Genomic DNA, 52,500 nt, shown 5'->3' with positions numbered 1-52,500 from the left:
CAAAAATTCAGGCTAGCACCTACTGCCAGTCCAGAATAAAATCAAGGAGAGATTGGGTATGGCGCACCGAGTGTGAAAATCGAAATCAACAGACTGCCTTCGGCGCCGGCCCCATCTATAAAATGATAGATATAAACCAGCGGTGAATGTTTTGTCAAGGACTTGGAAGGATGATCCCCTGGAAAGGGGATCTCATCACTTCAGAGAGCAACGCGCGATCGTTCGAGGTCGGTTGCAGCCATACGTCTTCCGGCCGAATCGCATATTTCGACATTGTATCGGCGAGATGCGCCACCCCTCCGGGAGCCGACTGCGGGAAAATCAGGTGGATGTCGTTCTCAGCCCGTTTGATATCGAGCAGATCGACGGAGGTCTCCGCAAGGCCTTTTACGGGATGGGTGAGGACGATTTCAGGAAAAACGGCTCCCCACAACATGTCGGGCCGATGCAGCCGAATTTCCGTCTGGAGATCCTTTACAAAGTCGCTCAAAAAACGGCTCCTCCAACCGATCCAATGCCAGAATTGAGATCCTCGTCCATCCCTCGTGCGCCCGACCGATCCGGCCGCCACAGAGCCGGGATCGATCGATTCGGAAAACAGGCTCTCATAAAGGCGAATGGCGGAAGGGGTCCACCCCTCTTCGGAGCCGTACGATAAATCGCTGATATAAACGCCGTCGATCGGATAACGCGCCAGATCCCGATAGAGGTCCAATACCATTTCCTTCACTTCCGTGTTGAACAAATCGAGTTTTTCGATGGAATGGAGATCTTGTTTATTCGGATCATATCTGATATCACGCCACTCCGGACGGGCCTGCGTCGCCCAGCGCATTTCCCGGATCGGCAAGACTGCCACGACGCGAAATCCCACCCGACGGGCCGTCTCCGTCCATTCGCGAAGCCGATCGGCCAACACAGGAGCGCCTGAAGCTTGAAAGAAAACGCCGCTCCTTCCGGGCGAATTATTGAAAACCGGGATAATGACCGCATTCGCCCTTCTCCGAAACGCCCGGAGATAATCTTCCATCTCCCATCCGGACAAGGGAGACCAGATCACCGCGACGATCTTTTGGTCCGGCTGATCGAGCCGGGAGAGGAGAAAGCGCGCCTCCTCTTCGTGTAGGCTCTTCGGGTAATTCCTCAGAAAAAGTCGAAGTTCTCGAATCGCCTCCGGCTTCTCACCCGCCGCATCGTATGTCCTGGCCAACAGCCACTGCGCTTCACTCAAAAGCGGAGAGCCGGGATACGACGCGATGATCCTCAAAAACCGTTGCTTCGCTTCCGAATAACGGCTCGCTTCAAAAGAACGAATCCCCTCGACCAGTTCAGCCCACCCCTGGTCATCGGTCTGAATAGTCCGGGTCGGCGGCCGGACACACCCCGAGATAAAGGCCGCGAAAAAAAACCCGATCACAAAAACGCGAAAGAACATTCCCAAGAGAGTCCTTATTCTAATAGAAAATGGAGATAGATGCCGGGCGCTAAAGCCCTTGCTCGACCGTCTGGGCGAGGGAGGTTCCGGCGAGAAAGGAGGAACCCCATGCAAGGTGATCCGACAGATCATCTTTCAGCAGAATGACATTCCTTAAATCCTTCGGCTGAAGGAAGCTCCAGGTCCCTTTCGAAATTTCGCGCGATTTGCCGCGCCACTCCGTCCGAAGCGTTTCGAGGGAAGAAGGAAGCTCCCGCTTGCCGACTGTGCCGGAGACTGCCTCGATTTGCGATTTGGAAAAGGGCATCAGCCATTGAAGTCGATCGAGCACCCTCTTCCGGACCGCTTCGATTCGATCCGCCGTGACCTCCACGCCTGGGCGGAAAAGCGCCGTGACAACCAGCCCTCTAACACCGGCGGCAAACCCCTCTTCCTCCTCCGGCAGGCTGAGGCGGAGGACCAACAGGTCTTCGACATCGGCGGGAATCTCTTCCCCCCAGGTCATGAGAAGACTCTCTTTCATCGGCGTCGGAATCCATTCGTTGCGCAGGGTAAAACAGAAATGAACGGGGGAATTCGGCGGAGGTTGGACGAGAATGAGGTGTTTGGTCGGAATCCGCGTCCCATCCTCCAGGACGACTTCATCGATCCGCTTCCCCTTTGTTTCGACCTGGGTGACGGTTTTGTCTCCGACCACCTCCCCTCCCCACCCCTTGATCAACTTAACGAAAAAGGAGATGAGCGTCGACGCGCCCCCTACCATCCGAACTCCCCCTTTGGATAGACTCCAGGTCAGAAGAATCAGATCGTAGGTCGAGATGTCGGTCAGCGGCCGTCGAAACGCAAAGAGCGCTTGGAGATCGAGATATTCGAGAAATTCCTCATCAAAAGCGAAGGGGGCGAGGAATTCCGTAGCGGGCTTCTTGTTATAACTTTGAACCGCCCTCTGAAAATCAAATTTCTGCTTCCAGGCGCCCAATCGGTCGACCACTCCATGGATTTCCACCTGGGAGAAACGGCCCAGATAGGGCGCGAGGGCCGGCGTCTCTTTCTCGATTTCCTGAAAGAACGATTTAATTTTTTGGAGCTGGGGGCCGAACTCCCGTTTCAGCTCGTCGAGGTATTCTTCATTTTGGGAGGAGAGATCGATCCGATGCTGGGATTGGACGATTTGCAGAAAGGGAAGGACCCGCTTGAATAAGAACCCTTCCTTTCTTAAGCTGGGGATGGGGAGGGGGAGCTCCGAGAAGAAACCTTCCATCGCCCCCCCCTCTTCAAAACCGAGATAGAGGAGGGGCCCCTGGGCAAACCGAAAGAGAGGAGAGGGGAAGTGAACCTCGGTCTCCGCCAGAACGAGGACCGATCTCCCCCTTTTCGCCAATGCGGCGGCGGCAGCCAGTGACGTCAGACTGCACCCCGCAAAAACGGCATCATACTTTTTTCGTTCTGTCATGATTCAACGAACGAGATCGAGTCGACTGAAGAAAAAAGGAATTTCAACGGCCGCCGATGCGGAGGAATCGGAGCCATGAACGGCATTTGCTTCAATGCTTCCTGCAAAGTCGGCCCGGATCGTTCCCTTATCGGCCTTCTTCGGATCGGTCGCTCCCATCAGGGTGCGATTCTTCGCAACGGCGTTTTCTCCCTCCAGCACCATCGCCACAACCGGCCCCGAACTCATAAAGGTGGCCAAGCTATCGAAGAAGGGGCGCTCCCGATGGACATCGTAAAACGCCTCCGCTTCCTTTTTCGTTAAATGACGCATCTGAATCGCGACAATCTTGAGTTGCGCGCTTTCAAACCGCTTGATGATCTCTCCAATGACATTCTTAGACACCGCATCCGGCTTAATAATCGAAAGTGTTCGCTCAGCCACCGATCCTCCTTCTACTTCAACATGACGCGTCCTCAGAGACGCGGGAATACAACCTGAGAAATCGCGGGTAAAGATACCCCAAATGTGCCTCTAAGTCAATCTTGACGTTTCGTTTTACTTTCCCTAAGATCCATCCGAGGCAGCGAAAAATCGGAGACGAGATGAACTCCAAGACGACATGGCGGCTGCTCTCTCATTTACCTCAGCCGCCCGAGATGAACATGGCGATCGATGAGGCGATCGCGACCGCCTTTTCGAAAGGTCAGGTCCCGCCGACCCTCCGTCTCTACAGCTGGGCCGTTCCCTCCGTTTCGTTCGGCTCCTTTCAGAAGTGGGAGCCGGAATGGGATGCGCTCGCGGCGGGCGGGGCGCTCCACTTCGTCCGGCGGATGACGGGGGGCCGGGCGCTTCTTCATGATCGGGAGTTGACCTACTCCGTTGTCGCCTCCACGAAAGATCCGCTCTTTGCCGGAGGGATCAAGGAAACTTTTTATACGATTGCGAAAGGGCTCTTGGCCGGATTGGAATCGCTCGGCGTCGAGGCCGAAGTGTATGCCCCTCCCCGCTCGCAGCGACTCGAACGACCCTCGAATTCCCTCTGTTTTGCTTCGACCTCCTGGTACGAAATCACCGCCCAAGGAAAAAAGCTGATCGGAAGCGCGCAGCGGCGATGGACGAAACATTTTCTGCAACATGGATCGTTGATCTTGAAGAAAGGATCGGACCGGCGTTTCTCCTCCGAAAATCAGATCAGTCTTGATGCGCTTCTTCCTCTCCTGCCCGACGATGAAACCCTGTTTGCGGCGATGAAGGGAGGGTTCGAATCGGCTCTCTCAATCAATCTGGAGATGGGAAGCCTCACCCCGGAGGAAGAAGAAGTCGCCGCCCGCCTCGTCAAAGAAAAGTATGGAAATCCCGCCTGGACCCTTCGGAGAGAAACCCCTTAGCCGCTGCATCCTCCCTTATTCGGGCCTTATTCAGGCCTTATTCAGGCAAGCGGGTGCAGAACGCTTTGTAGGCCTCGATACAATCGAAATCGCCGTTCGGACAGACCATCCCGACCAGCTTCAGCATACAATCTTCCGGTCCGGTCATGTTGGGCGGGGGCTTGAGGATCTTCTTCGGAGGAGGTTGCGACGCGATGTTCTCGACCAGATTCATCCCGTCCTCGGAAAGATCATCCGGTTTTTCTCTCCCGCGAAACTCGATCTCCCCCTGCTCATCCTCCCCTTTTTCGGGAGGGAAGACGGGAAACTCTCTCTTCCCTCCGAAAGGGTCGTCCCCTTCTTCCTCAATATCCTTGGAAGAAAAAAGCTGCACGTCGAGATTGCTCGGGCCGCCGGACCCCTTCCGATCGATCAGGACCAGGAACGGATTGCCGAAGAGATAATAAAAGACAATGTAATGGACCATCACCGAATAGAGGATGATGCGAGGGAGATCCTCTTTCGCCGATTGGTGCAAATCGAGGAGACGAGATTTCATAGAGCGGCCCTCTTGTCTCTCACATCATATCAGGCGTAAAGAAACGGTTTCAAGTAGGGGCGTATTGCAATACGCCCCTACGCAATGCAAATTTAACCCCGATCGGCATGGACAAGTTCGGGCGACGTTCGAACCTCTTCCGTCTCCTCCGCCTGCCGTTTTTTCGCAAAAAAGGTATATGCCGTCGGAATGATGAAGAGGGTCAGCAGCGTCCCCAGGCTCATCCCGCCGACGACGACCCACCCGATCTGCTGGCGGCTCTCCGCCCCCGCCCCCTTCGCCAGCGCCAACGGGACCGCGGCGAGGACCGCGGTGATCGCCGTCATCAAGATCGGACGCAGCCGGAGGACCGACGCCTCGATCACCGCCTCCTGCAGCTCTTTTCCCTGCTCCTGAATCTGGTTGGCAAACTCGACGATCAGGATCCCGTTCTTGGTCACCAGGCCGATCAGCATCACCATTCCGATCTGGCTGTAGACATTCAGCGTCCCCCCGGTAAGCCAGAGCGACAGCAGCGCCCCGGTCACCGCCAGCGGCACCGAGAGCATGATGACGAACGGATCGATAAAGCTCTCGAACTGCGCCGCCAGAACCAAATAAATGAAGACCAGGGCAAGGACGAAGGCAAAGTAGAGGCTCGCCCCCGCCTCCCTGAACTCCCGCGATTGGCCGTCGAGATCGGCCTTCGCCGTCGCCGGGAGGATCTCGGCCGCCGATTTTTCCAGAAATTCGATCGCCTCCCCCAAGGAATAAGTGGAGGCCAGATTGGCGGAGATCGTCGCGGAGCGAAGCCGATTGAAGTGGTTGAGCTCTTTGGGAGCGACCGTCTCTTTCACCTGAACCAGATTCGAGAGCTGCACCAACTGCTGATCCTTTCCCCGGACGAAAATCGAGGTCAGATCGGCCGGATTGGTCCGGTCCTTGTCGGCCAGCTTGATAATGACATCATATTGCTCCCCCTGCTCCTTGTAGCGGGTCACCTGGAGCCCGCCGAGGAGGGTCTGAAGGGTCCGGCCGATCTCGTCGACCCCCACCCCGACGTCGGCCGCTTTGTCGCGGTTGATCGTGACGTTTAATTGCGGCTTGTTGAGCTTCAGGTCGCTGTCGATGTTGGCGAGGCCCGGGTTGGCGCGCATTTTCTCCATCAGCCGATCGGTCAGCGTTTGAAGCTCCTCATAAGAATTCGCCTGAATGACGAATTGCACCGGGGGATTCCGGAAGTTCTGCCCGAGAGAAGGGGGATTGACCGGAAACGACAACACCCCCGGCAGGCCGAACATCTTCGGCCCCAGCGCGGCGGCGATCTCCTGCTGCTTCCGCGTCCGCTCCTCCCACGGCTTCAGGCTGACGAACGAGAGGGCCGAATTGACCGGGTTCGGCCGCTCCAGACCGGGGGCGATCACCATAAAGTACGTCTTGATCTCGGGGACGTTGGAATAGAATTCCTCCACCTGCCGGGCATACTTGTCGGTGTAGGCCATCGTCGAACCTTCCGGAGCGATCATCACCCCGATAATCGTCCCGCGGTCTTCGAGCGGCGCCAATTCCGATTTGAGCGACATGAAGAGGAGAACGCTCGCCCCCGCGAAGATCAACCCGAGCAAGACCACCAACCCCCGCGCCCTCAACGACCCGGCCAGGAGCCTTCGATAGCCGTTATTCATCGCCTCAAACCAGCGCTCGGTGACGGTGTAGAACCGGCCCTGCTGCGCCTGATGCTTTAAGATTCTTCCCGACAACATCGGGGTGAGGGTCAGCGCGACAAAACCGGAGACAAGGACTGCCCCCGCCACGGTCAGGGCGAACTCGATGAAGAGCCTTCCGGTGGTGCCGGTGATAAACGCCAGCGGAACGAAGACGGCCGAAAGGGTGATCGTCATGACGACCACGGCAAAGGCGATCTCGCGGCTCCCCTCGAGCGCCGCCTGACGCCGCGGCATCCCCCCCTCGATCCGGCGGTAGATATTCTCCATCATCACGATGGCGTCGTCGACCACCAGACCGATCGCCAGCACCAGCGCCAGCAGCGTCAAGATATTGACCGAAAACCCCATGATGTACATAAAAAGGAAAGCGCCGATCAGCGAGACGGGAATGGCGATCGACGGGATCAGGGTCGCCCGGAACGACCGGAGGAAGAAGAAAATCACCAGGACCACCAAAACCATCGCCTCCGCAATCGTCCGGTAGACGGCGTTGATCGACTTGTCGATGAAGACCGAGCTGTCGAAGGCGACCTGCAACCGCATCCCCTCCGGAAGCCCCGCGCTGATATTCGGCAGCTCCGCCTTGATCCCCTCGGCGACTTCCAGGGTGTTGGCGGTCGATTGTTTTACGATTCCCAGGCCGACCGCCGGGTTGCCGTTGACCCGGACCGCGTTCCGGTCGTCCTCCGCGCCGACTTCGGCATAGCCGACATCGCTCAAGCGGACCGGATAACCGTTGACCTCCCGAAGAATCAGCCGGTTGAATTCATCCGGCGTCTTCAAGTCGGTCTCGGTCAAGACCGTAAATTCGCGGAACCGGCTTTCGATCCGGCCCGACGGCACATCGACATTCTGCGCGCGGAGGGCCATCTCGACATCACGCGGGGTCAATTGAAACGCCGCCAGGCGGTCCCGGTCAAGCCAGATCCGCATGGCGTAGCGGCGCTCGCCGCCGATGATGACGGTCGCCACCCCGTCGAGCGTCTGAAGACGGTCTTTCACAAAACGATCGGCATAGTCGGTGATCTCCAGCGGGGTATGCCGATCGCTGGAGAAGGCGATCCACATCACCGCTTGGGCGTCGGCTTCGATCTTTTGGACAATCGACTCCAGCGCCTCCTCCGGAATGGTCGCCCGTCCGCGCGCGACCCGGTCGCGCACATCGTTCGCCGCCGCGTCGGGATCGCGGTTCAGGACAAACTCGATCGTAATCTGGCTGACCTCCTCCCGGCTGATCGACTTCATCGTCTTGATCCCCTCGATCCCCGCCAGGGCGCTTTCGATCGGCCGGGTGATCTGGCTTTCGATAATCTCGGCGGAAGCACCGGGGTAAACGGTCCGGACCGAGACGACCGGCGGGTCGATCTTCGGATATTCCCGGACGGAGAGGCGCGTGTAGGAGATGACGCCGAGCAGGGTGAGGACCAGGCTCATCACCGTCGCGAGGACGGGACGGCGAATCGATATCTCGGGCAAATACATTTGGACTACCCTCCCGCCGGCGCCTTTTCAGGCGCGGCCTCTGTGGCCCCCACGGTCATCACCGGGGCGCCGTCGAAGAGCTTCATCTGCCCGGCGGTGATCACCGTCTCCTCCGGGCCGATCCCTTCGACAACTTCCACCCGGCCCTCTTTCCGAAGCCCCAGGCGGACCTTCGTCAATACCGCCTTTCCGTCGACCACACGGTAGACGAATTTATCCCCCCCCATCGGGACCACCGCCTGCTCGGGAACGAAGACGGCATTCTCCCGCTCGCCGAGGAGCAGCGTCACGCGGGCGAACATCCCCGGACGGAGCACCCCCGCCGGATTCGGCACCCGCGCGCGAACGAGAACGGTCCGCGTCGCATTGTCAATCCGCGAGTCGATCGCATAAATTTTCCCCTCGAAGAGCCGATTCGGATAGACGTCCACCCCGACTTGAAGCGACTGGCCGTCTTCGATCCGGTTCAAGTAGATCTCCGGGACACGGAAATCGACCTTGATCGAATCGGTATCTTCCAAATTGACGATCGCCTGGCCCGGCTGAACAAAGTCGCCCGGACTCACCTGACGGAGACCGAGTTGGCCGCTGAAAGGGGCGCGGAGGATCGATTTGTCGAGGCGCACCTGCGCGAGGGAGAGGCTCGCTTCCGACTCCTTTAATCTCGATTCGGCCTCATCGTACGCCCGCTCGGCGATCAACCCCTCCGGGCGCAGCTGTTTCGCCCGCTCGAAGTTCATCTTGTTCAGCTCGACGACCGCTTTGATCTGATTGAGCTGGGCCTGGAACTCCTCCGAGTTGATCGTGAGAAGAACGCTCCCCTTCGTCGCCCGCTCCCCTTCTTTGAACCGGATAGCGGTGATCCGGCCGGCGATCTCCGACCGAATCACCGTCGATTCATTCGCTTCCAGGGAACCGACGGCGGTGACTTCCAACCGTCCCGTTCCGGTCTGGACCCGCGCCGCCTCCACCGGCATCGCCGGGGGACCCGCGGCGGGGGCCGCCTGCGGCGGCTTGGCGTCGGATTTCCCCCCCTCGCCGCACCCGGCGAAAATCAGGAACACCGTCAAGAACGCCCCCATCTTCTTCAATATGCCACTCCATCGAACTCGATGTTTCATTGAGACCCGCTCCCTTATCTATAGAATCTACGGATTGTCTGTCGGTCCGCTTGAACCCTCATCACCCCGCCCCGCTTTTGGCGGCATTAAATCAAGGAAAACGCCGACCGCCCTTTCCACCTGGAGGATCGCCACCTCCCGATCATAGGTGGTGTTCGTGAGCTGGCGTTCCGCGCTGATCAGGGTGGCATTCGCATCGAGAACGTCGATGTTCGTGGCAAGACCTACCGCAAACTGCCGGGAGATCAGCGAAAAGTTCTCACGCGCAAAGGCGACCTGCGCCCTAAGGACATCGAGCTGAGAGGTAAGGGCATTCAAGTTCAGCAGAGAGCGCCGCACCTCGACGGAGATTTGATCCGACAGAAACGCCTTTTGCAGCAGCTGTTGACGATGACGGGACCTCGCTTGCGCCAACTCCGCGACCCTCAGGCGTCCCTCAAAAATGGGGAAGCTGAGGCTGAGAATCGCCGATCGATCGTTGGTGGTCAAAAAGGAGGTTTCCGGGTCTTGATCGATCCAGTTGTACCGCCCCTGTAGGCTGAGAGAAGGGAAAAAGGTCCCCTTGGCGATGCTGATCTGCTCTTCGGAAATCTTGACATTCGTCGACTGCAACGCGAGATCGGACCGCCGTTCGTGCGCCGTTTTGACCCACTCCGCCTCGCTCTGCTCCGAGAGGGTTAAGGAGGGCGGATCGGCGAGATTAAACGGCCCCTCGATCCGGGCGAAGAGCGCCAGTTGATCTTTCGTCGTTTCTTGATCGTTTCGGGCCCGGATCAATCGGGCGCGGGCGTCTGCCAGCTCCGCCTCGGCGCGCAACACCACCGTCTTGATCGCCTCCCCGACCCGAAAACGTTTCTCGGCATCGCGAAGATGGGCCTCCAACCGTTTGACCTCATTCTCCTCGATTTCGACATTACGCTGCGCCTTGAGCGCCTCGTAATAAGCACGGGCGACATCGAAGAGAATATTTTCGGTGGTCAGACTGAGGTCGAGCTTTCCCCCTCGGACACCGAGCTTCGCGCTCCGATAGGCGGCCGACGCCCGGCCGCCGGTATAGAGCGGCTGCTCGATCGTGAGATTAAACTGCTTTTGAGATTCGGGAAGCAGAACGCCGAACGGCCCTTGCTTCGCCTCCGACCGGCGGAGATAGCTCGCTTCGGTGTTGATGCTGGGATAGAGAAAGCTTTTCGCACGGTCGATCTCCCGCTCCGCCTGCATCAAATTCTCTCTGGAAATCCCGATCTGCTCGCTTTCGGCCATCGCGGAGCGATAGGCCTCTTCGAGCGTGACGACCTCCTGCGCAAATCCCTGAAAAGGATCGACGATAATCAGTTGAACCAACACAAGAAGAAAAACGCCCCTCCGGATCATGATTCACCTTCTCCCATGTTTATAGGTCTCGCTTGAACGTTTTAATGGACAACAGAAACATCACCAGTGTGAAACCGATCAAATAAAGGATATCTCCCCGGATCGCCTGCCAATCGGCCCCTTTGAAGAGGACCGATTTCAACGCATGGACCGAGTAGGTCTCCGGATTGACCCTGCTGAACGCCTGGAGCCACTTCGGGAAACTCTCCACGGGGTAAACCGCCCCGCTCGGGAAAAAAAAGATGACATTCAGAAAGCCGCCGAGCAGCCCGACGATCCGGGGATGATCGACCCGGGAAAGCAGGGCGCACATCATCGTCAGCAACCCCGTCGCCGTCAAGACGATCACCAGGACCACCGCCGAGAAGGAGGCGGCCCCCCCGGCGACCGGCACCTCGGTGATCCAGATCCCGGCGCCCAAGACCACGAGAGAGATCAGCGTCGTCACCAGCACCCCGCTGATCAGAATGCCGAGGATCATATCGATCTTCGTCAACGGCGTCGAGAGGTAGGCTTCGTGGACCCCCAGGAATCGGTCCATCACCAGATTGAACGCCCCGGTGATCATCGTTCCCATGAAGATCGCCATGATCACCGCCCCCGGCACGAGCGAGGCGTCGTAGTCGATTTTTCGATAAAGCTCGATCGGATACAGTTGCGGCACGCTCGGATCGGACCGGATCGGAAGCGCATCGACTTTCAACGAATTGAACGCCTCCGAGAGGCTCTGCTGCAGCGCCGCCGCCGAGACGCCGTCGGTATTGTCGAGGACCAGCCCTACCTGCGGCACGGTCCCCCGATCGATATTTTTCGAAAAGTCGGGGGGAATTACCACCGCTCCTTTGAACGTTCCCGCTCGAACCCCTTTCTCCGCCGCCACCGGATCGGCAAGATAAACGAGCCGGAAGGTGCTCGGTCCGGTCTCGATGGACCGGAGCCGGTCGAGCATCCGCTCGGCATACGGCCCCTGATCCTGATCGACAAAGGCCAAGGGAAGGTTCTTGAGACTCCCCTGAAACGAGTTCCCGATGATTAACAAATAGACCATCGGCAACAGAATGCTCGACAGAATCGCAATCGGATTCCGGAGAAATTTTCGAAGATCCCGTTCGACGAAGGCGAGCGTGCGCATTGTCATACGATCACCTTCCCCATCTTCTCGGCACGCCGGCGCCGATGAAGTAGCTGACTTTTTTGGTATCTTCGGCGCGGATCGATCGGCCGGTGTAGTGGATGAAGACATCCTCCAGCGTCTGCTGTTTGACGCTGATGGATTGGACCTTCACCCCCTGCTTCCGGATCACCTCCATCAAAATCGGGACCGACTGGGCTCCCTGATCGGCAAAGACGCGGAGCAATCCCTCTTCAACGACGACCTTGTGCACGGAAGGAAGCGATTCGAGAGAGGCCGGCAGGCCTTCCCGCTCTCCATCGATGGAGATCTCGATGATGTCGCTCCCGGGGATCTTCTTTTTTAAATTCTCCGGGCTGTCCATCACGACGATTTTTCCGGCGTCGATGATCGCGATTCGGTCGCAGAGCAGATCGGCCTCGTCCATATAATGGGTCGTCAAAAAGATCGTCAGGTTTTCGTTCTTTCGAAACTGTTGTAAAAGGTCCCAGACGACCCGGCGCGACTGCGGATCGAGCCCGATCGTCGGCTCATCGAGAAAGAGAATCTTCGGCCGATGAATTAACCCGCGCGCGATCTCCAGCCGGCGGCGCATCCCGCCGGAGTAGGCGGCGACGAGATCGTCCGCCCGCTCCGTCAGGCCGACCCGATCGAGAAGGTCCCCGATCCGCTCGCGCCGCTCTTTGTCGGAAACCTGATAGTACTTTCCATAAATGTCGAGGTTCTCCCGGCCGGTCAAATCGAGATCGGTCGTCATCGCCTGGGAGACGACACCGATCGACCGGCGGACCGCGTCGGGCCGTTTCGCCACATCGTGCCCGGCGACGATCGCCTCCCCCTCCGTCGGGTGGATCAACCCGGTCAAGATCCGGATGAGGGTCGTCTTGCCGGCGCCGTTGGGACCGAGCGACCCGAAACATTCGCCGAACGGCACGGTCAAATCGATATGATCGAGCGCGTTGAATGCGTCGTATCGCTTCACCAGGTTTTTGACGACGATCGCATTGGAAGGTTCGTCTTGAATCACGGATGATCTACTCCATCAACTTCGGCTTGGGTTCAACCGGCCCGACCGCCCGTCCCCGGCTCCGCCATCCTTGGACCTTCACGGCCATCCGATCGGCCACGACATAAAACGCCGGGACCACGAAAAGACTGAGCACGGTGGAGACGATCAGCCCGCCGATGACCGCCATCGCCATCGGGGAGCGGACCTCCGAGCCCGAGCCGAGGGCCAGCGCCGCCGGAACGGCCGCCATCATGGTCGCCACCGACGTCATCAAAATGGGCCGCAGCCGGACGGGTCCAGCGCGAAGCATCGCCGTTGCGGCGTCGAGCCCCCCTTCTTCCCGGATCTGAAGGGCGTAGTCCACCAGGATAATCGAGTTTTTCTTGACGATTCCCATCAAAAGGAGAAGCCCGATCATGCTGAAGATGTTCAAGCTTTTTCCGGCAATCAAAAGCGCGATGGCGGCGCCGGCGATCGAAAGGGGAAGGATCGTCAGAACGGTCACCGGGTGGAGAAGCGAGTTGAACTGCGACGCCAGGATCATATACGCCACCACGACCCCCAACAAGATCGCGAAAACCAGGCTCCCCATCGATTCCTGGAATGCCACACTCGCCCCCCCCAATACCGCATGGTATCCGATCGGCAACTCCTTGGAGAGCTGCTTCACGAGGGTGAGCGCTTCGTCCTGAGAGCGGCCCGGCGCGACATTGGCGAAAAAGGTGATCGCCCGCTCCCGATCGCTCCGTGTGATCGCCTGGAGGGCGGGACGCTCCTCATAGGTGACCAGCGAGGAGAGCGGAATCAGCTCGTCGGAGGCGCTTCGAACCCGGAGCCGCGACAGATCCTCCGGGCGCGAGCGCTGATCGGCCAGCAGCCGAAGCCGGACGTCGATGCGCCGCCCCTCGGTGCTGTACCTTCCAACCCGGAGCCCGCCGACCATCGCATTGATCGTCTGTGCCACCTTCTCGACCGAAATCCCCAGGTCGGCCGCGCGGGCCCGGTCGGGCGAAATCCGCAATTCCGGCATCCCGACCTGATAATCGCTGTCGAGATCGATCACCGCGCCGCTCGCCGAAAGCTTCCGCTCGATCTCCCGGCTCACCTCGACCAAACGGTCCCAATCGGGCCCCCGGACCGAAAACTCCACCGGGAAACCCCGCTGCGCCGTGAAGCCCTGCTGCGAGAGATCCTGGACGACCGCCCGCACCCCCGGATAAGAGTTGATCTCCTTTCGGATCACCGCGGCGAATTCCGCCTGGCTGAGGTCGCGCTCCCTGGGAGGAACCAAGGTGACGAACATGACGCCGGTATTGACGCTGCCGCCCCCGAATCCGCCGACGATCGCATAGGCCCGGGCCACTTCCGGCCGGGCGTTCATGAAGGCCTCGGCCCGATGGAAAATTCGATCGGTCTCGGCCAGGTTGGACCCGACCGCGGTTTGAAGTCGGACCAGCAGACGACTCTGATCCTGCGAAGGGACGAACTCTTTCGGCAATCGGGTCAGCACCAGGAACGAGCCGGCGAAAAGGACCGCCGCCAGACAAAGGATGGCTACCGGCCACCTCAGCCCGCGCGCGAGCAGCCCGCTGTAGGCGTGGGCGAGCCACTCGAATCCACGATCGCCCCACTGCCCGAGCCGGCTCCGCCCCTCCCGCGAGGTGGAGAGAAACTGGGCGCAGCGGGCCGGCGCCAGGGTGATCGCCTCCAGATAAGAAAGCATCACCGCCACGCTGAGGGTGACGCCGAACTGGAGGAAGAACCGGCCGATGACCCCCTTCATGAAAATCACCGGAATGAAGATGGCGATAACCGCCAGGGTCGCCGCCAGCGCGGCGAACTTGATCTGCTCCGTCCCCTCCCGCGACGCGCGGACCCGGTCTTTCCCCTCTTCCGAATGGCGGAAGATGTTCTCCAGAATCATGATCGCGTCGTCGACGACGATCCCGACGGCGAGCGAAAGGGCCAGCAACGTAAAGGTGTTCAGGGTGAATCCGAGGAAGTAGATCGTGGCGATCGTTCCCAACAGCGACATCGGAATGGCGAGGACGACGTTCAGGGTGCTCGACAGGGAGCCGAGAAAGAGCCAGCAGACGACCGCCGTCAGGATCACCGCCATCACCAGCTCGAACTCGACCTCATGGACCGACTCTTCGATGAATCGGGTGGAGTCGAAGTTGACCCCCAATTCCATCCCTTCCGGGAGGGTCGGCCGCAGCTCTTCCATCGCCTGCCGGATCCCCCGGGCAAGCGCGACGGCATTCGCCCCCCGTTGTTTCTTGATCCCGAGCCCCTGCGCAGGTGCCCCCGCGACGCGCGAGAGCCGGCGGATATCCTCGAAGCCGTCCTCCACCAGCGCGACGTCTTCCAGATAGACGGGGGCCTCTTTGGTGTTGCCGACCACGATCCGGCGGAAGGTGGAAAGATCGAGCGCCTCCCCCAGAATCCGGACGTTCACCTCGCGCCCCTCGGTCTCGATTCGCCCCGCGGGAAGCTCGACATGCTCCCGCTGAAGCGCCTCGATGACGTCGGTCACCGTCAGCCCCTTTTCATCGAGCCGGGTCGCGTCGAGCCAGACGCGGATGTTCCGCTCAACGAATCCCCCCATGATGATCTCGCCGATCCCGGGGACGGTCTGCAGTTTTTCCTTCAGCCGATAGCGGGCGAAATCGCTTAAGACCCGCGGCGGAAAAGGGCCGGAGAGGCCGACCCACATGATCGGCTGATCTTCCGGGTTGGTCTTTGAAATAACCGGAGGATCGATGTCTTCCGGCAGGCGCCGTTGGGCCTGGGAGACCTTGGACTGGACATCCTGCATCGCCAGATCGACATTCCGGGCGAGGTCGAGCTCCACCGTGATATTCCCCCCGCCCTGTCGCGACGAAGAGGTGATCGACCGGACCCCTTCCACCTGAACGACCGCCTCTTCAAGGATCTCGATCACGTCGTGCTCGACCACTTCGGGGGCGGCCCCTTCCCAGGTCACGTTGATCGAGAGGGTCGGGAAGTCGACGTCGGGGAATTGGCTGATGCCGATCCGAGTCGCCGCAATCCCGCCGAAGACGACGGTGGCGGCCATCAACATCCAGGCGAAAACGGGCTTTTTGATGCAGATGTCGGTGAGATTCATCGCTGCTCCCCTCCGCGATTCGGATCGGCGGGGGTGCCGCCCCCTTGCTCCGGTGTCGATGTCGGTCCGCCGGAGGGAGTTTCCTCCTTCTCGGCGATCCGAACCTGCGCCCCTTCTCGGAGCGCCTCCGCGCCCCGGATGACGAGCACCTCACCCGGTTGAACGCCGGATCGGACCTCGACGCGGCCTTCGGCCGTCCGCATCCCCAGGGTGAGGACCCGTTCTTTAGCAATTCCCTCTTCCACCACGAAAGCAAGGAAACCCTTCTCGCTGGGACGGATCGCCGTCTGCGGGATCACCGGGGTCTCCGCCGTGACTTCCAATGGGATGCGGACCTCGGCAAAAGTCCCCGGCCGCAACTCCTTTCGGTTCGGATCATTCACTTCGCCCGTCACCGCGACCATGCGCGAGGCCGGATCGGCCGAACCGGCCACATGGGTCAACACCGCCGAATAGACTCGCTGACTCCCCCGAACGGTAAAGCGGGCCGACATCCCGGGACGAAGCGCCGCCGAATCTTGCTCCGGCACGCGGAAACGAAGCAGGAGCGGCTCCCGTCGAATCAACGTGGCCAATACTTTTCCGGGCTGGACATACTCTCCGGTTTGAACGGTGCGGGTCTGAATGATGCCGACGACCGGGGCCTTGGTAAAGGCGTCCCGGAGGTTGAGCTCGGCGATCTCCAGCGCGGCGCGCGCTTGGGAGAGCTCCGCCGAAGCGGTCTGAACGCGGGTCCGAAAGGTCTCGATCTCTTCCCCGATGATCAGCCCCGGATTTTTCTCATTCACCGCCTCCCGGCGGGCCAACGCCGCCTCGGCATCGACCTTCGCCGCTTCGGCCTTATCTAACACGGCGCGGGCCGATTCGACCGCCAACCGGAATCGATCCGGCTCGATCTCAGCAAGAATTTTGTCCGCCTTGACCGTCTCTCCTTCGCTGAAGTGAACCCGTTCGATCACGCCGGCGACGCGCGCCGTGACCTGAACCGTTTCGAATGCTTCAACCGACCCGACCGCGGTCACCTGATATTCGACCCGGCGGCTCTCGATCTTCTCGGTCTCGACCGGAAAGGCGACCGGCGGTTTTCCTCCCTGCCGTCCTTTGGCCGTAGAAGAGCCGGCATTGTCGGCGCACGCCGTCGCCGTCAAAATCAACGTAAGGAGCAACAGGGCCAAGATCGGGTTTTCAGACCTCACGGGGTCACCTCCATTCCAAAGGGATCGAATCCAAGGGCGGCCCGCAGATTCAGATGCGAAAGCCCCTGTCCGTAACGGGCCTGCACCAGGGCGACTTCCGCGACAAAACGCTGAAGATTGGCGTCGGCCACCTCGAGGGCGCTTGCCAGCCCCTGGCCGTAGAGAACAGCGACCTCCTCCGCATTCCGCTCCCCCATCTGAGCCGCCGTGGCCGCCTGCCGGGTCGCCGTCCGGTTGCTCTCCAGGTCGACGAGGGCGCGGTGGACATCGAGTGCCACCCGACGCCGCGTCGCCTCCACTTCCAATGCCGAACTTCGGGCCAGGGCATTTCGCTCGGCCCGATCGGCCTGCCGCTCTCCGCCGTCGTACAACAGCCAGGTCAGATTCAGCCCGATCAGCCACTCGCGGCTTCGGCTCTCGGCGTCGGAACCGGCCTCTTGTTGAAACTGTCCGGTCAGCCCCAAGATCGGGATGATCCTCCGAGACGGCTCCTCTGCAAAGGCGCGCAGCGCCTCGGTCTGCTCATGACCAGCGGCAAGATCGAGCCGGCGCGTCTGCGCCTCCGCGATCAACCGTCCCGGTTCGGCCATCTGGGGAGGGTTCAGCAACGCGTCGGGGATCACCAACGCTCCCCGAATCTCGGAGACGATCAAGAACCCCAGCTGCAGACGGGCCAGTTCGGCCTCTCCGCGGGCCAACGTCGCTTCCCTCTCCGCGTTGGCCAGCTCCAGTTCGGCCCGGGTGACGTCGTTCGAGCTGACGAGTTTCGCCTCAAAACGGACCCGGGTGTCTTCGAGCGTCTCCCGGGCGAAGGCCTCCCTCCGCTCCGCAGCCGCTTGGACCTGTTCGACGCCGAGCGTTCTTAAGAAAGCATCGGCCGCCTCAAACGCCAGAAGACGTTTATCCTCCTCGGTGCTGAAGCGGGCCGCGACATGCTCGTGTTTGGCCTGACTATAAAGCGGAAAAGCCCGCGCATCGAAGAGAGGGAGGTTCAATGTAATCGTCCCCAACAAAGACTCGGGATCCCGATCGAACCGGCTCCCGTCGTCTTCGCCGTCGTCAAAACCGCTTCGAGAATATCCACCGGTGGCGGTGAGATCGGGGAAAAAGAAAGCGCGCGCTTTTTTCACCCGGGCCGCCGCCGCCGCGAGCTGCGCGTCGGCGATTTCTGTCCGTTCGTTCCGTGTGAGAGCGAGCCGAACCGCCTCTTCGATCGTCAGCCCTTCTTCTTGGGCCGAGGCCGCATCGATCGAAGAAAATCCGAAAAGGCTCATCAGAGAAAAAACCACCCAAAACCTCCCGCCGGCGCTCAAGCCGGCCGCTCCCATCCGCCGAAGCTGCATCCTTTGCTACTTCTCCATCTCGTTAACGAAAATTCGCACCCTCGCCGTCATCCCCGGCTTCAACAGCCCCTCCGGAGAGAGGGCGCGGACCTTCACGCGAAAGGTCTTGATGTCCTGCCTTCCCCGGGTGACATCGCGCTGCGTCGCAAATCCCCCCTCCGCCCCGACCTCGGAGACCTTTCCCTCAAACACCCGATTCGGAAGAGAGCCGACGAAAATCTCCGCACGCGCGCCGATCCGCACTTTCCCGACCTCTCCCTCTTCCAGGTTGACCCGCGCCCAAACCGAATTCGGATCGATCAACGTCAGGATCGTCGCCCCCGGCGAGACCATCTCCCCGGCTTCGAATGCTTTTAAGGTCACCACCCCTCCGATGGGAGCATGAATCTCCGTCTCTTTTAACCGGATCTCAACAAGGTTGAGATTGGCCTGCCGCTGTTTTAGCTCCGCCGCCGCCGATCGCGCTTCCGCCTCCGCCGCCTTCAACTCCGCGCCGGCCAATTCCAGCCGGGTCCGGGCGCTGTCCCAGTCGGAATCGGAGACCAATCCCTCCTGACGGAGGGACGACAGACGATCGATGTTCCGCCGGGCGTCTTCCAGCGTCGCTTTTGCCTTTTCGATCTGGGCCCGCGCGTTGACCAGGCCCGCCTCCCCCCGCTGGACGTTCGCCTCCGCTTGGGCCACCTGGGCCGCGATCTCCCGCTCGTCAAGACGAACCGCCACGGCATTCACCGGAACGGGATCTCCCTCCTCGTAGGGAAGGGCCTCGATCCGCTCGGCGATCTTCGAGCTGAGATGCAACTCCGTCGCCTCAATGATCCCGACCCGCTCGATGTAGTCCGATTCAGGCGGCTTTCTGAAAAAAGGAAAGGCGGCAAAAGAGAGAACCAACGTGAGCAGAATGAAGAGGACGACCATCGTGCGGGTTTTCATCAGGGCTTGTCCCGGGATCGGCGGTTTTAATTCTCACACTTTTTGATGCCGCGAAGGAATACATCGATCAAACACTTCAAAAAATGCTCCGGCGGAACGTCGGTGACGGTCTTGCCGAGCAAGATCTCTTGAAACAGAAAAAAGGCGACGAGCGATCCGCTGAACTGGCGGGCCAGCAAAACCGGCTCCATCTCGCGGATCTCCCCCCGCTCCATCCGCTTCTTGAGGAAGGCGCCGAAGCGGAGCATGTTGTTTTCGTAGATCAGTTTCGGAATGAAGTAGTCTTTATCCTTCTCGAAAAGACGGGCCTCCGCCAGCATGAGGGTGAAGATCTCTTTGCGATTCCGGAGGTTCTCCAACAGGTGGGCGCCGATCTTCAAAACCGCTTCCTCGATCGGCAACGACTCGACCTGATCGATCTGCTCGAAGACCACGCCGTCGCAGACCGATCCCTGAACGATGGCCTTGAGTAGGTCTTTCTTCCCCTGAAAGTAATGATAGATAAGACCTTCCGTAATCCCGGCCTCCCGGGCGATGTCGCGGATGCTCGTGGCATCGTATCCATTTTCCGAGAAAAGCCGGAGGCTGACCTCCAGAAGCTCTTTTCTACGGCGCTCCGCTTTGTCCGACCGGGATGTTTGAGGTTTGGCAGGCATAATGACCCAATTTACTAAACGTTTACTCAGTAGTCAAGTGAATGTTATTTATTTGACAAAAAGGAAGAAAAAAGTATTATATGCTTGAGGCTGAGGCATTTCCGGATGTCTCTTATTTTCTTTATAAAATGGAGCCAAGATGAGTCGAACAGAAGGATCTCCTCTCCGGTTCGTTTTTTTCTTATCCGCTTTTTTTTATATCTATTCAATCGCTTCGATTGTAAATGCCTCTCTCGAAACAGGCCATCCTTCTTCCGTCGATTTGGTCAGCTCGACTTCGGACTCGACTTCGGAGGAAGGAACCGCCGCTCCCCCCGACCGATCGACCCCTCTTGAAGAGATCGAAGAAGAGGAGCACCTCCCCGAAGACTTTTTTGATCTTCTGACGTTGGAGCTTCCCCCGGATACGCTCCCTTTTTCCATGCAGACGATCATGGCGGATCCGTCCGACCCCTCGATCACCTACGATGTCCCGATGGTCTTTAACGAGCTGGTCAACGATTACATCATCTTTTTCCAGACCCGGTTGAGAGATAAATTCGAGCTCTGGCTCGCGCGCTCCGGCCAATATACCACGCTGATGCGGGACATTCTGCGGGAGCATCAACTCCCCGAAGACCTGGTCTTTCTTTCTCTGATCGAAAGCGGATTTAACCCGAAGGCCTTCTCCAGAGCAAAAGCGGCCGGTCCCTGGCAATTCATTCAAGGCACCGGGAAAAAGTATGGGTTGAGAATCGATCAGTGGATCGATGAACGGAGGGATCCGGTCAAATCGACCGTCGCCGCCGCGAAATATCTCAGAGATCTCTACGGGCTGTTCGGATCGTGGCCCCTCTCAATGGCTTCCTACAACGCGGGAGAGGGAAGGATTATGCGCGCCATGGCCCGAACAAAGGCGGAAGATTTTTGGGAACTAAAACAATCGCACCACATCCGTCTTGAGACGAAGAACTATGTTCCGAAATACATGGCGGCGACGATGATTGCGAGGAACCCGCAGAAATATGGATTCTCCGTCGAATATCTTCCCCCCTTCACTTACGACGAGGTGGAAATTCCGAAAGCGACGGCGCTGAGGACGATCGCAAAGGCGGCGGGGGTCACGGTGGCCGAGATTAAGACGTACAATCCGGAATTGAAAAAAGAGACCACCCCGCCCGGCTACCCCCGCTACCGCCTGAAGCTCCCGACCGGAACGCGCGAAACATTCCTGGCGAACTTTTCCCCGAATTCAAAAAGAGAACCGATGTTGGGCGAGGGCCAGCGGCATCGCATTTCCAGGGGAGAAACGGTCAGTTCCATCGCCCGGATGTATGAGGTCAGCATCGAAAGCCTGCTTCTGGCGAACGGACTGAACAGAAAGAGCACCATCCGGGCGGGGGACTATCTGACCATTCCGACGGAAAAACACCGCATTTCAAGAGGAGAAACCCTCAGCTCGATCGCGCGAAAGTACGACGTCAGCGTCGGAAGCCTTCTGCGGGCCAATCAGTTGAGAAGAAACAGCATGATTCAGGCGGGGCACTACCTGATCATCCCCACCGAAGACTGACCTTCTATATTCTACAGACCGATCCGTTCCCCGTTATTTCTTTCCGGTTTCCGCGGGGGCGGATGCTCCCGCCGGGGGAGTCGATCGTTCTGCCGGTTCCGTTCCGGAAGGGGCCGGCGTCGATGCGGTCGGGGGATTCAGGAGATCCATCCGGACTTTCGCTTCAACCCCCCAGGGAGACTTTTCGAAATCCTCCGAAACCTTTTTGTAGATCTCGACCGCCTCGTTCTTTTTATTGCTCATTTCCAAGGCGCGCGCCAATTCAAAACCGGCCTGGTCTCTGCTGTTGCCCCCTTCCGCTTCATACGAGGCGCGGAAGTGTTTCAACGCCGATTCGGGATTTCCTTTTTTCTGGTAGAGATACCCCAGCTTCAGATGAGCCAAGGAGGCGAGGTTTTTTTGATCGGCGTTTTTTTCCAGGAAAGCGAGATAGCGTTTCTCCGCCGCATCGTAATCCTTGAGTTCAAAATAGACGTTGCCGCTCTCATACAACGCCATCCGCGCCACGTCGGTCCGAGGATGTTTTTCCACGATTTCATCGTAGAGGCTGGCCGATTTTTTCAACCGCTCCGTCTTGTCCATGATGTCCGGCTCGGGCTCCGGCTTTCCTTCCTCGATCGGCTGCGGAAGCGGCGGGGGCTCATGGAAGAGCCGGAACGCCTCCGCTTCAATCGCGGCGGCTTTTTTCTCGGCCTGTTGGTTCAGGAACCAACCGGTGATGAAGACGGCGATGAGGGCAAGCGCGATGCCGATTCCCCCCCAGATCCATTTTGGGTTGGATCGGACCTGCTCGACCAGCTCCTCCGATCGGGTGACCAGGCGAAGCGGCGCTTCATCCCTCTTCTTTTGAACTCGAATTTTATGGGGCATTAAAAGACTCCTTTGATCAAAACCGAGCTATCCTATGAAAACGGGGAGCGATTGTCAAGTAAACGGTGGACGAAACGAAGGACTTTCCGACTTTATCGCGGAGTCGCCCGAGGCGGCCCATTTATTGACAAGCGCGAGGGCCCGTGGTACCTTGCCATTTCATTCCCGCTGATTTTACCATGAAACCCTCGAAAACGTCGCGTGATCCGATGAAGAAAGAAGAAACCGCTCCATCCGCTTCGCACACGCGTGCGGATCAAAACTCGCCACCGAAACATCTCCTTCACCATGCGTAAACTCATTCATGAAATCGGTCTCGATATCTTCACCCCCTTCTATAAAGATCCCCCCTTTCTCCTCGCCCTCGGCGCAGGAGGTTTCTTTTGGCTTCTTCTCGCTCAGGTTCAGCCGCTCACGCCGATGGCGCCGCGTCAGATCTTCTCGACCCCCTTTTTATTCCTGGTCGTTTGGCAGCCCTGGTTTGAAGAGATCCTTTTTCGCGGTTTCCTCCAGGGAACGTGGGCCGACCACCCCCGGGGAAAGCGCTCCTTTTTTGGTATCACCGGCGCAAATGCGCTGGTCTCGCTTTTATTTACGATCATGCATTTCTGGACCCACCCTCCCCTCTGGGCCGTCTCCGTTTTTTTCCCCTCCCTCCTATTCGGATACTTTCGGGATCGCTACGGAAGCCTCTACCCTTCGATCTTCCTCCATATGTTTTACAATGGGGGATATTTTTTTCTGACGGGACTCCCCGCTTGACGGGAGAGCGGCCTTTTTGTTGACAAAGAAACCAGGGGCGTATAGAATCGGACTCGCTCTGATTTACTCATTTTTTCACTGAAATCACACGATCTCATGAAAACAATCGGCATCGTCTTAAAGCCCGATCATCCCAAAGGGAAGGCCGTCCTTGAGAAGCTGATCCCCTGGCTTCAGCAACAGGGAAAAGAAGCCCTCATGATCGATGTCGCCAAGAAAACCATCCCGCGCTCCCTCGACATGCTCATCGTCCTCGGGGGAGACGGAACCCTCCTCTCGGCGGCGCGATTGGTGGAAGCGCTCGATATCCCGATCCTCGGAGTGAACCTCGGCAGCCTCGGTTTTTTGACGGAGGTCACTCTGGATGAGCTCTATCCGACCCTCGAGAAAATTTTCAAAAACCAGTATGTCCTCGACCCGCGCTTGATGCTCAAATCGTTTATCCGGCGCGGTGGGAAAGAGATCCCTCAACCGCGGGTCTTAAATGATATCGTCGTCGGCCATGGAACGCTGGCGAAGCTGATCAAGCTGGAGATCACCATCAACAACCAATTCGTCACCGCGCTGCGGGCCGATGGTCTGATCATCGCCACCGCCACCGGCTCCACCGCTTATTCGCTCTCCTCCGGCGGGCCGATCGTTCACCCATCTGTCGATGCCGTCATTCTCACCCCGATCTCCCCCCATATGCTGACCAATCGTCCGATTATCATTCCTTCTAGCGTGGCGGTCGATGTTGTTTTGAAAACCGCCGAGAAGGGCCCCCACGTCACGGTCGACGGGCAAGAGATCTTTCCCCTGGAAGAAAACGACATCGTCCATATCGAGGCCTCGGAGCGGCGGCTGAAATTAATCCAATCCCCCCATCGGAATTATTATCAGGTCCTCCGGCAAAAATTGAAATGGGGAGAGGGATAATGCCCGATCGCAACGGATCGCTCCAGACGGCCGCTTTCCTCCGCCGGGTTGTATTTCTTTCCGCGACCCTTCTCCTTTTGGCCGCCGGGATCGGCCGGGGGCAGCCCCTTCCCCCCCCCGAAGCGGCCTCCCTCTGGACCGGCTGGCAGATCGGCCAGGTGGTAATCCGGGCGTTGGCCGTCCAAGGGGATGAGGTTTGGATCGGGACGTCGAACGGCCTGATCCGATTCAATCGGAAAAGCGAGACGCATCAGATCTACAATACGAAGTCGGGGCTCCTGTCGAACGTGGTCGTCTCGATTCGCTTCGATTCGAAAGGGTCCGCTTGGATCGGCACCTACGGCGGCGGGCTGAGCCGGTTCGACGGCGGCGCGTGGGAGCACTTTACCCCCTATGGACGGGGCCCGAAGACGTATGGCCCCGAGTGGGTCCTGTACAATCCGAAAAACGGATTGGGGGACCTCTGGGTGTATGACCTCCTCTTCGAGCCGAACGGAACGATGTGGGTCGCCACCTGGAAAGGGGCGAGCCGCTTCGACGGAAAAGGTTTTGTGACCTATACGATGGACGACGGCTTGGTCGATAAGTGGGTCTATACGATCGAGCGCGAGCCCTCCGGAGTCCTCTGGTTCGGCACCGAGGGAGGGGTGAACCGGTTCGACGGAAAAACGATGAAGGGATGGACCCACCGCGACGGTCTCGGCGCCGCGGTGGGGAATTCGAAAGCGCGTCCGCCGTCCGGCGATGAATATGAAGAGGGACCGGCGCATCACCAGCAAGACCGAAAAGAAAATCAAGAGGCCAACCCCAATTATGTCATCTCCTCGGCGATCGACGGCGAAGGGACCAAATGGTTCGGGACCTGGGGGGGAGGGCTTTCTCGTTTCGACGGAAAGCGCTTCAAAAACTACACGACCGCCGACGGTCTGGCGGGAAACATCGTCAACGCCATCGAGATCGACAAACAAGGGGTGATGTGGATCGGCACCAATAAGGGGGTCAGCCGGTTCGACGGGAAGAGCTTCAAAAACTTTAACACGATGAGCGGCCTTTTAGGAGATTACGTCTATTCGATTGCGATCGACCCCGACGGGAACAAATGGTTCGGGACCTTCGGCGGGGTCAGCCGATATTCGGGAAGGTGAGAAACAGGCCGCTTCAGGAGCAAAGGAGGGAATGGAGATGGACGAAGTCGAGGCAGGACGGGCAAAGTTTCTGGAAGTTCTCAAAAAGATCGATCCGAAAGCCGAAGGGGTGATTCCGGTTCGCTCGACAAACAACAATTTCCTCATCTCCCTCTCAAAAGGAAACGCGAGGAAGTTCATCACCGTAACGGAAGACGATCTGATCGACATGGTGGATGATGATTTGATCTGCGAAGGGGTCGAAACCCAAATCAGGGAAGCGCTGGAGGCAATGAGAAAGTCGGGATGACGCTTCAACCATCGCGCCCTTTCGTTCCGATTGGAAAAAGCCCTTGTTAAACCGATGAGAAAATCCTCAGTTAGGACAGGCATTCTCGCCCTTATTTAATTCTCCGATCTCTGCGTCTCCTTCAACCGATGATCGCTTGGCGAGGGGCAACGACTCCGCCCTTTTCCAGGCGCACCTTGAACGATCGCATGACATCATGGGAATCCGCATAGAACAATGAGGTGGTAGAATGTTTATCACCCATGAAAAACAGTATCCATTTCACAATTCGTTAGGAGGGATCGACTCAGAATATGAATACGTTGTCTCTTGGGATCGAAGGATGGAGTTACGCCGACCTCTATGATCCCCTTCGGCTGAAGGAACTGGCGGAAATGTTTTACCGATCGGTTGAAGCGTCCGATCCCGATCTCGGCCGAAGCTACGCGGCATACCGTGAAAGCGGGGGAAAAGAGATCTCCCCCGTCGACGAATCGAACCTGATCGTGGCGCTCGCTCCCCACCTGGACCGATTCGTCTCGCGCCTCTTTCGAATCGAGCCGGCCCTCTCCGTAGAAGTACAACGGGCCGAGGCTGAAAAGCCGATTTTCGACTTCAAGCGCGATTTCGTGATCAAGCGGGCGTTGAAAGCAATCCCTTCTTCCGCCGTGGCGGAGTTCGACCTCAAAAAGCTCGATCGTCAGATGGAGATCTTGGAAGCGGTCATCGCCCCCCAGGTGCAAGGAGACCGCGAGCGGTCGATCGCCGTCGCCGCGGTTCAGTTGATGGAGATCGAGCGGGATCTGATCCGAAAGGCCAAAGGGCAGCAGCAGGTCGACGCCGAGCCGGGCCGGAAGCGGCTCGCCGAAATCTGCGACCTGCTCCGGAGCGATCCGGCGCGCCGCCCGTTTTTTGAAGACCGTCTTCCTTCCCCCTCTGCACTCGATTCAATCCCGACGGCGGCCGAAGCGGCCACGCGCCTCCTTCAGATTCCGGAGCAGTGGGTCGCCCTCCATGCCCATCGGCCCGATGCGAAGGCCCGCGTCAAAGAGTGGGTCTCGTTCCGTTTCCCGGAGAAGATCGACTTCATGCATCTGGTGGAGACCCGCCCGATCAAAGAAGATCTCCCCGAAGCGATCCAGGGACCGGAAGAGCACCGGCGACGGCGGGACGGGTTCGTTCTGACCGACCCCCGTTTCGATCTCCGGCAGGTCTTCAACGAGGTCCACTACTGCATCTTCTGCCATGAGCGGGAGAAAGATTCCTGCTCCAAAGGCTTCATCGAGAAGGACGGAAAAATCAGAGAGAACCCCCTCGGCATCCCCCTGACCGGCTGCCCGCTCGATGAGAAGATCTCGGAAGCCCAGCTGCTGAAGCGGGACGGCGCGACGATCGGGGCGCTCGCGACGATGATGATCGACAATCCGACGATCCCCGCCACCGGCCACCGGATCTGCAACGATTGCATGAAGGGATGCGTCTATCAAAAACAGGAGCCGGTCAACATCCCCCAGATCGAGACCCGAATGCTCACCGACTGTCTCGATCTGCCGTGGGGCTTTGAAATCTACAACCTTCTCACCCGCTGGAATCCGCTCAACGTAAAGCGCCCCTATCCCCTCCCCTTCCACGGGAAAACGGTCCTGGTCGTCGGAATGGGTCCGGCCGGTTTCACCCTGGCCCAGTATCTCCTGAATGAAGGATTCGGCGTCCTCGGAATCGACGGCTTGAAGATCGAGCCGCTTCCGAAGGAATGGGTCGGCAATGGAAGCGCTCCTCCCAAACCGATCGAGTGGGTCTCCGAAATTTACGAATCGCTCGACGAGAGGATCATGGCCGGATTCGGCGGGGTCGCGGAGTACGGCATCACCGTCCGGTGGGACAAAAACTTTTTGAAGCTGATCTACCTCTCCCTCGTCCGAAACGCCCACTTCCGGGTCTACGGCGGGGTCCGGTTCGGCGGGACCTTGACGATCGAGGACGCCTGGCGGCTCGGCATCGACCACATCGCCGTCGCCACCGGGGCGGGACGCCCGACCATCGTCGAAATGAAAAATAATTTGATCCGCGGGGTCCGAAAGGCGAGCGACTTCCTGATGGCGCTCCAGCTGACCGGCGCGGCCAAGCGGAGCAGCATGGCGAACCTTCAGGTGCGGCTGCCGGCGATCGTGATCGGCGGGGGCTTGACCGCGACCGATACCGCGACGGAGCTGATGGCCTACTATCCGCTGCAGGTGGAAAAGATCCGGGAGCGTTACGAGGCCCTCCGCCGGGAGTTCGGCGATGAGCAGATCTGGTCGATGTACGACGCGGAGGAAAAAGAGATCTTGGAAGAGTTCCTCACCCACGCAGAAGAATGCCGGCGCGAACGGGCGCGGGCCGCCGAGGCGAGGGAAGAGCCCGACTTCACCCCGTTGGTCCGGTCTTGGGGCGGGGTCTCAATTCTCTATCGAAAGAGCCTGTCCGACTCCCCGGCTTATCGGCTGAATCATGAAGAAATCGTCAAGTCGTTCGAAGAGGGGATCTTTTTCGTCGAGAACATGAGCCCGGTGGAGTGTGTTCCCGACGCACACGGCGCCGTCAAGGAAGTCACCTTCGAGCGTCAGAAAAAAGACGAGAAGGGAAAGTGGCGCGGCTCGGGTGAGATCATCCCCTTCCCGGCGCGGAGCGTCTTCGTGGCGGCCGGGACCTCTCCCAACATCATCTACGAGAAAGAATGGCCCGGAACTTTCCAGCTCGACAAGAAGAACAAGTTTTTCCAGAAATACGAGCCGAAGTGGAACGGAAAGCCCGAGCCGGAGCTGATTCAAATTGAAGGATGGGATACCGTCGCCACCGACGTCCCGAGCCTCTTCACCTCCTATCAGAACGAAGGGCGCTACATCACTTTCTACGGAGACAATCACCCGATCTATGCCGGGAACGTCGTCAAGGCGATGGCGTCGGCGAAGAAGGGCTATCCCTACGTCGTCAAACTCTTCGAGAAAGAGATCGCCGCGATCGATCCCGCCAAACAGCCGGCGCGTGAAACGCAATTCATGACGCTGGCGCAGACCCTTGAGGAAAGCTGCATGCCCCGCGTCCACCAGGTGAACCGACTCACCCCGACGATCGTCGAGGTGGTGGTGAAGGCCCCCTTGCAGGCGCAGAAGTTCGAGCCGGGCCAGTTCTACCGTCTTCAGAACTATGAAATCGAATCACCCGTCATCGAAGGAACCCGTTTGTCGATGGAGGGAATCGCCCTCACCGGCGCCTGGGTCGATAAAGAGGCGGGGCTTCTTTCATTGATCGCCCTGGAGCTCGGCCACTCCACCCGTCTCTGCGCCGCCCTGCGGATCGGCGAGCCGGTGGTCGTGATGGGACCGACCGGCTGCCCCACCCATATTCCGGAGGGGGGTGAGACGGTCGTCTTGGCGGGGGGAGGCCTCGGCAACGCCGTCCTCTTCTCCATCGGAAAAGCGCTCCGCGCCAAGGGAAACAAGGTCATCTACTTCGCCGGCTACAAAAATGGAGCCGATGTTTTCAAAATGGACGACATCGAGATGGCTTCCGATGTCATCGTCTGGAGCTCGGACATCGCCCCGGCGACGCAGCCCCGGCGGCCTCAGGATAAAAATTTCGTCGGAAACATTCTCCAGGCGATGCAAGCCTACGGCGAGGGAAAGCTGGGCGAAACGGCCGTTCCCCTTCGCGACGCCGACCGGATCATCGCCATCGGCTCCGATCGGATGATGGCGGCGGTCAGCCGGGCCCGCCATACCGTCCTGAAATCTTATTTCAGGGAAAACCACACGGCGATCGCCTCGATCAACTCCACCATGCAGTGCATGATGAAGGAGGTCTGCGCCCAGTGCCTGCAGCGGCAGATCGATCCCAAAACCGGCGCGCAGCTCGAGCCGGTCTTCACCTGCTACAACCAGGACCAGAAGATGGACGAAGTCGATTTCCCGAATTTGAATGCCCGCCTCAAACAGAATTCCGTCCAGGAAAAACTGACGAATTTATGGCTCGATTACCTGCTGAAGAAAAAACCGCTCCACCGAGTTTAATTCCGAAATTTCCCCTATGGGAGGCCTTCTAAAAGTGAAGGCCTCCCTTCGATTCTTCCTCTTTTTAACCCCGAAACCGGATCCGAGACGTTGCAACTAGAAGTCCCATCCCCTATCGACCTTGTTGATAATGCTTGACGAGAGACTTTTAGGCTGTGTATAAATAGCTATTTGCGTTTTCCCAACCCCTCACTGAGGAAGCGACGATGAAGGTAGCGATCCCTAAGGAAATTCTGGCCGGAGAGCGGCGGGTGGCCGCGACTCCCGAGACGGTCGACAAAATGGTCAAAGCGGGACTGGAGGTCTGGGTCGAATCGGATGCCGGCGCGGCAGCCATGTTCCCCAACGCCGACTACGAAAAAGTCGGCGCCAAAATCGCCTCCGACGCCGCCGCGGTGTATACGGATGCCGATCTTATTTTCAAAATCCAGCGACCGCTTCAAAACGAAAAGCTTGGAAAACACGAGACCGAGATGATGAAGGAGGGGGCGATCCTGACCTCCCTGCTTCAACCGTTGAATTATCCCGAGACGGTTCAACGGCTCGCCGCCCGAAAGGTGACGGCCCTCGCCGCCGATCTTATTCCGAGAATCACCCGCGCCCAACGGATGGACGTCTTAAGCTCGATGGCGAGCATCGCCGGTTACAAGGCGGTTCTTTTGGCGGCCGCCGCATTCGGAAAGATGGTCCCCATGATGACCACCGCCGCGGGGACCCTTCCCCCCGCGAAAGCCCTGATCATCGGGGCCGGGGTCGCCGGGCTGCAAGCCATCGCCACCGCAAAGCGCCTCGGGGCGACGGTTGAAGCCTTCGACACCCGCCCGGCGGTGAAGGAGCAGGTTAAGAGCCTCGGGGCCGAATTCGTCGAGCTCGACCTCGGCCATGAACAGTCGGAAGACGCGGGAGGATATGCCAAGGAGCTCTCCGCGGAATTCTACAAAAAAGAAAAAGAGCTGATCCATCAGCATGTCAAAGGGGCCGACCTCGTCATTACGACCGCATTGATCCCCGGCAAGAAGGCCCCCCTCCTGATCACGGCCGACATGGTCAAAGAGATGAAAAAGGGATCGGTCATTATCGATATGTCGGTGGAGCAGGGGGGAAACTGCGAGCTGAGCCGGATCGGCCAGGAGGTCGTCGAGCAGGGGGTGACGATCATCGGCGCGACCAACCTTGCGAGCACCGTCCCGGTGCATGCCAGCCAGATGTACGCCAAAAACATGTTCAATTTTCTCTCTCTTTTCTACGCCAACAAAACCCTCAAGCTTGACGTCAACGACGAAATCATCAAAGGATCGATGGTGACCCATCAAGGAGAGGTGGTCCATCCCGTCGTAAAGCAGGCGATGGGCAAATAGGAGATATGCAATGGAGTTATTGACCTCGATCACCATTTTCGTTCTGGCAACGTTCCTCGGCTATGAAGTGATCCTTCGGGTTCCGCCGCTGCTTCACACCCCGCTGATGTCGGGATCGAACGCGATCTCCGGAATCACGGTGGTCGGCGCCATCATTGCCGCCGGAACGGAACAAACCGATCTTTCAACCATCCTCGGCTTTCTGGCGGTGATCTTCGCGACCATCAACGTGGTCGGCGGGTTCATGGTGACCGACCGGATGCTGAAGATGTTCAGAAAGCAAGAGCAATAAGGAGGGGGTGTGGCTACTTATCTCATTGAAATTCTCTATATCATTGCTTCGGTCCTTTTCATCCTTGGGCTGAAATATCTGAGTGGGCCGACCACCGCCAAGCGGGGGATGTTTCTCGCGCAGATCGCAATGCTGTTGGCGATCGTCGGGACCCTTCTCCAAAGGGAGGTCGTCAGCTTCACCTGGATCATCGCCGGAATCGTGATCGGCAGCGCGATCGGAGCGGTCCTGGCGACAAAGATCCAGATGACCGCGATGCCGCAGATGGTCGCCCTCCTCAACGGCTTCGGGGGGATCGCCTCCGCCTTCGTCGGGGGCGCGGAGTATCTTCGGACCATGCCGGAGATCAACGCGGCCGGAATGCTCACGATCGGCCTCACCGTCTTGATCGGCGCCGTCACCCTGACCGGCAGCGTGATCGCCTTCGCCAAACTGCAAGAGCTGATGCGCGGCGCCCCCGTCGTCTTCCCGGGCCAGAACGCCTTGAATGCGGTGCTCGGGGTCGCCTCCCTCGGTCTGCTCGTTTATCTGATCGTCTCGCCGGGAAGCCTTCCGGCGTTTATCGCCCTTTCGATTCTCGCGGCCGCGCTCGGCGTCCTCGTCGTCCTCCCGATCGGGGGGGCCGATATGCCGGTCGTGATCTCCCTGCTCAACTCTTATTCGGGAATCGCGGCGGCGGCGAGCGGCTTCGTCCTTCACAACGATGTCTTGATCATCAGCGGGGCGCTGGTCGGCTCTTCGGGAATCATTCTCTCGAACCTGATGTGCAAAGCGATGAACCGCTCTTTGACCAACGTTCTCTTCGGCGCCTTCGGACAGGTCCAGGCCCCCGCCCCGGCGGCCCCCGGCGCCCAGGGCGCCCCCGCCGAGAAGCCGAAGGTCTGGAGCGGCAGCCCGAAAGAAGCCGCCGAGGCCTTCAAGGCGGCGAAGCAGGTGATCATGGTCCCCGGCTACGGAATGGCGGTCGCCCAGGCGCAGCATGCCGTTCGGGAATTGGCCAACCTTCTTGAGAGAGAGGGGAAAACGGTCAAATATGCGATCCATCCGGTCGCCGGACGGATGCCCGGCCATATGAATGTTCTTCTGGCCGAGGCGAACGTCCCCTACGACCAGCTCATCGACATGGACGACATCAATCCCGAATTTCCGCAGACCCAGGTCTCGCTGGTCCTCGGCGCGAACGACGTCGTCAACCCGGCCGCGAAGACCGATCCGAGCAGCCCGATTTACGGCATGCCGATTCTGGACGTGGAAAACTCCGAGACGGTCATTGTCATCAAGCGGAGCATGAACCCCGGCTTCGCTGGAATCGACAATGCCCTCTTCTACCGTCCCAACACGATGATGGTTTTCGGGGACGCCAAGGGAACCGTGGAAAAGATCACGGCGGCGCTGAAGGAGCTGGTGGCCGCTTAAAACACCGTCTCAATCTTTTTTGCAATGGCCGCGGAAGCGGCCATTGTTGTTTTTGCATATTGCCTCCCCTTATACTGGATGTAAGGGGAAATGACGTTGTCGAAGAAGTGGTACTGGCTGATCGGTTTTATTACCGTTTTTGTTTTCATTTTGCTGATCATCGGCTTTTTTATCGACGAGCCGCTTCGCCGATATATGGAGCGGGAAGCGAACAGGAACCTGAAGGGGTACACCGTCCGGATCGGCGCGTTGGACTTTCACCCGATCGGTCTCTCGCTCGATCTGATGGATGTCAAAATCTTACAAGAGGCCCATCCGACACCCCCGATGGCATCGATTCAAAAGGCGAGCGCGAGCCTCCAATGGCGGGAGATCCTCACCGGCGATATCGTCAGCAATTGGCGAATTGAACATCCCATCTTCCACCTCAATTTCAGGCAAGCCAAAAAAGAAGCGAAAGATCCGACTTCCGTGGAGGAACGGGGCTGGCAGGAAGCGATCTATGCCATTTATCCCGTCACGATCAATCATTTCGAGATTATCGATGGAGAGATCACCTATTTAGACAACAGCCCGTTGAGGCAGGTCCGTATTCATGACCTCCAGTTTCAAGCCGAAAATATCCGAAACGTCAAGTCAGAGAAGAACATCTACCCCTCCCCGGTCCGTTTAAAAGCAACCGTTCTCAACACCGGGAAAGTGAAAATCGACGGCCACGCCGATTTTCTTTCAGAACCCCATCTCGGCGTAAAAGGAGATCTTGTTTTAGAGCAGGTGAACCTGGAGGTCTTTGAGCCGTTCCTAAGGCATTACAATATAGCAGTCCGAGGCGGCACCGGCTCGCTGGATGGAGCCGTCGAATTTTCTCCCCACACAAAGGTGGTGGAGCTCGATCAGATTTCGCTTCGGAACAGCCGTATCGACTACATCTACAGTCCGCAATCAACGGGCACCCAAAAAGTCGAAGCAGAAACGGCGCAAACGGCAAAAGAAGCAAGCGAAACGGAACAGCCCCCACCGGTGCTGTTCAAGATCAACCACCTTGAAATCAATGACAGCGACGTCGGATTCGTTAACAAGAGCACCGATCCAGACTATCGGCTCTATGTGACCGAGACGCAGTTTCGTCTTACCGAGTTTAGCAACCACAAGACACGGGGAACGAGCGAAGCAGATCTAAAAGGAAAATGGATGGGGAGCGGAAATCTCGGCGTCTCGGCTCAGTTCCGCCCGGAGAAACAAGGCCCCGACTTCGATCTCGCCATCATCATGGAAAAGGCGCAGCTCCGCTCGATGAACGACCTTCTGCGCGCCTATGGTAATTTTGACGTGAAAGAAGGGCTTTTCTCCTTTTACATGGAAGTGGGGGTGAAGCAGGACGAAATCAGCGGCTACGTCAAACCACTCTTCAAAGATCTCAAAGTCTACGACAAGCGCCAGGACAAAGATAAAAAACTTTTCCGGAAATTATACGAAGGGCTCGTCGGCGGCATCTCAAAGCTTTTGGAGAACCGGCCGCGCGATGAAGTCGCCACCCAAGCCGACATTTCCGGAAAGGTGGAAGATCCGGAATCAAGCACCTGGGAGGTGGTGGTCCGCCTGATCCGGAACGCTTTCTTCCAAGCGATCCTGCCGGGATTCGAAAGAGAAGTGAGCGGAGATCGGTAGAGCCCGGTCCGGTCTTCTTTCTCATTGCTGAGGCAACCGGGGTGTGTTAAGATTTCGCCATGCCGTCTACCTCATTTCCAAGCCGCTTAGGCCTCGTTGAAAACCTCCGCAATTATCTTCTCGCCGGCCAATGGTCCGCGATGTTCGGCGGCCCTCTGATCGGCAAAAGCACCCTGGCGCGGCGCCTTGCAGGAGAATTGGACGACGCCGGGGCAAAGTCCGTTTTTCTGCAACTTCCCCTGTTGATCTCCGATTCGGCCTTCTGGCCGCTGCTTCTTGAGGCCCTTCTTCACCAGGGGATCGGACCGGCCGCGCGCAATCCTTTCAAGAAGCCCCCCGCGTCGCTTCCCGACCTGATGTCCCAGCTCCATCATCTCTACGAGCGGGCCCCGTCGGAAATCGCCGCCCGTCCGGTCGTCCTGATTTTGGACGACTGCGATCACCTCCTCCGCCACGAAACAATCATCCCGCAGATCGTCAATCTGGCATTGGAATCGACCCTCCCCTCGATCCAGGCGATCTGCTGGGTGGGCGGGCCCGCTTTCGCCGATTGGGTCGCCGCGCATCCGGGGACATTCAAACGAGCGCTCCGTCTTTATCCTCTTTCGGTCATCCCGATCCGGGAGGCGCGGAAGATTATCCGGGAACATCTCGGGCCGGAAAAACCGGTCGAAGAGATCGACCGAATCTGGAACGAAACCGGCGGCCACCCCCTTTTGATGGAGCGGGCCTTCAACCGGCAGGAAACCCCTTCAACGAAATCGCTTCGAGACCAGCTCCGACAGACGCTCCGCCCCGAAGATGAAGCGGTCCTCGGCCAGCTCGACCCAGGGGGGCGATGGACGATCCTCGACGCGTTGAAGGACAAACGGGGAGAGAAGATCCCGAAGCCGGCCCTCGACCGTCTCTGCATGATCGGGCTGACCGTCCGGACATTGATCGACGGCGTCGCCGCCATTCGGATCACCTCTCCCCTCTTCGCCCAGGTGACCGAACAATGATCGAGAGGCAGTCCGAACATCAAACGATCGAAACGCTTCGATCGATCTATCCGATCTTCAAGCAAGAGGTCTACAACCGCCGCGGCGCGATGATGCAGATCGCGCGGAGCGGAATGCTGACCTTCGTCTCCCTCTCCGTGTTGGCCGTTCTCCTCTCCGGCGAACGGCTGATCCATCCGGGCCTCAAAGGGCTGGCTTGCGTCGGCGTCGGTCTGGTGACTTTCTTTCTCATCGATCAGATCAGACAAGAGAAATCGCGCCACGAGCGGGCCAAGCGGCAACTGATCCTCCTCGAACAGCAACTCCAATTCTTCGAGCCGGGGGCGTATGTTTCGGATGCGCCGCTCTATCCGACCGAATGGCAAGACCGGCCTTCGATCGACCGGGGGTTGGTCTTTGCGATGGTCGGATTGGTCGCAACGAGCCTCCTTTTAATAGGGGTGGTTTTTCTTGTCTAGTTTTCCAGCCGTTGATATTTTGCTTGACTCCTTAAATGAGAATACGGTACCCTCCTTTCACTTAATTTAGACCGAATCTGTATACCGGCAATTAGAATTATGGCGTTTTTATTACCGATCAAGCTTCGGTTCTCCCTCTTTTGTACCTTCTTATCCATCAGTCTTCTCTTCTCGGGATGCGGGGGCGGAGGAGGGGGGGGAGGACAAGAGGATGTTGCCGAAGGCGATCCTTCCACCTCGCCAAGCATTTCAATCACCCTTGAGCCCGCTACCGTGACGCTTCACACCGAGGAGAGTCAACTCTTCTCGGCAACCGTTCGCGGAACCGACAATAACGAAGTCACCTGGCGTGTTCAAGAAAGAGGCACGGGCGGCAACATCACCCCGGACGGCCTTTATACCGCATCGACCGTTTCCGGAACCTTCCATGTGGTGGCGACCAGTCAGGCCGACACGAGTAAAACCGCCACTGCCGTTGTAACGGTGCTCCGCTCGATCGGAGGAACGACCCCGACCTCCGGAACACTCGATTCCGCCTTCGGGATTGGCGGAAAGGTCACAACGAGCGTCGGATTCGGGAGCGATGCGGCAAACGGCGTCGTCATCCAGTCGGATGGAAAGATCATCGTTGCCGGATCCGGGTTTAACGGCGCCGATGGCGACTTTCTTCTCCTTCGGTATAACCAAGACGGCAGTCTCGACTCGACATTTGGAACCGGAGGAAAGGTCCTCATTGATTTTAGCCCGGCGGACGGAGCGGATACCGTCGCGCTTGATTCAACGGGAAAAATCGTTGTGGCCGGGTACGCCTATAACGGCAGCGACTATGATTTCGCGCTGGCCCGTTATGATGCTCAAGGGAGCGCCGATACGACTTTCGGCGCAGGCGGAATGGTCATGACGCCAATCGGCTCCGGCGACGATAACGTTGTAGCCATCGCTATCCGACCGGATGATTCGATCGTTGCAGCCGGCCAAGCCCACAACGGCAGCAATTACGACTATGCCTTGGCTTTGTACGACAATACAGGCCACCTGATCAACGCCTTCGTCACCCCCATCGGCAGCCATGATGACTTCGTCTTCGCGGTCGCTCTTCAACCAGACGGGAAAATTATCGTCGCCGGCGACGTCGACAACGGGAACGATTTTGACTCTGCAATGGTTCGCTATAATAGCAACGGGACGCTTGATACCACCTTTGGAAACGCCGGCAAAGTGGTTTCCCCCCTCGGGACCAGCCATGACGCCATCCACGCGATGGAAATCCGGATCGACAAGATTATCGTCGCCGGATTCTCCTCCGATGGTACCTCTTCGGCCATCGCGCTGGCCCGCTACAATCTTGCAGATGGAAGCCTCGATACCAGCTTCGGCAGCGGTGGAAAAGTTGTCAGCTCAATCGGCATTATTAATGACTCCGCATTCTCTCTACAGATTCAGTCCAATCATATTTTGATCGCTGGATTTACATTCAACGGCGTTGACTTCGATTTTGCGCTTGCCCGTTATGAGTTGAACGGGAGTCTCGATTCGACCTTCGGCACGGGGGGAAAAACCACGACCGATTTCGACGGTGGAAACGACATTGCCCGCGCGATCGCGATCCAAGCCGACGGCAAGATCGTCGCCGCGGGAGAATCTGTGGTCGTCAGTGACAAAGATGTCGCCCTGGCGCGCTATGGTGCAAACGGAACCCTCGATCTTTCATTCAAAATGCAGGGACAACAAACGCTCAACCTGGAAAGCGCCAGCGCAGTCGCGCAGACCCTTGCGGTTCAAGCCGATGGGAAGATCATCGCGGGGGGAGATTCTTTCGACGGGGAACAGAATCGGTTCACGCTCATTCGTTATGGTTCCGACGGACAAATCGACGCTTCCTTCGGGGAGGATGGAATATTGACGACATTTCTTGACGGTGGAAATGGCGGGAAGATCGTCATTCGACCCGACGGCAAAATTTTTGCGGCTGGGACCCTTTTTCAGAATGGGGACTACGATTTTGGCGTGATCCTCTATGACACGGATGGCACCTTCCTCGGGTTCTCTTCCGTCGGATTTGGACCGGGTGGGGGATCGAACAACGACTTCCTCGCCGCCTCGGCGCTCCAGCCGGACGGCAAACTTTTGGTGGCGGGATCGACGTTCGTCGGAAACAATTATGATTTTGCCTTAGCGCGCTTCGACACCGACGGAAATCCTGATCTGTCGTTTGGTACAGCCGGTACAGTCATTACCTCCATCGGCCAAGCCAACGATTTCGTAAGCGCAATGGCTCTTCAAGAAGATGGTAAAATCGTGTTGGCCGGCTATTCCGATGTCGGCCAAATAACGAATTTCGCGTTGGCCCGGTATAATTCCGATGGAACGCTCGATGCCTCGTTCGGAACAGGAGGAAAAATTCTGACTCCGGTCGGACTGAGCGGCATTGGAGTCGTCACTTCAATCCGCATCCAAACGGACGGCAAAATCATTACCGGGGGGTATGCCCTCCATAACAATAATTCTGATTTCTCGCTGGTGCGCTATAATGAAAACGGCAGCCTCGATTCGACCTTCGGCGTGGGGGGCAAGGTGATCACCGTCATCGATATCGGAAATGATGGTCTCTATGATCTGACCCTTCAACCCGACGGGAAAATTGTGGCGGCGGGCTTTTCCAATGTCGTCGACTCTGATTTCGCACTCACACGTTATTATCCAAATGGAGTGCTCGACACCTCCTTTGGACAGAGAGGTAAAATAATCTTACCGATCGCACAGAGCTTTGATTTCGCTTACGCCGTTGCGCTTCAATCGGACGGTAAGATTGTCGCAGCGGGAGGAAACCTCAACGGCACCCGGTATGAGTTTGCGCTGGCTCGTTTTCGCCCATGATTTTCTGAAAACAGATCACCTTTCATCTTGCGCCCGCGTAAAACCTATCGATCCACTGAATCAGGTTCCGAATTTTCATTCCGGTCCTTCCTTCCGTCCGACGCGCAACCGGAGGGGCGATCTCATTTGTCGCGGTGTTCCGGGATCTCCCCAAACCTCGGCCAGCGAGGAGAGAAGGTTCGCCACCGGGTCATCCCCCCGCTCCGCAAGATAACGCCGCGTCGCCGACCAGGTCCGCAGATAGCCGCCGAGTTGACCCAGCGTGACGGACGACTCGATCCCAAAAGAGGGGGTCTGCAGTTCGGAGAAGGGAAAGGGGATCGACCGATACCCCTCTTCGATCATCTTCCGCTCCGGCGGCCAATACGGTCCGAGGGTCTCGGCATAGAAGCGCCGGACGATCCGGTCGATCGCCGGATCGATTGTAAAGAGCTGATAACACCAGACGGCGAGAAGCCCTCCGGGAATCAAGACCCGCTTCACCTCCTGAAAGAAAGCAGGGATGTCGAACCAGTGTAACGCCTGGGCGACGGTGACCAGATCGATTGACGCCGTTTCTAATCCGCTTTTCTCGGCCGGAGCAACACGATAATCGACGCGCGGGCTTGGAAGCGCGTGCGCAATCTGCCCGGCGCTGGCGTCGGTCGCAATCACCCGTTCGAAGTGTTTCGCCAGCCCGATCGCCGCCTGGCCGCTTCCCGTCGCGCAATCCCATGCCCGCGCTCTTCGCGGCGCCGCGCCCGCCAAGAAATCGAATAGCGTCTCCGGATAACGGGGTCGAAAACGGGCGTAGCCGGCGGCGGTTTCCGAGAAGTGATCTTTGAAAGACATTTGATTTCGTCGCGCTCCGAGATAGATGGGCTTACGGCAGCAGCGTTGATTCCGGTCTCTTTAATTTAGTATAGTGAGGATGATCTCATCAAGGGTCATGTCGATGTTGTTCCGATTCCGGCGGGAGGAAAAACCGATGGCGATGAAAATGATTCATGTCGAACGAATCGAAAAGGCCGAAGAGCCGCTGGAGTTTTGCGTCATCGTCGGCGAAGATCAGAGCGAGACGAAACATGAGGTGACGATGCCTGAATCGGTCTACAAGCGGTTGACCAACGGGAAGGTCACCCCGGAGCGCTGCATTCAGGCGGCGTTTCAGTTCTTGCTCGACCGGGAGCCGAAAGAATCGATCCTCTCCCGGTTCGACGTGACGGTGATTTCAAAATACTTCCCGGGCTTCGAGCGCGACCTCGGCAAATATCTCCACCCATAGCCTTTCACTTTACGAGAGCGCGCCCCTCTCCCGCAGCAGGGCGGCCATGACATTGTGCTTCCCCGCTGCCGCCAGTTCCAGCGGCGTCTTGCCGTTTTCCGCCTTGGCGTTGACGTCGGCGCCATGATCCAGCAGAAGCTTTGCCAGGTTGATTTGACCGTGAATCGCCGCCTGATGAAGCGGCGTCCAGCCGGCCGCCTGCCGTACATTCACATCCGCGCCGTGCGCCACCAGCATTTCGGTAATCGCCAACGAAACTTCCGGTTGACGTTGTGCCAGCGCGCTGTGAAGCGGACAAACACGCATCGGATTCTTCGAGGCGGCATTCACATCCGCCCCCTTCTTAACCAAATAGGCCGCGACCTTCGGGTGGCCGAAAAACGCCGCAAGCCCCAGCGGCGAGAACCCATCGGGGGAGACGGCGTTCACCTGTTCAGGATCTCCTTGAATGAGATCCTGCACCCGCTTTAATTTTCCGAGGGCGATCGACTCGAAAAGATCCGGCTCGGATTGAAACTGAAGAAGGAGATCGACCACTTCTCGTCGGCCATGATAAATCGCCAACATGAGCGAAGAGACGCCGTTTTCATCCCGGGTCTGAATGAGGCGGGGGTCTGATTCGACAAGGGTTTTGATTCTGATTGCATTACCTGATTTGACCGATTCGAGGAATTCATTTTCGAGATTCATGAACATCCACGCACGTACTTGAATTAAGGTTCATTGATTTGCAAGTCACGGCAGATTTTACGGGCCAGGAAGTCATTAATTTCCCGATGTCTTGGGATCGTTGATGTTTTGCGGGTGGACCGATTGACATACACGGTGTGATTGGCCCCTTCACGAAGAAGCTCGCAGCCGTGCCTTTCAAGATGGCGGATGAGGTCACGCCGCTTCATGCGGTCGTGATCGGCAGGGATTCCTTAATCACTTTTCTACCTTGTATCCCTTCTTCCGACAGCGCCCGATTCGCCTCAAGCACTAACTCAATTGCTTCTTGTAAATTTGTACGTGCCTCTTCCAGTGTCGCCCCCTGTGTATTGACACCCGGCAGCTCTTCCACAAAACCGATGTATCCTTCAGGAACTTTTTCGAAAACGGCTGTTAATTTAATCGTCATTCATCCCTCCAAGTAGAGAAGGTACGCGCATGAAAGTATTATACACCAACAAAAAGCTGCCCAATGAACTAACTAATCGGTGCGCGCCGTCGTTGCGCGCGTCTGGTTGAGTGCCTTGTTGGGTGTTTTAAGGAGCACGTCACTGCGACCTCTAATTTTCCTCGAATTTGCCATGCTCAAGAGCTTCCCTTGCTTAACGCCCAATAAAAGTTTGAATTTCTTTAATCCAACCGAGACACGCTTCGTTAAAAACTGCTACATGTGTATAGTCCAAATCATCTCAAACAGTCAAGCATACGTCCCCTTTTGTCTTGACGTTTTTACCCCATCACATTAAAATCTCCCCATGCCACAACAAAGCTTTGTCCACCTCCATCTTCATACGCAATATTCCCTGCTGGACGGCGCCAATCAGGTCGATCCGCTGATCGAGACGGCGAAGGGATTCGGGATGCCGGCGGTCGCCATCACCGACCATGGCAACCTCTTCGGCGCCATCGAGTTCTATCAAAAGTCGAAGAAGGCGGGGCTCAAGCCGATCATCGGCTGCGAGGCTTATCTTGCCCCGCGCAGCCGGTTCGATAAGGAAGGGGCCGGAGCGGACGACGACTACAACGAGATCGGCGGCTCCAACCCGTATTACCATCTGATCCTCCTAGCGGCCAACGAGACCGGCTACAAGAATTTGATGAAGCTCCTCACCATCGCCAACCTCGAAGGCTACTACTACAAGCCGCGAATCGACAAAGAGGTCCTCCGCAAACATAGCGAGGGTCTCATCGGACTCTCCGCCTGCCTGCGGGGCGAGATCCCCTATCTCCTCGCGCGAGGCTACGAGAAAGAGGCGGTCGCCGCCGCGCATGAGTATCAGGAGATCTTCGGGAAAGAGAATTTCTTTCTGGAGATCCAGGACAATGGTCTCGATCTACAGAAAACGGCCAACCGCCAGCTGATCGAGCTTTCCAAAAAGAACAACATCCCGATTGTCGGCACCAACGACTGCCACTACCTTCATAAAGAAGACGCCCGCGCCCACGACATCATGCTCTGTCTTCAGACCGGGAAGACGGTCAACATGCCGAACCGGATGCGCTTCGAGACGCAGCAGCTCTACTTCAAATCACCGGAAGAGATGATCCGCGGCTTCCAGGAGGTCCCGACGGCGATCAGCAATACGCTGCGGATCGCCGAGATGATCAACCTCGACCTTCAGTTCGGCACCTTCCACCTGCCGCATTACGAAGTCCCCGCCGGGACCAGCCGCGAAGCCTACATCGCGGCGCTCGCTCAGCAGGGGCTGGAGCGGCGGTTCGCGCAGATGAGACCCGACCGGCAAAAGCTCCGCCCCCTCTATGAGGAGCGACTGAAAAGAGAGCTCGATGTCATCAACAAGATGGGGTACGCCGGCTATTTCCTGATCGTCTGGGACATCATCAACTATGCGCGTACGTCGAATATTCCGGTCGGCCCGGGGCGCGGCTCGGCGGCGGGAAGCCTCGCCGCCTATGCGCTCGCGATCACCGATATCGACCCGATCGAATATGGTCTGATCTTCGAGCGCTTCCTCAACCCGGAGCGGATCACCCTTCCCGATATCGACATGGACTTCTGCATGGACCGGCGCGAAGAGGTCATTCGCTACGTCACACAGAAGTTCGGGGCCGATCATGTCTGCCAGATCATCACCTTCGGAACCATGGCGGCCAAAGCGGCGATCCGCGACGTCGCGCGCGTGCTCGAGCTGCCGTATGCCGAAGCCGACAAACTCGCCAAACTGATCCCGAATGTCCTGAACATCACCTTGGACGATGCACTCCTCCAAGAGCCGCGGTTGAAGCAAGCGGCCGAGGCCGATCCGAAGGTCGGCGAGGTGATCGATCTTGCGAAGCGGCTCGAAGGGCTCGCCCGCCATGCGTCCACTCACGCAGCCGGGGTGGTGATTTCGGCGGAGCCGCTGACCGACCATGTTCCCCTCTACCGCGGGAGCAAGGGGGAGACGGTCACCCAATACGCCATGGGCGACATCGAGAAGATCGGCCTGGTAAAGTTCGACTTTCTCGGCCTGCGGACCTTGACGGTGATCGACCATGCCGTCCGGATCGTGAACGAACGGCAGGGGTCAGGGGTCAGGGGTCAGGGGTCGGAAAAAGATTCTACCGCCCCCCGGCCCCCGGCGCCCGGCCCCTTGCAGATCTCCCAAATCCCGATGGATGATCCGGAGACCTACAAACTTCTCGGATCGGGCGAGACGACCGGCATCTTCCAATTGGAAAGCGCCGGGATGCGCGATCTGCTCGTGAAGATGAAGCCGGAAAACTTCGAAGACATCGTCGCCATCCTCGCCCTCTACCGTCCCGGCCCGATCGGAAGCGGCATGGTCGACGACTTCATCAAACGGAAACGCGATCCCAAAAAGATCCAATACGAGCTGCCGCAGCTGGCCGACATCTTGAAGGAGACGTACGGCGTCATCGTCTACCAGGAGCAGGTGATGAAGATCGCCAACGTCTTGGCCGGCTTCTCCCTCGGCGACGCCGATCTGCTCCGGCGCGCCATGGGAAAAAAGAAACCGGAGGAGATGGCGGCGCAGAAGGCCAAGTTCATCGACGGAGCGGTCAAGAACGGCCACTCGAAGACAAAGGCGGAGAAGATCTTCGACCTCATGGAGTACTTCGCCGGATATGGCTTCAACAAATCGCACTCGGCGGCCTATGCCTTAATCACCTATCAGACCGCCTATCTGAAGGCCCACTATGCAAATGAATTTATGTCGGCCATCCTCACCAGCGAGATGGGAAACGCCGATAAAGTGGTAAAATATATCACCGAGTGCCGGAACATGGGGATTCAGATCCTGCCGCCCGACGCCAATGAAAGCGACCGCGATTTTACAGTGGTCCCGGGGGGGATCCGGTTCGGGCTGGCGGCGATCAAAAATGTCGGGAGCGCTGCGGTCGATGTGATTATCGCCGCCCGGAAGGCCCAGGGGCGTTTCACCTCGCTTTTCGACTTTTGCCGGAAGATCGACCTGCGCAAGGTGAACAAGCGGGTGATCGAGGGACTGATCAAATGCGGGGCATTCGACTCGACGGGAGCAAAACGCTCGGCGCTCACCGAGGCGCTCGAACGGGCGATGCAAGAAGGAACACAGCAGCAGAAAATTAAAGAGGCGGGACAGATGACGATTTTTGGAAACGGCGCCGAGGGCGAGGCATCGGCCGTCGCCGATCCGCCCCTCCCCGACATTCCGGAATGGGAGGATGCCCACATCTCGAAGCTTGAAAAAGAGGCGGTCGGGTTTTACATCACCCGCCATCCGCTGACCCCGTTCATCGAGTTGATGAAGAAACGGTCGGCGACCCCGACCGAAGCGTTGGCGGCGATTGAAGAGGACCGCGAGGTGCGGATCTGCGGGGTGGTCGTTCAGGAAAAGGTGGCGACGACCAAGCGGGGCGACCGGATGGCCTATCTTCGGATAGAGGACTTGACCGGATCGGTGGAGGTGATCGTCTTCCCCGATCTCTATCAGACCTCCGCCCCCCTCTTTCAGCAGGACATTCCGCTTCTGATCAACGGAATGTTGGATCGAGGCGACAAAGGCTTAAAACTCAAGGCAACACTGATCATGCCGTTAAACGTGGAAGCATCCCGAAACGGTGAGACATCCCGGCAGGACGTCTCGACAGGTGCGCCGTCGGAAAAATCGGAGAGAATCTCCGCGTTCCCCGCGCGCCCCTATCTGATTCGGCTCTCCGCAGAGGCTGTTTCTCCCTCCGAGCTGACGCAGCTCCAAGGGATCCTGCAACGCTACCCGGGCTCGGTCCAGGTCCATTTGAAGATCGCCATCCCGGAGCCGTCCGGGTCGTTCAGCGAATCAACGATCGCGGTCGATCCAAAACTCAAGGTCGACGGTTCCGACCGGCTGACAAAAGAGCTGGAGAGCCATTTTGGAAAAGGGGTTGTCGTCCAAATGACGCCGGCTGCCCTCCCATTCTGAGGTCAACGTGAACGACTTTTTGGAATTCGAAAAACCGATATTAGAGATTCAGGCCCGGATCAATCATTTAAAAGATGTTGTGAAAACCGAGCCGCGGCAGAGCGAAGAGATTAAGAAGCTCCAGAAAAAGATGGAGGCGCTGCAGGAGGAGATCTACTCCAAGCTGACCGCCTGGCAGAAGACACTCATCGCCCGGCACTCCCAGCGGCCGAACACCGACGACTACATCGAAATGTTGTTTGAGGATTTCACCGAGCTGCACGGAGACCGGCTCTACGGCGACGACAAATCGATCCTCACCGGCCTCGCCCGATTGGATGGACGCTCCGTCGCTGTGATCGGCCATCAAAAAGGGAAAACGGTCAAGGAAAGGATTACGCGGAACTTCGGCATGCCGCACCCAGAAGGATACCGAAAGGCGCTCCGGATCATGCAGCTGGCCGAGAAATTTAAAAAACCGATCATCACCTTCGTCGATACGCCCGGCGCCTACCCCGGCGTCGGCGCGGAAGAGCGCGGGCAATCGGAAGCGATTGCCCGAAATCTGATGGTCATGTCGCAAATTAAAGTGCCGATTATCTCGGTGGTGATCGGGGAGGGGGGAAGCGGCGGGGCGTTGGCGATCTCGGTCGCAGACCGCCTTCTGATGCTGCAGTATTCGATCTACTCGGTGATCTCGCCGGAGGGGTGCGCCGCCATTCTCTGGAACGATGCCGCCAAAACGGCCGAAGCGGCCGAGGCCCTCAAGATGACGGCACAAGATCTCCTTCACTTGAAGGTGATCGACGAGATCATTCCGGAGCCTCCCGGCGGGGCCCACCGCAATCCCTCAAAGATGGCCGAAGGACTTGCCAAAACCCTCTCCAAACATCTTCGGGAACTCGAATCGCTCCCTCAAGAAGAGCGCCTTCAGGCCCGGTACAACCGTCTTCGACAGATCGGAACCTACTCGGAGGAAGCGTCTCTACCGAAGGCTCCTCCCTCCTCCTGAACCGCCGCCTGAACCACCTGAGCCGCCGCCGGTCGAACCACCGCGGCTAGGTCCTCTCATCCCGCCGCTGCTGCCGATACTCCCGTTCGAGCGGGGCACCCCACGCAGGCTGCGCCTTCCAGCCCTTCCGTCTTTAACGATAAAATGCGGGTAATACGGATAGTAATAAGGATAACCGTAAAAAAAACTGGAACCGAAGAAAAAGCTTGGATAAGGATCATAGAAGTAACGCGGATAAAAGGGATCGTAATAGGAATAAGGCACGTATCTTCCGCCGCCATAATAATAGTCTGCGCGAACGGAGCTCCTCGCCCCTGTCTCGCAGCCGGTCAATGCGGTCAGACTGACCAGTAAAAAAATGAACAATGTTCTTTTTATCATGTTGTCCCCCACCTGTTGCTTAAAAGCCGACCCGGATTCCTCCGGCCAGCGAGTATTGATCAAACATGCTTGCCTCGACGAACAGGGCCGCCCGGTCCGAGGGGGAGAGATAATAGAGCGTCCCCAAAAAGACCCCGAAAGTGTCGTCGTTGTCTAGATCTAGATCGATTCGCTGAGTCGGGGAGTTGATTCGATCATCGCCGCGTACGATCGAAAACTGAATTCCGCCGTACGGTTCGAATTCAAAATACCTCCCCATCACGCCGAGTTTGAGCACATGCTCCAACCAGTCGATCTCTTCCCGAACGATTTCGTTCACTATTACATTTCCCGCATCGTCCGTAGGGGTGAAATTAATCTCGTCGTCGACCTCGTATTTGAGAAAATGATAGTCAACGAAAACTTGATAGGGCCTCCTCGGATTTCGATCCCGGAAGAGAATCACCCGGGTCCCCGCGCCGTACGCCGTTTCGAAATCGGAGCTGAAGCCGAACTCATCAATTTCCACGTCGGCCCCTCCGATCAGGCCGTAGATCTCGACCGGATCGATCACCTGAATACTCAGCTTGCCCAACAGCCGAAGCGATTCCGCCGACGCGATCTCTTCAGGAAAGTTTTCGCCTAAAAATTGGGTCGCCTCTTCTTCTATATCGCGCTCGAGCACTTGAAAGAGCGCTTCGAAATGGATCCGACTGTCCTCATTGTAAGCGACCGCTTTTCCAGGAACCATCAGAGGAAGTGCAACCAAAAGGAGCAGAATGAAACCCTTCACGTACGACATCGCTCACCTCCTAGAAAGAGTTTTGATCTATTCTAGGCTCTTCAAAAATTTGTTGTCAATGGCCGAAGGCGGGTAACAGTGTCGGTACTCGAGGGTGGACGGCAGGAAATATCGGCTCGAACGTAAGCGCGATCACCACAATTCGGAAAGAGTGAAGACAGCTTTGATGACGAAGAGAGATGGATCGGCGCTTAGGCCGATCACTCCCCCTGCGATGGATTTGACCCGCTTAGGATCGTCTCTTCTTCGAGCGGCTCCGGCGTTTCCGCCTCGGCCATTGTTTCGGGAGCTTCAGAAGAAGCCCCTTCTAGGGGGGGCTGTTGCGTTGAATCAGAGATTGCTTCCGATGTTTCTGAATAGACCTCTCCTTCCCGTTCCGCGTCGACCACCTCCGAGAATTCTTTGAGGGTCGGAAGGCCGGTGATGTCGGCAAGGCCGAAGTACTGGAGGAATTCGCGGGTGGTGCCGTACATCATCGGTCTGCCGGCAACTTCTTTTCTGCCGACGATCTTGATGAGCTTTCGCTCCATCAATGTCTTCAAGACCCCGGCCGCATCGACGCCGCGGATCTGCTCGATCTCGGCGCGGGTCGCCGGCTGCTTGTAGGCGATGATCGCCAGCGTCTCCAATCCCGGCTTCGAAAGACGGGCCGCCGCCTTTACTTTCTCCATCTCTTTGATCCAGGGGGCCATCTCGATCCGGGTGGTGATCTGATAGCCGCCCGCCACTTCGACCACCTGGAGTCCCCGATTCGACTGGACGTAATCGAATTTAAGCTCCTCCAGGAGGGCCCTGATCTTCGCCTTATCGACCGCGGTGAGGACGTCATGAAGCCGATCGATTGAGATCGGATCGCCCGAAACGAACATCAATGCTTCTATGACCGGCTTTATCTCATGATCTTCCATCCTACTCCACCTCTCCCGAAAGATTTTTTGTTTTGAATAAGCGAAGCGGCCCGCAATCATCTCCCTGAACCACCCGAACCAAGCCGAGACGAATGATCTCCAGAAGCGCCAAGAAGGTGACCACGACGGAATGGCGCGTCCGGATTCCCTCAAAGAGATCGTCAAAGAGAATGCTTTCGATCGTCCCCATCCGCTCCATCAGAAACTGCATTCGATCTTTAACGCTCAGCTCATCGATCGTGACTTGAAGCACTTTTTTGTCGGGAATTTTCGCCAGAACATTCTTCAAGGCATCGAGAAGGTCGTAAAGATCGAGATCGACCAGCGGAACTTCCTCGGGAAGGAGCTCGGGAGAGGGGGAAGGCTCTTTGCGGAAAATCTCCCGCCAGAGGCTCTCCCTCTCCTCCAGCTGTTCGGCCGCATCTTTAAATTTCTGATATTCCAGAAGGCGCGCCACCAATTCGCGGCGCGGATCTTCCTCGTCGGCTTCTTCTTCCGCGGGAGGCAGGAGTGTTTTAGATTTGATGTGGATGAGGGTCGCCGCCATGACCAGAAATTCCCCGGCGATCGAGAGATTGAGGGATTTCATGAGATCGAGCGTTTCAATATACTGCTGGGTGATCAGCGCGATGGGGATATCGTAGATATTGATCTCGTTCTTTTTGATCAGATGAAGGAGGAGTTCGAGGGGTCCCTCGAACGTCCCGACTTTTACTTCATATGCCGCTTCTGATTCCATCCAACCCCGTATACATCTGAAGTGACCATTGATAAACCTGGATTAAATGAGGGTTACGATTGATAAATCTTTATATCATTAGAAAGCCTGCGAAGCAAGGGAAAAATCAAGGGATGGTGGGAAGAAAAATAGGATGACCCAACATAAAGTATTCTGTACGGGAATGGACGTCCTGGAACTTCGTTTCAGATCAGCCCCGAAAGGAGGACTTTTGCATCCTGGAGATCGTCTTGACGAACCATGAGACGCGCCCCCATCGGGGCCGGTCCGGCGCCCGGTCCGAAGATTCCGATATCTTCTGATTGGATCAGATAAGGGATCTCCGACTGCTTTAAGATCTCCCCTGCCATTTCCGCTTCCATCCGAGATGGAAAGCGATGGAGAAGGATGAAATCCATCTTTGATCTCCCACATTCATTGGGCCGATACGGAAAACTGAACCTATTATGGCACTCTCAATCATAATTCACAAGCGGCAGAGAAGACGGCTCATCTATTCGGGTGCCCTCCGTTCGGAGGATAGGAAACCCTTTTTCGATTTTGTTAAGATAAGTCCAAGACAAGGAGGAAAACTATGAGTATTCTCGGCTGGATTATCTTTGGAGCAATTGTCGGCGTCATCGCAAAATTTTTGATGCCGGGTGATGATCCTGGCGGAATCATCGTCACGATTTTGCTCGGCATCGTCGGTGCGCTGATCGGCGGTTTCATCGGTCGGGCGCTCGGAATGTATGGGCCCGAACAACAAGCGGGCGGCTTTATCATGTCGATTCTCGGGGCGATTCTCGTGCTCTGGGGATATCGCGCAACGATTGGCCGCAGAACCGCTTGAGAAAAAATTAGACTGTCCCAGATAAGCCGGTTGCGGGGAGCGACTTATTAGGAACCGTGAGGTTCTTATGAAAAAAGCTCCACGCAACCGGCTTCTTTTTTCCCTATTCCTTCCCTCTGCTTTACCTTCCCTGATCGATTAAAAAACTAAGGCAACCTCCCCGATTTTTATGGTAGACTTCCGGCAGTTTCCCCCTAAGGTCATCTTGACTCCATGTGCGCATGAACGCTTACGCTTGGTCCTCACTGATCACTCTTCTTTCCGTATTTTCTATTGGGATTGGTGTCCTCCTCCATCACCCCGAAGGAAAGGTCAACCGTCAATTTGCGCTTTTCGCATCTAGTATCGCGATCTGGGCGGGTGGTCGTGTTCTTTACCTTACGACTCCGGATTACGAAACAGCACTGTTTTGGGTTCGCTTCGCCGTCGCTGGAGTCATTTTTATTCCAACTTTCTTCCTCCACTTTGTGTATGCCTTCTTACACATAAGGCGTGACAGATCTCTTTTTCTTTCTTACGCAGCCTCGCTCCTCCTGATCGCCATTAATTTCACACCATGGATGATTCAAGGGGTTTCCGTTAAATATCAATCGTCCTTTTTCGCAGATGCAGGGCCTCTTTATCCTCTGCTCCTGGTTCTCTTCACGATTGATCTCTCCCTCGGGTTCAACCTTTTGAGAAGACGTTATCGTCTTACCTTCGGACCAGAGCGGAACCAAATACGCCTCCTTTTTTGGTCGACACTTCTCGGTTTCGGCGGCGGAACAACCAATTTTTTAACCGACCTTGGTCTGGAAATATACTCACTGAGCGCTTACGCGACTTACCTGGTTCCTGTTTATGCCGCTCTCCTGATGTATGCGATCGTCAGACACCATCTTCTCGATGTTCAGATTGTTCTCCAAAACAGTATGGTTTATTTTGTCACCTTCCTAATCACAGCCATCCCCTTCTTCCTCTTAACCGCTTTCTTTCAAACGGTTCTTCCACTCAAAGCAGCGAATGTCACAACATTCATTCTGTTTATCTCCATTCTCCTGGTTTTCTCAAACATCAAACCACTCACACAGCAATGGGTAGAGCGGTCTATTTTCCGAGAGCGATACCGGCATTATCAGTCGATCCATGATTTTAGCGAGTCGATGGTTAAACTCCTTCACCTTGACGATCTTACTGAAAGACTCTTCAGCATCCTGTCGGAAACGTTGCGCCCTCAATCGATTTCTTTTTTTCTCCCGGACGGGAAGGGAAACTTTCAGTTTCACGGAGTACGAAACTCCGAAGACCCCGCAGCGCCCAATCACATTTTCTCCTCGCAACATCCTCTCATAAGAGAATTACAGAGACAGAAGAGAATGCTGGTTTGCGAAGAAATGGAGTGGACAGGGAACCCTTCCGAAGCGCTCGAAGAGATGCGCAAACTCGGCTGTTCTCTCTCTCTTCCATTTATTTTTGACGACCACCTCATCGGGATCTGTCATTTGGGACCGAAAAAAAACGGAAAAAGTTATTCCCCCGCCGAGCGATTCATGCTCCAAACACTTTGCGCCAATGCCTCCGTTGCCTTCGAGAATGCCCGGCTCTTCAGAGAAGTGAATCGGCATGCAGAGGAGAAGATCGAATCGATCGGGGTCCTTGCGGGAGGGATCGCGCACGATTTTAACAATATTCTCACAGTGATTATGGGCAATATTTCTCTCTCCAAAATGCAGATCGATCCAGGAAATGAGACGTTCACCCTATTATCTCAGGCTGAAAAAGCTTCCCTCCGTGCCAAGGATTTGACACAGCAACTGCTGACCTTCTCTAAAGGGGGCGCCCCCCTGAAGAAGATCACCTCAATCACTCCGCTGCTGATGGACCGCACCGACTCCGCCCTGAGAGGAACAAATGCCCGGTGTGAGTTCTCCCTGCCGGAGAATCTCTGGTCGGTAGAAGTCGACGAGGGACAAATCAGCCAAGTGATTGATCATCTTGTAGTCAACGCGAAGCAGGCAATGCCGGAAGAAGGAGGTATTGTTCGGATATGTGGAGAAAATGTAACGATCACCCAGGGAAGATCGATCCATGGTCTCTCATTGCTGAAGGAGGAGAAATACGTAAAAATAACGGTGGAGGATGAGGGTGTCGGCATACCGGAAGAGAACCTGCATAAAATCTTCGACCCCTATTTTACCACCAAGATCGGCGGAAGCGGATTAGGCCTTGCAACAGTCTATTCTATTATTAGAAGACATGAGGGTTTCATTGAGGTCAAATCCAAAGTGGCAATCGGAACGACTTTCGATTTTTATCTTCCAGCCTCCCGGAAAAAACCCTTTTCTCCAAAAGAAATCCAAGGGCCTCCTCATCGTCATCAAGGAAGGATCTTACTCATGGACGATGAAGAGACATTACGATACGCGACCGGGAAATTATTGGTTCACTTCGGTTTTGAGGTTGAGTTTGCCAAAGACGGCGCAGAAGCCCTCACCATTTATAAGAAATTCCAAAAGCTCGGACAACCGTTTGACGTAGTGATTATGGATTTGACGATCCCCGGCGGAATGGGAGGGAAAGAAACAATCCAAAAACTCCTTGAGTTTGCTCCCCAAGCGAAGGTGATCGTCTCAAGCGGTTACTCGAATGACCCGGTCATGGCTGATTTTAGAAAGTACGGTTTCAAGGACGTGGTTGCAAAACCATACCGAATCGAAGAGTTGATTGCGATCCTGCACAAGCTCACCACTGGAGAGGACGAATGAACCTTTCCTCTCCCCTCGGTTGATTACTAAAACACACGCTAGTTTTAATATTACAAAACCGTTAAATTGCAAGTACTACGATTTAATCTGACAATATGGTAAGGTCTTTGGATCTCATCCCGAGAGTGGGAGAAAGGAGTCAAGGACATGAGTAAGGATCAAAAGATCATCAAGACGAAGGTGGGATTACTGGAGCTGGCCAAGCAGTTAGGGAATGTCTCACAGGCCTGTAAG

General features: G+C 57.2%; 43 protein-coding genes. 19 read left to right on the top strand and 24 right to left on the bottom strand.

The window, feature by feature from the left end; genetic code table 11:
* Window positions 1-154: 154 nt before the first annotated feature.
* From MNODULE_RS23715 to ndk, 3 genes are read right to left on the bottom strand one after another with little or no spacing between them, the layout of a single operon-like run.
* Entirely contained in the window at window positions 155-1,435 is a 1,281-nt protein-coding gene (locus tag MNODULE_RS23715) for a tetratricopeptide repeat protein (RefSeq protein ID WP_168063683.1), read from the bottom strand.
* Window positions 1,436-1,484: 49 nt separating this feature from the next.
* Window positions 1,485-2,888, bottom strand: a complete 1,404-nt coding sequence (locus MNODULE_RS23710; RefSeq protein ID WP_168063682.1) for a phytoene desaturase family protein — start codon at window positions 2,886-2,888, stop codon at window positions 1,485-1,487.
* A 3-nt stretch (window positions 2,889-2,891) separates the two neighbouring features.
* Window positions 2,892-3,311, bottom strand: a complete 420-nt coding sequence (gene ndk / locus MNODULE_RS23705) for a nucleoside-diphosphate kinase (RefSeq protein ID WP_168063681.1) — start codon at window positions 3,309-3,311, stop codon at window positions 2,892-2,894.
* Between the two features lie 161 nt (window positions 3,312-3,472).
* Between ndk and MNODULE_RS23700 the strand changes: the two genes are divergently transcribed.
* The gene (locus tag MNODULE_RS23700; protein WP_168063680.1) at window positions 3,473-4,258 is read left to right on the top strand and encodes a lipoate--protein ligase family protein; all 786 of its coding nucleotides are present in this window, start codon (window positions 3,473-3,475) and stop codon (window positions 4,256-4,258) included.
* Window positions 4,259-4,295: 37 nt separating this feature from the next.
* Here the strand turns inward: MNODULE_RS23700 and MNODULE_RS23695 are convergent, their stop codons facing one another.
* The 11 genes from MNODULE_RS23695 to MNODULE_RS23645 form a co-directional block, all read right to left on the bottom strand.
* Window positions 4,296-4,796, bottom strand: a complete 501-nt coding sequence (locus MNODULE_RS23695) for a hypothetical protein (RefSeq protein WP_168063679.1) — start codon at window positions 4,794-4,796, stop codon at window positions 4,296-4,298.
* Window positions 4,797-4,888: 92 nt separating this feature from the next.
* Entirely contained in the window at window positions 4,889-7,984 is a 3,096-nt protein-coding gene (locus MNODULE_RS23690; RefSeq protein WP_168063678.1) for an efflux RND transporter permease subunit, read from the bottom strand.
* 5 nt (window positions 7,985-7,989) lie between these two features.
* Window positions 7,990-9,105, bottom strand: coding sequence for an efflux RND transporter periplasmic adaptor subunit (locus tag MNODULE_RS23685; protein ID WP_168063677.1), 1,116 nt, complete (start codon window positions 9,103-9,105; stop codon window positions 7,990-7,992).
* Window positions 9,106-9,132: 27 nt separating this feature from the next.
* On the bottom strand, window positions 9,133-10,476 hold the full coding sequence (locus MNODULE_RS23680; RefSeq protein WP_168063676.1) for a TolC family protein: 1,344 nt from the start codon (window positions 10,474-10,476) through the stop codon (window positions 9,133-9,135).
* A 19-nt stretch (window positions 10,477-10,495) separates the two neighbouring features.
* Window positions 10,496-11,614, bottom strand: coding sequence for an ABC transporter permease (locus MNODULE_RS23675; protein WP_168063675.1), 1,119 nt, complete (start codon window positions 11,612-11,614; stop codon window positions 10,496-10,498).
* Window positions 11,615-11,618: 4 nt separating this feature from the next.
* Window positions 11,619-12,635: an ATP-binding cassette domain-containing protein gene (locus MNODULE_RS23670; protein WP_168063674.1), complete on the bottom strand. Its 1,017-nt coding sequence runs from the start codon at window positions 12,633-12,635 to the stop codon at window positions 11,619-11,621.
* A 7-nt stretch (window positions 12,636-12,642) separates the two neighbouring features.
* Window positions 12,643-15,747, bottom strand: a complete 3,105-nt coding sequence (locus MNODULE_RS23665) for an efflux RND transporter permease subunit (RefSeq protein ID WP_168063673.1) — start codon at window positions 15,745-15,747, stop codon at window positions 12,643-12,645.
* Window positions 15,744-16,943, bottom strand: a complete 1,200-nt coding sequence (locus MNODULE_RS23660; RefSeq protein ID WP_168063672.1) for an efflux RND transporter periplasmic adaptor subunit — start codon at window positions 16,941-16,943, stop codon at window positions 15,744-15,746. Before MNODULE_RS23660 ends, MNODULE_RS23665 begins: the two co-directional genes overlap by 4 nt.
* Window positions 16,940-18,286: a TolC family protein gene (locus MNODULE_RS23655; RefSeq protein WP_168063671.1), complete on the bottom strand. Its 1,347-nt coding sequence runs from the start codon at window positions 18,284-18,286 to the stop codon at window positions 16,940-16,942. The genes MNODULE_RS23660 and MNODULE_RS23655 overlap by 4 nt, the downstream gene beginning before the upstream one ends.
* A 6-nt stretch (window positions 18,287-18,292) precedes the next feature.
* Window positions 18,293-19,219, bottom strand: coding sequence for an HlyD family secretion protein (locus MNODULE_RS23650; protein WP_168063670.1), 927 nt, complete (start codon window positions 19,217-19,219; stop codon window positions 18,293-18,295).
* 26 nt (window positions 19,220-19,245) lie between these two features.
* Entirely contained in the window at window positions 19,246-19,875 is a 630-nt protein-coding gene (locus MNODULE_RS23645; protein WP_168063669.1) for a TetR/AcrR family transcriptional regulator, read from the bottom strand.
* Between the two features lie 139 nt (window positions 19,876-20,014).
* On the opposite strand from MNODULE_RS23645, the gene MNODULE_RS23640 reads away from it, so the two are divergent.
* Window positions 20,015-21,427 (top strand): lytic transglycosylase domain-containing protein, encoded by a 1,413-nt coding sequence (locus MNODULE_RS23640; RefSeq protein WP_168063668.1) that lies wholly within the window; start codon window positions 20,015-20,017, stop codon window positions 21,425-21,427.
* Between the two features lie 33 nt (window positions 21,428-21,460).
* Here the strand turns inward: MNODULE_RS23640 and MNODULE_RS23635 are convergent, their stop codons facing one another.
* The gene (locus MNODULE_RS23635) at window positions 21,461-22,297 is read right to left on the bottom strand and encodes a tetratricopeptide repeat protein (RefSeq protein ID WP_168063667.1); all 837 of its coding nucleotides are present in this window, start codon (window positions 22,295-22,297) and stop codon (window positions 21,461-21,463) included.
* A 288-nt stretch (window positions 22,298-22,585) separates the two neighbouring features.
* Between MNODULE_RS23635 and mrtJ the strand changes: the two genes are divergently transcribed.
* The 12 genes from mrtJ to MNODULE_RS23575 all read left to right on the top strand — a co-directional run bounded on the left by mrtJ (window position 22,586) and on the right by MNODULE_RS23575 (window position 38,509).
* A complete protein-coding gene (mrtJ, locus tag MNODULE_RS23630; protein ID WP_168063666.1) occupies window positions 22,586-23,059 on the top strand; it encodes a JDVT-CTERM system glutamic-type intramembrane protease MrtJ in 474 nt (157 codons plus the stop codon).
* A gap of 96 nt (window positions 23,060-23,155) precedes the next feature.
* Window positions 23,156-23,977 (top strand): NAD(+)/NADH kinase, encoded by an 822-nt coding sequence (locus MNODULE_RS23625; protein ID WP_168063665.1) that lies wholly within the window; start codon window positions 23,156-23,158, stop codon window positions 23,975-23,977.
* Window positions 23,977-25,122, top strand: a complete 1,146-nt coding sequence (locus MNODULE_RS23620) for a ligand-binding sensor domain-containing protein (RefSeq protein WP_168063664.1) — start codon at window positions 23,977-23,979, stop codon at window positions 25,120-25,122. Before MNODULE_RS23625 ends, MNODULE_RS23620 begins: the two co-directional genes overlap by 1 nt.
* A gap of 37 nt (window positions 25,123-25,159) precedes the next feature.
* Window positions 25,160-25,411 (top strand): hypothetical protein, encoded by a 252-nt coding sequence (locus tag MNODULE_RS23615; RefSeq protein WP_168063663.1) that lies wholly within the window; start codon window positions 25,160-25,162, stop codon window positions 25,409-25,411.
* Window positions 25,412-25,704: 293 nt separating this feature from the next.
* Window positions 25,705-29,439, top strand: a complete 3,735-nt coding sequence (locus MNODULE_RS23610; protein WP_168063662.1) for an FAD-dependent oxidoreductase — start codon at window positions 25,705-25,707, stop codon at window positions 29,437-29,439.
* A 206-nt stretch (window positions 29,440-29,645) separates the two neighbouring features.
* The gene (locus tag MNODULE_RS23605; RefSeq protein ID WP_168063661.1) at window positions 29,646-30,797 is read left to right on the top strand and encodes a Re/Si-specific NAD(P)(+) transhydrogenase subunit alpha; all 1,152 of its coding nucleotides are present in this window, start codon (window positions 29,646-29,648) and stop codon (window positions 30,795-30,797) included.
* A 10-nt stretch (window positions 30,798-30,807) separates the two neighbouring features.
* Window positions 30,808-31,089, top strand: coding sequence for an NAD(P) transhydrogenase subunit alpha part 2 (locus MNODULE_RS23600; RefSeq protein WP_168063660.1), 282 nt, complete (start codon window positions 30,808-30,810; stop codon window positions 31,087-31,089).
* Between the two features lie 9 nt (window positions 31,090-31,098).
* On the top strand, window positions 31,099-32,505 hold the full coding sequence (locus MNODULE_RS23595) for an NAD(P)(+) transhydrogenase (Re/Si-specific) subunit beta (protein ID WP_168063659.1): 1,407 nt from the start codon (window positions 31,099-31,101) through the stop codon (window positions 32,503-32,505).
* Between the two features lie 96 nt (window positions 32,506-32,601).
* Entirely contained in the window at window positions 32,602-34,173 is a 1,572-nt protein-coding gene (locus tag MNODULE_RS23590) for an AsmA family protein (protein ID WP_168063658.1), read from the top strand.
* A 59-nt stretch (window positions 34,174-34,232) separates the two neighbouring features.
* Window positions 34,233-35,174, top strand: a complete 942-nt coding sequence (locus MNODULE_RS23585; protein ID WP_168063657.1) for an ATP-binding protein — start codon at window positions 34,233-34,235, stop codon at window positions 35,172-35,174.
* Window positions 35,171-35,632: a hypothetical protein gene (locus tag MNODULE_RS23580; RefSeq protein WP_168063656.1), complete on the top strand. Its 462-nt coding sequence runs from the start codon at window positions 35,171-35,173 to the stop codon at window positions 35,630-35,632. Before MNODULE_RS23585 ends, MNODULE_RS23580 begins: the two co-directional genes overlap by 4 nt.
* 99 nt (window positions 35,633-35,731) lie before the next feature.
* Complete coding sequence (locus MNODULE_RS23575; RefSeq protein ID WP_168063655.1) at window positions 35,732-38,509, top strand: delta-60 repeat domain-containing protein; 2,778 nt, start codon at window positions 35,732-35,734, stop codon at window positions 38,507-38,509.
* 75 nt (window positions 38,510-38,584) lie between these two features.
* On the opposite strand, the gene MNODULE_RS23570 is transcribed toward MNODULE_RS23575, so the two are convergent.
* A complete protein-coding gene (locus MNODULE_RS23570; RefSeq protein WP_168063654.1) occupies window positions 38,585-39,340 on the bottom strand; it encodes a class I SAM-dependent methyltransferase in 756 nt (251 codons plus the stop codon).
* A 136-nt stretch (window positions 39,341-39,476) separates the two neighbouring features.
* Here MNODULE_RS23570 and MNODULE_RS23565 point away from each other — a divergent pair, with 136 nt between their 5' ends.
* Complete coding sequence (locus MNODULE_RS23565; protein ID WP_202882337.1) at window positions 39,477-39,773, top strand: hypothetical protein; 297 nt, start codon at window positions 39,477-39,479, stop codon at window positions 39,771-39,773.
* Window positions 39,774-39,782: 9 nt separating this feature from the next.
* Here MNODULE_RS23565 and MNODULE_RS23560 read toward each other — a convergent pair whose 3' ends face one another.
* Genes MNODULE_RS23560 through MNODULE_RS23550 form a run of 3 tightly spaced genes read right to left on the bottom strand, consistent with a single transcriptional unit; the run spans window position 39,783 to window position 40,893 of the window.
* Window positions 39,783-40,463, bottom strand: a complete 681-nt coding sequence (locus MNODULE_RS23560; protein ID WP_168063653.1) for an ankyrin repeat domain-containing protein — start codon at window positions 40,461-40,463, stop codon at window positions 39,783-39,785.
* Window positions 40,464-40,486: 23 nt separating this feature from the next.
* A complete protein-coding gene (locus tag MNODULE_RS25605) occupies window positions 40,487-40,672 on the bottom strand; it encodes a type II toxin-antitoxin system HicA family toxin (RefSeq protein ID WP_168063652.1) in 186 nt (61 codons plus the stop codon).
* Complete coding sequence (locus MNODULE_RS23550) at window positions 40,669-40,893, bottom strand: type II toxin-antitoxin system HicB family antitoxin (protein ID WP_168063651.1); 225 nt, start codon at window positions 40,891-40,893, stop codon at window positions 40,669-40,671. Before MNODULE_RS23550 ends, MNODULE_RS25605 begins: the two co-directional genes overlap by 4 nt.
* Before the next feature lie 346 nt (window positions 40,894-41,239).
* Between MNODULE_RS23550 and MNODULE_RS23545 the strand changes: the two genes are divergently transcribed.
* Both MNODULE_RS23545 and MNODULE_RS23540 read left to right on the top strand, forming a co-directional pair.
* Complete coding sequence (locus MNODULE_RS23545) at window positions 41,240-44,890, top strand: DNA polymerase III subunit alpha (protein WP_168063650.1); 3,651 nt, start codon at window positions 41,240-41,242, stop codon at window positions 44,888-44,890.
* A 7-nt stretch (window positions 44,891-44,897) separates the two neighbouring features.
* The gene (locus MNODULE_RS23540) at window positions 44,898-45,881 is read left to right on the top strand and encodes an acetyl-CoA carboxylase carboxyltransferase subunit alpha (protein WP_168063649.1); all 984 of its coding nucleotides are present in this window, start codon (window positions 44,898-44,900) and stop codon (window positions 45,879-45,881) included.
* Here MNODULE_RS23540 and MNODULE_RS23535 read toward each other — a convergent pair.
* From MNODULE_RS23535 to MNODULE_RS23515, 5 genes are all read right to left on the bottom strand, one after another.
* The gene (locus MNODULE_RS23535; RefSeq protein WP_168063648.1) at window positions 45,855-46,262 is read right to left on the bottom strand and encodes a hypothetical protein; all 408 of its coding nucleotides are present in this window, start codon (window positions 46,260-46,262) and stop codon (window positions 45,855-45,857) included. The genes MNODULE_RS23540 and MNODULE_RS23535 overlap by 27 nt on opposite strands.
* Before the next feature lie 19 nt (window positions 46,263-46,281).
* Window positions 46,282-47,043: a hypothetical protein gene (locus MNODULE_RS23530; RefSeq protein ID WP_168063647.1), complete on the bottom strand. Its 762-nt coding sequence runs from the start codon at window positions 47,041-47,043 to the stop codon at window positions 46,282-46,284.
* Window positions 47,044-47,243: 200 nt separating this feature from the next.
* On the bottom strand, window positions 47,244-47,951 hold the full coding sequence (gene scpB, locus MNODULE_RS23525) for an SMC-Scp complex subunit ScpB (protein ID WP_168063646.1): 708 nt from the start codon (window positions 47,949-47,951) through the stop codon (window positions 47,244-47,246).
* Window position 47,952: 1 nt separating this feature from the next.
* Entirely contained in the window at window positions 47,953-48,690 is a 738-nt protein-coding gene (locus tag MNODULE_RS23520) for a segregation and condensation protein A (RefSeq protein WP_168063645.1), read from the bottom strand.
* A gap of 185 nt (window positions 48,691-48,875) precedes the next feature.
* The gene (locus MNODULE_RS23515) at window positions 48,876-49,088 is read right to left on the bottom strand and encodes a putative signal transducing protein (protein WP_168063644.1); all 213 of its coding nucleotides are present in this window, start codon (window positions 49,086-49,088) and stop codon (window positions 48,876-48,878) included.
* A 176-nt stretch (window positions 49,089-49,264) separates the two neighbouring features.
* Here MNODULE_RS23515 and MNODULE_RS23510 point away from each other — a divergent pair, with 176 nt between their 5' ends.
* Both MNODULE_RS23510 and MNODULE_RS25330 read left to right on the top strand, forming a co-directional pair.
* Window positions 49,265-49,522 carry a GlsB/YeaQ/YmgE family stress response membrane protein gene (locus MNODULE_RS23510; RefSeq protein WP_168063643.1) on the top strand — a complete coding sequence of 86 codons (258 nt, stop codon included), beginning with the start codon at window positions 49,265-49,267 and terminating at the stop codon, window positions 49,520-49,522.
* Between the two features lie 221 nt (window positions 49,523-49,743).
* The gene (locus MNODULE_RS25330; protein ID WP_168063642.1) at window positions 49,744-52,266 is read left to right on the top strand and encodes an ATP-binding protein; all 2,523 of its coding nucleotides are present in this window, start codon (window positions 49,744-49,746) and stop codon (window positions 52,264-52,266) included.
* Window positions 52,267-52,500 lie beyond the last annotated feature (234 nt).

This window comes from Candidatus Manganitrophus noduliformans, from assembly GCF_012184425.1.
Taxonomy (GTDB): Bacteria; Nitrospirota; Nitrospiria; order SBBL01; family Manganitrophaceae; genus Manganitrophus; species Manganitrophus noduliformans.
Note: the sequence above shows the minus strand (reverse complement) of the source record. Positions and strands in the feature narration are given on the sequence as shown.

Excerpts from the sequence above, each read along its gene's own strand:
- MNODULE_RS23715 (WP_168063683.1), bottom strand. The coding sequence starts at position 1,435 with ATGTTCTTTCGCGTTTTTGTGATCGGGTTTTTTTTCGCGGCCTTTATC.
- MNODULE_RS23710 (WP_168063682.1), bottom strand. The coding sequence starts at position 2,888 with ATGACAGAACGAAAAAAGTATGATGCCGTTTTTGCGGGGTGCAGTCTG.
- MNODULE_RS23700 (WP_168063680.1), top strand. The coding sequence starts at position 3,473 with ATGAACTCCAAGACGACATGGCGGCTGCTCTCTCATTTACCTCAGCCG.
- MNODULE_RS23695 (WP_168063679.1), bottom strand. The coding sequence starts at position 4,796 with ATGAAATCTCGTCTCCTCGATTTGCACCAATCGGCGAAAGAGGATCTC.
- MNODULE_RS23690 (WP_168063678.1), bottom strand. The coding sequence starts at position 7,984 with ATGTATTTGCCCGAGATATCGATTCGCCGTCCCGTCCTCGCGACGGTG.
- MNODULE_RS23685 (WP_168063677.1), bottom strand. The coding sequence starts at position 9,105 with ATGAAACATCGAGTTCGATGGAGTGGCATATTGAAGAAGATGGGGGCG.
- MNODULE_RS23680 (WP_168063676.1), bottom strand. The coding sequence starts at position 10,476 with ATGATCCGGAGGGGCGTTTTTCTTCTTGTGTTGGTTCAACTGATTATC.
- MNODULE_RS23675 (WP_168063675.1), bottom strand. The coding sequence starts at position 11,614 with ATGACAATGCGCACGCTCGCCTTCGTCGAACGGGATCTTCGAAAATTT.
- MNODULE_RS23665 (WP_168063673.1), bottom strand. The coding sequence starts at position 15,747 with ATGAATCTCACCGACATCTGCATCAAAAAGCCCGTTTTCGCCTGGATG.
- MNODULE_RS23655 (WP_168063671.1), bottom strand. The coding sequence starts at position 18,286 with ATGCAGCTTCGGCGGATGGGAGCGGCCGGCTTGAGCGCCGGCGGGAGG.
- MNODULE_RS23650 (WP_168063670.1), bottom strand. The coding sequence starts at position 19,219 with ATGAAAACCCGCACGATGGTCGTCCTCTTCATTCTGCTCACGTTGGTT.
- MNODULE_RS23645 (WP_168063669.1), bottom strand. The coding sequence starts at position 19,875 with ATGCCTGCCAAACCTCAAACATCCCGGTCGGACAAAGCGGAGCGCCGT.
- MNODULE_RS23640 (WP_168063668.1), top strand. The coding sequence starts at position 20,015 with ATGAGTCGAACAGAAGGATCTCCTCTCCGGTTCGTTTTTTTCTTATCC.
- MNODULE_RS23635 (WP_168063667.1), bottom strand. The coding sequence starts at position 22,297 with ATGCCCCATAAAATTCGAGTTCAAAAGAAGAGGGATGAAGCGCCGCTT.
- mrtJ (WP_168063666.1), top strand. The coding sequence starts at position 22,586 with ATGCGTAAACTCATTCATGAAATCGGTCTCGATATCTTCACCCCCTTC.
- MNODULE_RS23625 (WP_168063665.1), top strand. The coding sequence starts at position 23,156 with ATGAAAACAATCGGCATCGTCTTAAAGCCCGATCATCCCAAAGGGAAG.
- MNODULE_RS23620 (WP_168063664.1), top strand. The coding sequence starts at position 23,977 with ATGCCCGATCGCAACGGATCGCTCCAGACGGCCGCTTTCCTCCGCCGG.
- MNODULE_RS23615 (WP_168063663.1), top strand. The coding sequence starts at position 25,160 with ATGGACGAAGTCGAGGCAGGACGGGCAAAGTTTCTGGAAGTTCTCAAA.
- MNODULE_RS23610 (WP_168063662.1), top strand. The coding sequence starts at position 25,705 with ATGAATACGTTGTCTCTTGGGATCGAAGGATGGAGTTACGCCGACCTC.
- MNODULE_RS23605 (WP_168063661.1), top strand. The coding sequence starts at position 29,646 with ATGAAGGTAGCGATCCCTAAGGAAATTCTGGCCGGAGAGCGGCGGGTG.
- MNODULE_RS23600 (WP_168063660.1), top strand. The coding sequence starts at position 30,808 with ATGGAGTTATTGACCTCGATCACCATTTTCGTTCTGGCAACGTTCCTC.
- MNODULE_RS23585 (WP_168063657.1), top strand. The coding sequence starts at position 34,233 with ATGCCGTCTACCTCATTTCCAAGCCGCTTAGGCCTCGTTGAAAACCTC.
- MNODULE_RS23580 (WP_168063656.1), top strand. The coding sequence starts at position 35,171 with ATGATCGAGAGGCAGTCCGAACATCAAACGATCGAAACGCTTCGATCG.
- MNODULE_RS23575 (WP_168063655.1), top strand. The coding sequence starts at position 35,732 with ATGGCGTTTTTATTACCGATCAAGCTTCGGTTCTCCCTCTTTTGTACC.
- MNODULE_RS23570 (WP_168063654.1), bottom strand. The coding sequence starts at position 39,340 with ATGTCTTTCAAAGATCACTTCTCGGAAACCGCCGCCGGCTACGCCCGT.
- MNODULE_RS23565 (WP_202882337.1), top strand. The coding sequence starts at position 39,477 with ATGGCGATGAAAATGATTCATGTCGAACGAATCGAAAAGGCCGAAGAG.
- MNODULE_RS23560 (WP_168063653.1), bottom strand. The coding sequence starts at position 40,463 with ATGAATCTCGAAAATGAATTCCTCGAATCGGTCAAATCAGGTAATGCA.
- MNODULE_RS25605 (WP_168063652.1), bottom strand. The coding sequence starts at position 40,672 with ATGAAGCGGCGTGACCTCATCCGCCATCTTGAAAGGCACGGCTGCGAG.
- MNODULE_RS23550 (WP_168063651.1), bottom strand. The coding sequence starts at position 40,893 with ATGACGATTAAATTAACAGCCGTTTTCGAAAAAGTTCCTGAAGGATAC.
- MNODULE_RS23545 (WP_168063650.1), top strand. The coding sequence starts at position 41,240 with ATGCCACAACAAAGCTTTGTCCACCTCCATCTTCATACGCAATATTCC.
- MNODULE_RS23535 (WP_168063648.1), bottom strand. The coding sequence starts at position 46,262 with ATGATAAAAAGAACATTGTTCATTTTTTTACTGGTCAGTCTGACCGCA.
- MNODULE_RS23530 (WP_168063647.1), bottom strand. The coding sequence starts at position 47,043 with ATGTCGTACGTGAAGGGTTTCATTCTGCTCCTTTTGGTTGCACTTCCT.
- scpB (WP_168063646.1), bottom strand. The coding sequence starts at position 47,951 with ATGGAAGATCATGAGATAAAGCCGGTCATAGAAGCATTGATGTTCGTT.
- MNODULE_RS23520 (WP_168063645.1), bottom strand. The coding sequence starts at position 48,690 with ATGGAATCAGAAGCGGCATATGAAGTAAAAGTCGGGACGTTCGAGGGA.
- MNODULE_RS23515 (WP_168063644.1), bottom strand. The coding sequence starts at position 49,088 with ATGGATTTCATCCTTCTCCATCGCTTTCCATCTCGGATGGAAGCGGAA.
- MNODULE_RS23510 (WP_168063643.1), top strand. The coding sequence starts at position 49,265 with ATGAGTATTCTCGGCTGGATTATCTTTGGAGCAATTGTCGGCGTCATC.
- MNODULE_RS25330 (WP_168063642.1), top strand. The coding sequence starts at position 49,744 with ATGAACGCTTACGCTTGGTCCTCACTGATCACTCTTCTTTCCGTATTT.